This is a genomic window from Alteromonas alvinellae (genome assembly GCF_902705805.1).
On the sequence record NZ_CACSIH010000125.1, the window covers coordinates 1 to 57,671 of the forward strand.

Genomic DNA, 57,671 nt, shown 5'->3' on the forward strand with positions numbered 1-57,671 from the left:
ACAAAGGTCAACAGGCCCTAGGGTTTCAAACTTTCTTTACTTTTTTACCATCCTCATTTATCCCCTTTTTGAACTCAGGTCTTATTCTTTTCGTTAAACAACTAAGTTAATAGTTGATTTAGTGGCTTAGGGAATAATTATGAAACATTATGCGGTAAACACAGAAGTAGAATGGGAATGGGGAAACGGTAGTGCAACGGGAAATATCAGAGAAAAATTTACCAATGATGTAGAGCGCACGATTAAGGGTTCGTCGGTTAAACGAGAGGCTAGCGACAGCGACCCAGCCTATCTCATTGAACAGGACGACGGTAGCAAAGTGCTAAAATCTCACAGCGAAATTACGAAGTCGTCTTAATTTGTTGATTAGTAAACCTAAACGAAAAATGCAGCGTTCTTTTTTCACTGATAGCGATGTCGTCAATATAGCAAAGACGCTCATTGGTAACGTCCTGTTTAGTAATGTCGACGGCGTACTAACCGGGGGAACAATAACAGAAACGGAAGCCTACCGTGGTCATCAGGATCTTGCCATGGAAAAACACCTGTTGCGGCGCCCTTCTTCGATATCAACACTTAAAAAGCAAGGCGGCGTTGCTTACATCTACACCATTTATGGTTCTCACAGTATGTTGAATATTGTTACCAATGACGCTGACCACACTGATTCAGTTCTGATCCGAAAAATTAAGCCTACAGAAGGTGTAGACAAAATGCGTGAACGTCGCGGCATGAAGACATCATTGCGTAATCTATGTGACGGTCCACCTAAGCTGACACAAGCTCTTGCAATAACACCTGCGCTTAACGGTGAGCCTGTAGTGAATAACACTTTGATTTGGATTGAGGAAAGTAACCATGCCATTGCTAGCAAACACATCGCTAGTTCGCCTCGCATTGGCATAGACTACGCAAAAGACGCTCAATCCGGTAAGCTAGGTGCACGGGATGACACAACCTTGCCTTGGCGGTTCACGCTTAAGTAGCGCACCTCAATTGAAACTACTTCGCAAAAGCGAAAGTCAGCTTGCAGTCGATGTATTTGAGCAATTTGTTTACCACCCTTGGCACGGCAATATCACCGTTAGCAATTTTTGATTCAACATAAATATCGCAGTCATCATATTGAATTTGCTGGCGAATAACGTAATCGTTGAGTTCGTCAAACAGGCTTTCTTTTAAAGGCACCATGCCAATGAACGCACCTGAACCTTTTTCATCTACAAATTCTTCACGCTTGCTAAAGTAAGCGCCTTCTATTTCTCGCTTTAGCGTATACGCCTGCATGGCATCTAATTTTGTTAAGCGAAAGTGCACGCTAGTTTGGGAGTCTGTCACTGGTTATCTCGGTTTTTCTTGAAGTTTATCTAAATGGCTACTGCTTTATTTCTACTTTCCAAGGCGGGTTCACTCTATTCTCTCCTGCCCAGTACAGCTTTATTTTATTGCCAGATGGATCTTTTAAAACGGCTTCTTTCCAAAGGTAGCGCTGCTGCGTTGGCGGCTGCTCAAAATGAATACCTTTTTCCACAAGTGAGGTATACAGCTCGTCTAGCGCCTCATGTTCGAAATAAATCACACTGTGATTTTGAGCACTTTCGCTTTCTAAAGAGAGCGAAAAAGTAGACGAGCCTTTAGGACACGTAAATCTGGCATAATGCGGTGTATCTACAATTTGAGTAAACCCAAGTGTAAGGTAAAACTCCACCGCTTCGACCATATTGGTCACGGGTAACGTAACTTGATTCAATTCCATGAAGATGTGCTCCTTGTATTTGTATTGTTTGCGCTAGATTTAATCGTCGCGTCCTAGATGAGCGTGAATAGCTATGATTTTACCGTTACACTATCAAAAATAACGTGGCTGCTGTGGCCGCGCCCATTGTAAGGTTAAACTGCCGTCTTCGAGTTGGCGAACTCAACCACACGCGTATTTTTGCGCCTACCGCTGCCCAAAGCGAGATGCTTGGAAAACCAATCACGGCAAAAGCGGTAACAATCGCAATACCAGATTGGGTGTAGTGCTCGCCAGGCAGTGAAAACGTGCCTACGCTGGCTAACGCCATCATCCATGCTTTAGGGTTAATTAACTGAAATAATGCCCCTTCCCACCACTTGAGCGGCCCTTGGCGTTTGGTCGACTTAATTTTGTTTTCTACTAGGCCTACTGGCTCATCTACGGGGCCAGTGGCAATTTTGAACGCTAACCATAACAGATATCCCACGCCAAGCACTTTTAGCACACTGTACAGTACGGGAAATATGTTGAACAGCGCACCAATGCCCAGCAGTGTGCTTATCATTAGACCTGCAACACCAATTACAATACCCAGCATGTGCGGCAGCGAACGTTTATAACCGTATTGTGCCCCAGAAGCCAATAGCATCATATTATTCGGGCCAGGCGTTACCGTACTGATGAATGCGAATGTCGCAAGCGCGATGAGTAAAGATGTTTCCATGACAGTCCTTATGTGTTGAGGTGAGCAATGCGTTTCTTTAAAAGAAAGGGGTCGGTTAACCAAACGCTTGTTTTTCACCAACACAATACAATCATATTTTTGTATGCATCATACCCAAATACACTTAAAAACAGCCATACAGTTTAGTCATTATAACGTCTGTATGGTAGTTATTTCACCAATCTGTATGGTTAAAAGCCCCTGTCAATTAAGATATAGTTATCTGTATGCAGATGACTTCATAAGAATAAATATTGCGATGACGCTTTACGAAACATTAGCCAATGAACTTAAAGCCCAAATCGAGCGTGGTGTTTTTGAGGTGGGGAACAAGTTACCTTCGGTTAGGCAGCTGTCAACGGAGCATAAAGTAAGTATAGCTACCGTGCAGGAAGCATATCGAGTGTTAGAAGCGCAGCAACTGGTAGAGGCAAAACCTAAATCAGGTTATTTTGTCGCCCGTAGTATATTAATAGATAACACCCCTAGCATGACGAAGCCTCCGCAACGCCCTATGGATGTGTCTCAATGGGAAGACGTGCTAGACACTTTGCTGAATACCTTCAATAAAGATCATGACGCTAAAACCCTGTGCCAGTTTCAGCATGCCATGCCCAACATGACTGCCAAAACCCTTAAACCGCTTATAAAACGCCTGCATGAACTCACCAAACATCGAGCCTTGGACGGCATGATATACGGTGACGTAAAAGGTGATGAAACTCTGCGAAAACAGCTAAGCCGATTGGCAGCAGCATCTGGCTGTGTGTTGCAAAGCGACGAATTCATTGTGACTTCTGGCTGCCAGGAAGCCTTATCTGTTTGCCTTCGCGCAGTGGCGAGCGCCGGCGATGTGATAGCGGTAGAATCCCCCGGATTCTATGGTGCTATGCAAGCTATAAAAGGCGCTGAATTAAAAGCATTAGAGATCCCCACCGACTCTGAAACAGGACTGAGTTTAGAGGCATTAAAGCTAGCCCTTGATCAATGGCCGATCAAGGCCATTTTAGTCGCCCCAACGGTAAATAACCCTCAAGGATTCGTTATGCCTGAGGCGAAAAAGAAAGCGTTATATGAATTGGCCAGAGAGTACGATGTAGCCATTATAGAGGACGACATTTACGGCGATATTGCCTACGCCTACCCTCGTCCAAAAACCATTAAATCGTTCGATAAAGATGGGCGCGTTTTACTGTGCTCCTCGTTTTCAAAAACGCTAGCGCCTGGTTTTCGCGTGGGTTGGATAGCGCCGGGAAGCTATAAAAATAAAGTGCTCCACGTTAAATATGTCAGTAGCTCCATGTGTCCTACTCTACCCCAATTAGCTATAGCCAGTTTCATTGAGCAAGGCGGTTATGACAAACATATTCGGGCTATGCGTCACCATTACCTAAGTGCACGAGACGCACTACGTTCAGACATTAAGCGTTACTTTCCCGCCGACACCCGTATTAGCTACCCTCAAGGGGGATATGTACTTTGGGTAGAGCTAAACAGCCGTTATGACTCCGTGACGCTGGCTGACGAAGCCAAGCAAAAAGGAATTTATGTCGCGCCAGGGCAGCTATTTTCGGCAACAGGTAAGTATCGACATTGCCTGCGTTTTAATTTCATTGATAGTACGCAGGCTGCGCGCACCGAAGCTATTCAGCGTCTTGGTGAGATGCTTGTTGCACAAGACGCCTAATTATTTATACAAAAGGCGTAAACCCAAGGGCAGTTGATCCACATCAACGCAGGCTAGCCGTAAGTCCACCAAAATAAAACCATCCAAACTAACCTGTGAAACTTTGTATGCTTACGTTAGTGAATAATACAGATGCGAATGATGACATTGTGCCTGAAGCACACGGACTATACCGTCTGCATTTAAAGCCTAACACGCAAATGGCGATAGAGAACAAGCCCGTTTTCGGTGCGAACATTACCCTGCATAGCAGTGTTTTAAAGCATGATAATTTTGTGGCGACACCAGATAATATATTAGGTTGGCTGGATCACTGCGGTTTGTCACACTTTGCAGTGAAAGCCGAGACCGACAATTCAGAAAGTGAAGACACGTCTGTACTTTTGCCTTCACAGTTTTTAAATGCCGAAGGCGGAATTTTGCGTGTAACTGCCCCCACCCGTATTTATCTAATCAGCAAAACCCCTATTGATATTAACAAACGCGGCCTGTGCCTTTTTACGCCAGTGAAATAACCACACAGAAATGTACTCTGACCCCAAAATTTTTGGGGTCAGAGTACATTTATTTCTATTCAGTCTCTGGGGTGGCGTTTGATGTGCTCTCTAGCTGCAAGCTTATTGCCTCAGAAAGCCCGGAATAACGCTTATCCACCCGTTGAACCATGTGAGTAAATGTTGCGTTGTCAGAAATAATTAAGCAGCCGTCTTTAGCTCGGGTTAACCCTGTGTACACTAGGCCTCGATGAAATAAATTGGCGGCTTTCTCGCTATCAGGCTTAGGTAGAATAAGTACAACATGATTAAACTCAGAGCCCTGAGATTTATGTATGGTCATGGCGTAAACAGTTTCAAACTGCGGTACTCTTGATAGCGATATGCTGCGCAACGCTTGTTTTTGCGCTAGCGTCTTGTCAGCACTGTCTCCCGCATTTGCCGAAGCTTTCTGACTTGAACCGTTTTGACCCGAAGCTTGGCTATCCTGGTAAAACCACGCATATAGCTTTCCTTTGCTGTCAGGCCAGATTACACCAACCTCACCGTTTGATAGTCGCTGAGGATGATGATTCTTGACAATCATAATGGGCTGACCTTGATAGAAATGGCCTTCCCGCTTTCTGATCTTGTGCTTGATAGCATCGAACACCAAATTATTCAGGCCTTCTACGCCCCTTCCGCCCTTGCGGACTGGGGTTAGCCACCTAACCACATTCAGGCGATTAAGCGCTTCTTCGGCACTGCCAGCGTCAAAAATAGGCAAGAAGCTTTCTTTGGCCAACTGTTGTAAATCACGGCCGCTAACCTGGAGTTCTGGCCATAGGTGAACGCCGGATTGTAGTCGCGATGCCGTATTTGAACCAAGACCCGCACTTTCGTTATTGTCGCCAGCCTTATCGGTAATAGCGGCAAGTGCACCGCTTGCATCACCTCGTTGTATGGCCGTTGCAACTTTAGCCACCTGCCCCTTGAAGCGCTGAGGTGCTTGAAGAGTTGCTACATAACTTTTTGCCTGCTCATCAACCGGTAACAAGGGAAGATGCGGGCATAGCGTAGCAATGTGCTGTCTCATTAACGATGGCACGCCACCTAAAGAAAGCGCGTCGTCATGACTGTTAAAACTAAGTGAGCTATGTGTGCTGTTTGTGCCATTTGACACATTCGCGTTTTCGTCAAAACTTGCTGTCCCGGTACTAACTAGCTGCTCTAACACGTTGCCAAGCTCAACCGCAGGAAGCTGATCTGCATCACCGATAAAATAGAGCCGTGCATGGTCTGGCAATGCTCGTACTATACGTGTCATTAGCGCTAAGTCGACCATACTTGCTTCATCGACAATGAGTACATCTGCTGCCAATTGGTTGTGCTGATTGAACTTAGTCGATACACCGTGCTCGCGCAATCCTAGTAATCTATGTAGCGTCACAGCATCGGTAGGCACGTTGTTAAGCACTGCGTCGTCCAACTTGCCGCGAAGCCCGTCTATGCTGTTCATGATAGATTCGGTCATACGCTGTTGCGCTTTACCTGTAGGGGCCGCCAGCACAATTTTTAAGTTTTCATCGCAAGCCTGTAATGCCAATAATAAACGCAATACGGTATAGGTTTTACCTGTTCCTGGCCCACCGTTTATAACGCAAAAGCGTTGCATCAGGCTTTTCGCCACCGCTATTTGCTGCCAGTCTTGCTGATCGGTTGTTTCGGTAGGAAAGATAGCGGGCCAAAGTTGCTTTACTTTTTCGCTAGCTTCATCACTTAAGGGCGTAAGCGCAGCTCGTTTTACAACATTGCGCGCTACTTCTTGTTCAAATTCATAATAGCGACGGCTGTACAGCTTGCCGTTGCTATAGACAAACAGTTGAGCCACCTGCTCGTTACTCAGCGCGCTTTTTACAATTCTAAGTAACGGCGTTAGTTGTGGCACGTCAACACCTGCTTTGGGCGCTTCTTCCTGCTCGGTTTGTTCAACCAGCGTCAGTGAAGCAGCGGCCGCCCCGTTACTGCTATGCTCATTCGTTTCAACCGCCAAGGCTGCCTCTTGTTCTGCGACTACCTCTTTAAAAAGCGTCGTACCCGCTATGTCTTTAAGATAGATACAGCTGTGGCCATTGCGCTGCATATACGACAAGTATGCTAAGATCCCAGCCCAAATAAACTGTTCTTCTTGCTCCAGTTCATCAATAAAGCCAAATTCTTTTGCGACAAATTTGTCGATCGCCTCGATGCCAAACAAGTTATCAAAAAATGACGGTACAGAGTGTTGATTGCTTTTCATTATTTTCCTTTGCTTTAGCCTCTATGATGTTGACTACTCGTCATCGAAACTAAACTGCTGCTGACCCAAAGACGTTTGTTCCAAAGGCTGGCGAGAGCTGTCTGCATTCGAAGAACCATCGCCTTGCTGGGCATCGTCTCTGCTCGCAAATATCCCGTCTAATCGGTTGAGTACAGACGATGGAATATCAGTGTAAAACACCCCTTCTCCGCGCTCGTTTTCTGGGTGCATGCCGCGTAAATACAGGTAATACACCCCACCGAAATGCACATCTGGGTCGTAGTTGGGCAGCGTATTCTTTAAATAGCGATGTAGCGCCAGGCAGTAAATTAAGTACTGAAGGTCGTAAAGGTGATGCTGGTTATTATGAAACAGTGCTGTTGGCGTGTAGCTATCTAGGGTATCGCCAAGCCAAGTCGATTTGTAGTCTGCCACATAAAACTGACCGTCATGTTCAAAAATCAAGTCAATAAACCCGTGCATCATTCCCTGTAATTTAGCTGTGATTAATTGAGGCGCAGTTTCCACCTCGCCACCAATAATGTCAGCCACGTTTTGCCTATGGGTAGCGAGTACTTCACGAAGCTGAGCCCATTGCGTGTCGTTCATTGGAAAATAGAATTCTGCTTCGCGCAGGGTTTGCGCTAAGGGCAAATCACTCATACTCAGCTGCATATTCGGATAAAGCGGTGTTTGCAGTGTTTCCTCTAGCCACTCATACAGTAGCGGCGTACGCTTTTCATCTAACCCAAACCGGTTAACCAGTTCTTTGCCCGTTTCTTCCCATTCAGGCGCACTAAAGTCACTGTGCTCTAGAATATCGTGAAGTAAATTACCTGCACTCGCGCCTTTCTCAAGAGTAAAACGCAAGTCATGTTTACTTACCGTACTTTCAATACCTTCGGAGAGATTGATGTCTGCATCAATTGAACCCACCTCACCCATAAGGGGGTCGCTTGCATACACTTCTTCATCTCGAATGGTTTGAAGTACGGACACACTAGGAAGGGTTTGACCCAAGGGCTCTGTTGTTGCGCCGGACTCTGCTGCTTTGCCTGTTTCAACGCTTTGGTTAGCACCAACCGTGGTTAAACGGCTCATGGCTGAGAATGAATACAGTCGCCATTCTTCGCTTGCCGTGCCGGTAAATTGCAACGCGGTAAGCTGAGGAAGCTCATCTTCTTGTTCAAAGCCGGTATACACTTCCTCAAACTCATCGCCATCGATATGGCTGGCATGGGACGCATCTTCTTCAGCAACACGGTTTAACACACTTGACCAATCGTTGTTGCTGCCATCGCCACTTACACCAAGTGCTCGTGCTAATGCGCTTCTTTCGTTGTTAGTTAGCGGTACAACACCCATGTAACAACGATGGGCAGCTCGTGTTACCGCCACATAGGCCAGTCGCATGTCTTCCGCTTCGCTCTCGCTTTGAACGCGAGCTATGGCCTGTGGCGTCTGCCCCAGTTGCATTTGTAAATCTTGTTTTTCTTCGTCGTAATAGGTAAATATCTGCGACGTAGTATTGCCGTTTTTAGCGGCGTCTTTATAGCCGGTGGCAAAAGGAACAAACACGATGGGGTACTCTAGCCCTTTCGAGCCGTGTTGAGTAATAAGTCGAATAAGTTGGCTGTCACTTTCAAGACGCAAAGTAAGCTCTTCATCGCTTTCAGGCTTATGAATTTGCTTATTCAACCAGTCGAGTAGCTGCTCTGGGCGCTGGTGAGTAGTGCTGGCTTTTTCCAGCACTTCGGCCAAATGCTGATAGTTAGTAAGGGCGCGTTCCACGCTGTCAGCATGAGGTTGATAGCTATCTTGCATTAAATACAGCAGCACACTCATGCACCCTTTTTGCAGCCACATATCTCGCAGCGACAATACCTTGTCGATAGCCGCATCCCACTGCGCGTCATCTTCATGGTACAGCAGTTCAATGAGTGTTTGGGCACTATACCCCCAAAGCGGTGACGCCAAGCTCGACGCCACTTTACTGGTGTCGTTGGCATGCCAAATACCGTTAAGTAACCGCAGTACATCTTTGGCTTCGGCACTGGCAAATAAGTTACTGCGATCGCTTAAATAAACGCACGCCAAGCCTTTTTGCTGCAGTACACTTTTGATAGCACCAGCTTCAGTCCTGTCTTTCACTAAGATAGCGATATCCTGAGGCTTCACCGGCGCGGTGCCACCATTGGCGATTTGAAAGTGCGCTTCGTACAATAAGCGGTAAATCTCTTGCGCAATCCACTGAGCCATTTTGCGACGCATAATGTGGGCGTTTTCTTTGTCTTCCAAACACATGCTAACGTAGTTCATTGCGCTGCGTTTCGTTACAGCACTTTTCATTACACCGCTCTTCATTAAACTATTTTGTTCGGCAGGGTCAATAAGTGGCGTTTTTGCCGCGGCCGCTTTAGGCGTAAATTCCACAGGGTTGTATTTGATGTCAAATCCAAACACGTCGGTGGGTTTATTTGATGCCACAGGCGCACCATAAAATAACCGATTATAGGCCTTAACCATTCCCTCTACCGAGCGCCAGTTGGTATTCATCACCCAGCGGTAATCAGCCTGCCTACCCGCCTTTAAATAGGTAAAAATATCGCCACCGCGAAAACGATAAATCGCCTGCTTGGGGTCACCTATCATTAATAACGCACTTTCGTTAGCATTCTCAAGATTAGGATAAACTGCGTCTAAAATCGCGTACTGCTTTGCATCGGTATCTTGAAATTCGTCAATAAGCGCTACGGGAAATTTTTTGCGAAGCTCAGGCACTAGGGTATTGTTCGGCTTCACCACTTCGTCGGCGAGCATGCGAATAAGATCGTCAAAGTCGATAACGCCAAGCTGCTTTTTCTGCTTTTCAACGCGGGATTTGATGAATGCAATGGCTTCAACCACCAGCTTGAATACAGGCACCTTACCAAGCGCTTTGTCTTTCTCACCAAATGCTTTTTTAAGCGCCCCTGCAAAATCTTTTATAGGCGTTAAGATCTCTTTTACGCCAGATGAATTTCGCGCATATCGGTTACCTTTAACAAAGGCTTCCGCTTCGGGCGGCGGAAGATAATAACTTTGTTCATCTACGCAAGAACGCAACCAAGCTTTAAGTGCAGCCAACTCCTGCGGCCGCTCTTTTTTATGGGCCGGTGTTTTGATGAGCTGTTCTACCAATAGCCCTTCATTGTCTTCTACGCTTTGAAGTAGAGACTTCACGTAGGCTAAAGACGTGTGCGGCACTTCATCTAGCTGCTTTTTACACGCCGCCTCAATATCTTCTTCACTAAGCAATATTGGGGTCAGAGTACTTTTAATGCTGGCGTTAAACTCTCGCAGCAGTTTTTCTGGTGTATGCCAGCCTGACTCTGCCAGTAGCCTAAACTCGTCCTCACTTTTGCTAATTTTTCGAATGAAGTCTTCGGCAGCTTCAAGGTACAAGTCGCTGGTGTCATTGCCCAAGTTAAGCGACATGGCAAAGCCGCTGTTAAACGCTAACTGGGTAATAACATGCTGACAAAAGCCGTGAATAGTAAACACCGAGGCTTCGTCAAGTTCGAGCTGCGCCGCTTTTAAAAGGGCCAGACTCTCGTCAATATCACAGCTATTGAATAAATACTGATAAACCGGGTCACAGCCACTGTCTATTTCATTGCCGTTATCTTTGGCTTGCTGCCAAATAAGTAGAGCTTCTCTTAGTGTTGCCGCAATACGCCCCTTTATTTCTTCGGTCGCGGCTTTGGTGAAAGTCATCACCAATATTTCTTTGACGGTGAGCTTTTTTTCAAGCAATAGACGCAGATACAAGCGCGTAATATTAAAGGTTTTACCTGTGCCGGCGCTGGCCTCAATAAGATGGCGCCCTTTTAACGGCACAGCGACTACATCGAGTAGTTGCGCTTCAGTGCCACTGTGGTCGTCGGTTTGCAGCTTAGCTTGCTCGTCTAGAGGGTTGTCAGAGGATGTAGGGTTGTAACTCATAGCTTCTCCTCCTGGGACGCATTGTTGACCATGGCGAGTAGCACAAAAGCACTTAAATGCGGTACATCACTCCAACTCACACCCTGAGGAAACAGCCAATGTAAGTAAGGGTTGCTTGCCATATCGGCGCTGAATTGCCCGCTACTTTGTTGCCAGTCGGTTAATGCTCGTTGTAACTCTATCGTGTCAAAAAGTGCAGCGGCTTGATCCAATACCTGTTTCGCTTTTTCGTGCTTTTCACTTGTCGCTTCGCTAGCTACAGCGTTCTCTTTATCAGTGAACGGACATATCTCGTCAATTGCCTGTTGAACTTGGCGAAGTATCGCTTTGTCGGTTTCACTAGTCCCGTCCGCACTCTCTAGCAGCGCATGCAGAATGTCGGTAAACATATCAGGCTTTATGCTTTCCACTACTGGCTTGGTGTCTGAATTTCTGGTTCCGGGCATAAACGTACCGAACAAACTTAAATGAATAGGTGTCGGCGCTGTATAAACTGCCATATAAAGCTGTTCAATAAATAAAAGTAATCGCACAGCAGTTTCCCTGTCATAAGCAGGAAAACGCTGCTTTTTCAAAATGGTTTCACCTTTTTCCAAAGTGCACGAATAGATATCTAGCGGATAGTTGCTGTAGCTGGTTGCCTCATCGCTACTTGAAAAAACTAATTGGGAGATGAAGAAACCCAAGGCGCGGTGTGCGTCAATTTTGCCAGCACAAAGCTCCACTAGCGTATCACTGCCTAATAAAGCCGATGAAGTAAAGGTGATGTACTTGCCTTGAAAGTGTGCTTTTTTAGGTTCTGCGTCAGGAGGCCCCATGGCCTGACTTAATGCCAACGCCCCTTCTTTCCACATGTCAACTTCATCTCTGGCAACGGGGTTATTGGGAATATCCCCTCTAAGCGACGCAAACGTGATGACTTTTTCACTATATGACAGCTGGGTAACATCATCTTTCTCTGGCGCAATGCGCTCCGCAGATGAAAAGATAGCGTCGAGCACCTGATAACGCAGCAGCGCATTGGTTTCAAACGGCTCGCTATTTTCAAGTAGTGTAAACGATTGAGACAGATTCACGCCCAGCCGTTGGACAGAGAAATACTCCAGCGGATCTTTGAAAGCTCTCGCAATTTGAATACCTGATAAACGAAGCGATTGCGTTGATAGTGCATCAGGTGATGGTGCTAACGTTGCCGTATCCGCATCATTGGCAGATTCATTATCTGCTTCATCAGTATTTAATTTCGTTTTTTGTAACGCGTCAGCTAACCGTAACCACCCTGTTTCGTAGCTCGGCAAGGTTCCCGTAAAGCCTTCTTCACTGAACGGGTGTAGCGGCGCATTAACGCTGTACTTTGATAAATCCAGTGCGTAGCTGTTTGCTAACATATCCATGAACTCAGCCAATACCAGACTGGGTTGCCGCTCACTATTATTAGTAACGTCGTTTCCTTGGTAGCTTAGATATAAGCTCTCTCTGGTGGAAATAATGGCTTCGAGGAATAAATATCTGTCCTCCAAACGTCGTGAGCGGTCACCAATCTGGCGGCCAGCGCCCGCCATTAAGTCGAGGCCTAGCGGGCTTGATTTTCTGGGGAATTCACTGTCGTTCAGCCCCAAAATACACACTTTTTTAAACGGAATGCTTCGCATTGGCAGCATAGAACACACCGTAACCTGACCGGTCATAAAGTGGTTACCCGCATCTGGCGACGAGAATCGATTGAGTAGCAGGTCGCGAACCTGACGAAGGGTGAGTTCGTGTTCATAACCTGCCTCTTCGCATCGTGCAGCAAGATCGGCAGCAACTTTGGCAATAAGATCCCAACTTTGCTGCTGCTCTTTTATCGGCATAAAACACGCATCTCTAAGCGATATTAAGGCTTTAGACCACTGCGCGGCCGTCCTAGGGGCTGTTAATACTTGGGCAAACTCACCCAACAGCGCCACAACGTCAATAAGCTTGCCTAGCGTAAGCGCACTTTGTCCCTCAACGTCGGGAATAGTAAGTAAGTCACTCACAATGACTTCACTATCTGGTGCCAGCATACCCATAAGTAATCGACGTATTCCCCACCACCAGCTGTAAGTGTCGTCTAGATCAACACCTTCTGAAACGGCCGTTTTATGGGCGCTATTAAGACCCCAATGAATATGAGCTTGTTTTAGCCAAACCACCATTTGCTCGATATCATCTTGTGACACTGAGAAACGCTTTTGCACTGAATCTAACTGCAAATAATCCATAATGTCCGACACACCAAAACGGCTATCGGGCAGCTGTAACAGCGCCATAAATGCCGCAATCAACGGCTCTGCATCCATTGGGCTTCTATCTGCAATGGTACACGGAAGCCTAACCTGCCCACTGCCAGCCAAAGCCTTTGTGCCTACTCTGTGAAATACAGCATCAACAAATGGCACGTAGTTTTCGATGGCGGGGCACATCACAAGAATATCTGATGGGGTGCGCGTTTTATCTTGAGATAACCAGTGTAACAAGTGGTCGTGCAATACCTGCACTTCGCGAAGTGCGGAATGGGTGCACATGATAGTAACGCTATCGTCTTTTTCTCTTAAATCATGAGTAAGTGGCTTCGGTTGAGCGGCTTGCAATATATCGTTGTGAATATATTCGAGTAGACCATAACGGTGAACGTTCTCACCACTGTTAGAAGCCTCTTCAAAATCCGGTGAATCAAACGCACTAATCTCAAAGGTATCTAGCTCAGTAAGTAAGTTGAATAGCTCTCTGCCCTGTTTACCTAAGTTGCCAAGCAGCGGGTTTGACTGATCGTCTTCCATCCATTTTTTGAGCCCTTCTAAACGTAATAGCTTCGCCTGTTCGCTACTGCTTTTCGCTTCCCCCCAATAATTAACGCTGGGGTTTAGGTGAAATATATGAATATCAATGTGCTGCGCGAGGGCGTCAAAAAACGCGATAAGCTGCGGGGCCATGGTGTTAATAGCAAACACTATCACACGACTAGGCAATTTGTTCGTTGGCTCATTCGGTAAATGACCAGCTTCTAACGCCTCTAAGGTCATTTGGTGCAAACGTGCAGGATGCAGCGGTTGCTCTTTGACCAATATGCGCCAAATTTCGCTTTGCCATATCTCCATGTCATCAAATACAGCGCGTTCGTTAGCTTCCCATTTAAATAACCAGTCTGGGCGGTACAACAAGTATTGCTCGTACACGTCGGCCAGAGCGGTAGCTAGCTGAAGGCGCTGTAACCCCTGCTCTTGTTCACTACCGGCGCTTTGCCAATACCGGTTAACTTGCTCGAAAGCTTCTGTGCTCATTAGCGAGCTATCTTGGAGAATATTGTCGATACGCCATGTCAGTACTTCACGACGATAGGGAGATTGCTTGGGTACTTTGTCTTGTCCTAATACAGTACGTGCTGTATTCCACATAAAGCGCACCGGTAGAGGATAATCAATATTCATTGCCACGCCGTGTTCTGTGGCAAGCTGCATGCTGACCCAGTGCTGCATTCCCGGGCTTTCAACCAAGATGGTTTCTGGCGTAAATACGCCCATGGGCTGCTGACGTAAAAGCGTGGTGAGAAGAAAACTTAAGTGTTCTAATTTATTAGAGGGATATAGCGCAAGCAATCGAAAAATCCTTTGTAGAACGTGCTTTTTAGATACTGTGCAAAGACTGTACAGGTATCGTCGACCTTATAATTTAGTGTATCGCATTGGGCTCAGTAGTTAAGTTATTTCTCCAAAATTTAGATGAGCAAATGTCTTATGAAAATTAAACAAATACTGGGGGCATGGCGAAATCAATACCCGGAGAGTTCTAAGCAAAGTGATAGAGGGATCTGGCGCAGTAAATGAGTACAAAGAAGCGTGTGGGCGATTTTCAGACAAAAAAAACCCACACAGACCTCAGGACACGAAAAATCTGTATGGGTAAGGTTTACGGTCTACTCAGTAACAACGTGAATAAGCGTTGCCTGGCACTCATTCACGTTAGCGCTACTGAGCAGCACTGTTAACGCTTTATGTTTAGCAGGTTGAATGCCAACTTTTTAATCATTAAGTATCAACAACTTACACGAAACGAGAAAACATGACCAATACGTCATAGTTTTACCATGGTGCAAGTGCACCACAAGCAAGCAGACATTAAAGAAAGCGCTTTACTCTCGCCATCCTAAATTTAGCAGTTTCTCCCGGAGAGTCATTCAAGTACAATTTCGCCTTTATAAAATGCAACACAATTTCACGGTCAGGAGCAACAATGTTAACCGCGCAACAACTCGCCACTATGCTTTCTCTTCAGGATAAAATGAACGCCAAAGTAAACCCAGACTGGCTAAATGCTGGTTACGGATACTTACGTGCAGCAATGGTAGAGTCAGTTGAAGCGATTGAGCATCACGGCTGGAAATGGTGGAAAGCACAGCAAAAAGACTTGCCACAGCTTCAGATGGAATTGGTGGATATCTGGCACTTTGCACTAAGTGCCTGCATTATTGAATATAAAGGCGATATCGCTGAATCTGCAAAAAGTATTGCTTCTGAATTAGCAAGTGGCAAAACGCTAGTAACCTTCGATGGAAAGGACTACGACGCGTCAAATCTGACCCTTCTTGATAATTTAGAGCTCATGACGGGCCTTTGCGCCGCCAAACGCTTTAGCGTGCCACTATTCATGTACATCGTAAGCCAGTGTGAAATGTCAGCTGACGAACTGTATCGTCAGTACGTAGGTAAAAATGTGCTCAATTTTTTCCGCCAAGATAATGGCTATAAAGAAGGCACTTACGTAAAAGTGTGGGAAGGTCGTGAAGACAACGAGCACCTGGTAGAAGTAATGGATGCCCTAGATTTAACGAAGCCAGAGTTTAGCGACTTAGTATATGAAGGGTTACGCTCTCGCTACCCATCTTAAATCGACCATTGCGTTTCGTTTGACGCGATTTAGCGCCGCTGTAGTGCTTATAGCCCAACACAGTTTCAATGCTTATTGCGCCTCCTGCTCATAACAAAAAGCTCTGTCATGGACAGAGCTTTTTCAATTATTACCAAAGCAAAAGACTCAACGAGGATTTTACGCGTCAACCCAAACTAATTTGTCGCGATAGCTACCTTGGATAATATCAACAAAGCGGTCTTCTAAAACATGACGCTTTACTTTGAGCGTCGGAGTCAGCAAGTCGTTTTCGATGCTCCATTCGTTTTTCATAATGATAACGCGATCCATAACTTGATGGCTTTCCAGTTTTGCGTTGATAGCTTCGAATGTTTTCTTAAGGCTTGCTTCAATGCCCGCTTTGTCTTTTTTCTGCGCTTCTTCACTAAGCACTAGCAAAGCCACAGGTTGAGGCAAATTAGTCCCCGTTACACACACTTGCTCAACAATAGGGTTTTCCATGAATTTTGCTTCAATCGGCGCTGGCGTAACATACTTACCCTTCGCGGTTTTAAAGATGTCTTTTAAACGACCAGTAATTTTAACGTAGCCATCAGCATCAATGACCCCTTTATCGCCAGTGCGCAGATAACCATCCTCAGTAAAGACTTCAGCCGTTTTTTGTGGTTCCAAGTAGTATTCCAGCATGTTGCACGGCGACTTAACTTGAATCTCACCTTCTTCTGACGTGCGAATGTCTACGCCGTCGTATGGCTTGCCGATACAGCCGATTTTATCATGACGGAAAGGTACACTGCCGGTGCCATAGGCACTGTTCTCGGTCATTCCCCATCCCTCAGAAATGTAGATACCAATTTTCGCGAACCATTCAATGACTGCTGGTGCAAGTGGCGCCGAACCACTTGCCCACAAACGTGCGTTATTAATGCCCAAGCCATCGCGAATTTTCTTCGCAACAATTTTGTTCAAAATTGGAATTTTAAGCAGCGTATCCAGTTTCTTCTGCGGCATTTTCGCTAACACGCCCATCTGGAACTTTGTCCATAAACGCGGTACCGAAATAAATAGCGTTGGCTGACAGTGACCTACATCCCGTTGGAAGGTAGTTAAATCTTCTACAAAGTGAATTTTGCCACCACTGTAGTAGCTTGAAAGCTCGACCAGTACACGCTCTGTAATATGCGCAAGAGGTAAGTAGCTCATTGTGCGATCGTTTTGGTTAATACCCAATTGATCGAGTGAGCGACGCGCTGCCCAACAAGCCGTATTGTAACTGTGCACCACCCCTTTAGGCTGACCGGTACTGCCAGACGTATAAATGATCGTCATCAAATCATCCATATCAGGTACAGGCGAGTCTGTTATGGGCGCGATATCCATAAATTCTTTCCACTGCTGTTTCGTAGCAATGTTTGGGTAAGGAAATGCAACCGTTAAATATTCTGAAGGAATAGAGGCAACTTGTTCCGCAGTATTATCTAGTTTTCCAACGAACAATAGCTGTACGTCAGCATGCTTCAATACATACTGGACCGTGTCTGGACCGGCTGTTGAGAAAATAGGTACCGACACGTGACCTGCCATCATAATGCCCAGATCAGCGATAAACCACTCAGCACAGTTTTTTGAAAAGATACCTATACGGCTGCCTTGCGGGAAATCGAATTCACGTAACCGTGCTGCCACTTTTCTGGCTTGTTCGGCGACTTGTTTCCATGTGTAGTCGTGATATTCACCGTTAATAGGCTGCGTAAGAAATACGTCGTTCCCACGGCTTTGTTCCCAGTGGTACAACATACTTAATGGCGATGTTATTACTTCCGTGGTATTTGCGTTTGCTGTCATGTCTAGCGGCATAAGTCACTCATATGTTGTTATAATGTAGCTCATTTTTACAATGATTTCACAGACTTCTAATAAGCCCTATTTTTTATTGAAAAACAAGCTTTTTAAACAAGCGTTTACATTCTATGCGACGAATAACAAGGCTTTAGAGGCTAAATTTAGTTTTCTTATAGATTTGGCTTTTGAATCTTTATGGTCTTATCTGTTAGAAAAACGTGGTAAATATCGACGTTTTACCACGCTTTAAATAACAGCGGTGCAACTTCCTCGGCGGTACAAGGCTTGGCGTAGAAATAGCCCTGGTGGAAATAACACGCTTTTCCAATCAATTCTTCCGCTTGCGCTTTTGTTTCAACGCCTTCCGCAACACAACTCATATTCAAGTTATTCGCTAACGTAATGGTTGTTGTTACCAGCGCTTCGTTTGCATTACCCGGCGCCATTTCGTTAACGAAGCTCTTGTCGATTTTTAATACCGACAACGGATAACGCTTTAAATAGCTTAAAGACGAGTAACCTGTACCAAAATCGTCAAGGGCTAATACAAAGCCTTCTTTCACAAACCGATTAATCTGTCTTAACGCATTATCACTGTCATCCATCAATACGCCTTCGGTAATCTCGAATCGAAACGCTTCTTTGGGTAGGTTGAACTCATCAAGCAGGGTTAGCACACCAGTTAAGTCGAATTCGGTTTTGAAGTGAAGTGCAGATAGGTTAATAGAAACAAACCCCGTGAAGCCTTGGCTATACCAAGACGACAAATCCTCTGCCGCTCTTCGCATTGCCTGTCGTGTAACTTCTATTATGTACTTCAATTCTTCAAGTACCGGAATGAACTGATCGGGGAAAAGAGGCTCGTTATCCAGTTTTCCTCGCAGCAGTAACTCAACCCCAATAGTGGTATTGGTTCTGGCATCTATAATTGGCTGGTAGTGATTGAAGAAACAGTCATCTGAATAGGCCCGCTTTACTTTATTCTCAAGCTGTAAACGCGTTTTGGCACGTTCATTCATGTCTGTCGTAAAGTAGGTAAAGCCGCTTAATGCGTCCTTCTTCGCCGTATACATAGCCACATCAGCCTGCTTGATAAGCTCAGCAGGCTCAGAGGCGTCTTCGGGATAAAACGCCACACCAATACTGCACGAGACACGAAGCACTTCCTCTGCTAACGATATAGGCGTTTCTACCGATTCAATGATTTGTGCCACGAATGAGCTCAAGTCGTCACTGGCATTAACTTCCTCAACAACAATAACGAATTCATCGCCGCCCAATCGCGCAACGGTGCCCGACTCAGCCACAAGGTTTCGCATTCGGTTGGCTACAATGCGCAGCAGTTTGTCACCGTAATCATGCCCAAGTGAGTCGTTTATGCCTTTAAATCTATCCAAGTCAACAAACATCACCGCCACACGATGCTCATGATGACGGGCAAGCCCAATAGCGTGCTCCAGTCTGTCTAGCAGCAATGTTCTGTTGACCAAGCCTGTTAAGCTGTCGTAGGTCGCGATTTTCAGAAGTTTGCGCTCAGCATTTTTTTGTTCTGTGATGTCGGAAATAACAATCAGGTAATGCTCTGCAGTATTACTTTCTCCACTTACCGCTGTTATATCAATAAGCACGTCGTAGCGCTTGCCATCAGCACCATCGATTACGGCCTCGTCTTTCCAAAAATCCCCTCCCTGCATTTCCGGTAATTTGCCAGACAGGTGTCGATTCAACGTTGGGTAACGCAAATAAAGTCGTGCCAACTGCTTGGGTAACGGCTCTTTATTATTAAAGCCGAACACCTGTTCAAAAGCTGGGTTCGCGGCAACTAAACGCTTTTCTTTATCAAAAATTAAAACCCAGTCTCGAGTTTGTCTAAAAGCGTCACTGAATAGCGTTACCTGCTGCTGCGCTTTTTGTAATCTAAACAGTTGGCGTTGACGGGAGAGTAAATATGCTACGAATAAACTCACGATGAGCGCTGCGTAAATAGTATATGCAAGCGGAGAACGCAAAGGCGCATGTGGCATATAGAGCGTTATTTCAGCCGGAAGCACGTTATAGTCGAAACTACCTGGCGTAGGGGCAACAGAAAAAACGTAGTCACCCGGTTCTATGTTGGTAAAGGTTATTTTTGCATCGTCAGTCACGCCTTCTGTAACGACGCGATCACCGTTCAACAGCTTGTAGTAGTACTTTATTTTTCCTATGCCTGACATCGCTAATGACGAAAAATGGATTGTTAACCCATAATCTTCGTAATCGAGATCAAAATGGTGTCCAGTTAGGTTTTTAAGCGGCTGATTAAGGACCCTATTGTCTACGGCGACTTCCGTTATAGCAGTTTGCTTACTTAGCAAACTTCTTCCAACTTCTAAGCTTTCCAATTGCGATGCAGAGAAAACCACAGCACCGCTCGTCGAACCGTAGGCCAGTCGACCGTCCTTAAGCTTAAGCGAAGCCCCCTGGTTAAACTCAGAAACACTTAGCTCTCGTCCGTAAATAAAGTTCTTGATTTGGCCGGTAGACGGATTGTAATTGTGTAACCCTTTGTGCGAACTAAACCAGATATTGCCTGCTTCGTCTTTTTGCAGCCCGTAAACAATGTTTGATAATAAAATATTCGATTCGTTTAGGTTGTACAACGGCTCAAATGTGTCTGCGTCTATACCAACCAACCCTACGCCACTGTATGCAAGCCACAGCACACCCATATCGTCGATAACCCACGACGATATAGAGCGATCTCGGCCACGCTGTAGCTCTGAGAATCGATAAACTAATTCATGCTGAAACGTCTCAGGATCGATTAACCACAAACCACCTTCGGTAGCAAAAAATAACCGATCACTGTGGTAATGAGACTGGCCCAAAAAACCCAATGAAAAATTTATGTCAAAAACACGAGGATCCAGCTCTAAAGAAGAAATTTCTTTTTTGTCCACGTCATACTTTAAAAAACCTTCGTTGCCAATAAAGTACAAATCCCCTTTATCTGAAAGCATCATTCCCGCGCCATACGCATCAAATACGGTGTCATCGCCACCTTTTAATACCTCTGGCCGGTTAGCCTCCCCTGTTTCCATATCAAACAACCGTATTCCGTTGTACGTATTGAGAAACAATTCGCCACTTTGCGTTGGAACAATTTTGTTTACGGCGCCTTCGCCGATAATCGCTCTTTGACTTTTTGAATACAGATACTTCTCAGACTTTTTTGTCGTGAAATCATAGTGATTAAGCCCGTTTTCTGTACCTATCCATATTTTATTAGGTTCAGTCTCAGCAAACGACCACACCACGTGGCTGGTCAAAACGCTAGGCTCACCTGCTCGTTCATTCTGGATGGCAAAAATATCTGCACTTTTCACACCGAAATACAGTGCACCAGCATAGACTGAACTTAACCAGAGGTTGTCAGATTCATCTTTGGCAATGGCGATAATTTTTTTGTTTGAAATTTCGGTGAAACCGTTATGCGGTTCTAAGATGTGTTCGTATTCCCAACCACCTGCTTTTTTACTCAGCTGATATAGCCCTTTATTAGTGCCCATCCAAAAAGCGTCGTCTTTGTACTGAACCAACGTCCACACGTTTCTGTCAGATAGAACCTGTGTAAAGACATGTTCTTTTTCGCCCTGTACCTGCTTGAGAAAGTCTTGTTTCTGAGCAACAAATACGCCCGAAACCGTTGAAATCCACACCCTGTCCTTATCGTCTAAAAGTAGAAACTTTGCATTGGCGTTATCGAGGTTTTCGGGAATATCACCCAAGTAATCAAGTCGACGTAAAGGCTGCTCTAAATTGTTGATATCTTTGACGTACACACCCGATGTAGTGGCTACCAGTAAGGTGTCTTCAACGGTGATTGCCGCCCGGATGCTTTCGCTGTCACCCAACAGCGGCTCAGGGAGCTTTGCTATTCGCTCAAGGGTTTTAGTTTGCGTGTTAAATTTATGCACTTCTTCTGCCAGTGCAATGATAAGGTGCGTGTCATCTTGCCAATGAAAGGTTTCCGCATGTTGCACAAAACTTTCAAAGTCGTGGTAGTACGTTGGCTCTAATTGCACCACATCTTGAGTGGCCAAATCGAGATAATAAACTCCTCTGCCGTACACGCTAAACCACAACGCTTCAGTACCTTGAAGGGCAAGTCGATAAATGGATGAGTCGATAAGAGAATTGTCTGGACCTGCTATTCGTTTAGTTCTAACTCCATCCCAACGAACCAAACCACCTTCTGTGGCTATCCACACAAAGCCATCTTCGTTTATAACAATGTCGTTGACGATATCTTGCGGAAGGCCATTTTTGGTCGATAAAGACTGAAAGACGGGATTAGACAGTCGCGGTGAGGCCACCGCTTGTAGGCTTACAACTAAAACCAGCAGTAAAAGATAGTTGAAATATCTCATCAAAAATGGGTCGCACGTTTTAAATTTTTATTATAAACCCAAGTGTAACAGAATGTTTTAAACTTGGGCAGCTTCTAAAATGAGGTTTTTAAAAACGTGAAGGACACATCTATCGCATTGATAAATAAAAATTAATTTCCACAAAGCGTACAATATGAACAATTACAAAAAGCGCGCCAGACTAAATACACTTAGGGCTATTTCAATATTTTTATTTTACGCTTGCTGTACAGGAATGCGACCAACTGGAACAACCTGTCTGCGAATGCTTGGCTGTGGCGCTAGCCTGTACAAATCACCGTTCTGCCCTACATAGGTCTTTTTAATACCGCACGCTTTAGCAATATTTGCATGTGCTTGAAGGTGTTGATGCTCCCCGTGAACCGGAATAGCAATGGTAGGTTTTACCCAATGATACATGAGCTTTAATTCTTCTTCACAGGGGTGACCGCTGGCATGAATTGGCAGCGTGCTATCTTCACTGTGAATAACCGTTACTCCCTTTGCCTGCAGCGCTTTACTTAATCGGCCTACACTCTCTTCATTTCCGGGAATAACTATCGAAGAAAATAGCACAGTATCCCCTTTGTCTAAACTAAGGTGAGGGTGAGTGTCTTTTGCAAAACGCGCCAGCGCGGTATTTTTCTCGCCCTGGCTGCCTGTCGCTACAGCTAAAACTTCATGGGGGGGAAGATAACCTAAATGTTGGGGGTCGGTCACCGGTAAATCGTCTGGCCAAATGCCCTGTTGTTTGGCAATGCCGTACATGTTCATTAACGAACGACCATACAGCGCCATGTAACGCTTAGTTTTCTTGGCGACTTTAGCCAGCGAAATTAGCCGTGCTATATTGCTACCAAAGCAACCTACCACCACTCTCCCCTTCAAGGGCGCGATAGTGCTTAATAGGCCGTCGTAACAATTTCTCTCTGAAATTGAAAAGCCCGGTTTTGTTGCATTGGTAGAGTCTCCAACCATGGCAAGAATATTCTCGTTGCCTAGTCGCTTGTAAAGGCTAACGTCAAACGGTAAACCTGTTATAGGGTTGGCATCAATTTTCCAGTCTGCTGTATGCAATACTGTGCCTACTGGTGTATTGATTTTTAGTGCGAAGGGTTCTGGAAGCGAATGAGTAATGGCAAGCCAGTTAACGCTAAAAGACCCAATTTGCTTAGTATCGCCTGCGTCGACTTCAACAATGGTAATACGGTTAGCCAATTTACTCCTTGCAAGCTTTCGCCTCAACACTTCGGCGGTAAAAGACGTAGTATAAATTGGCTTTTGGAAACGTTCCCAAAGGTAAGGAATTGCGCCTACATGATCTTCATGGGCGTGGGTAATGACAATGCCAGCCAGTGCTTCTTTTTGTTTAGTAATAAATGAAGGGTTTGGAGCCACAACGCGATGCGTAGTGGCTTTGAACGTACTCTGGTTAGACTCTTGGCTGACGTCTTTGTAGGCAGGTGTGAGAGGCTCATCAAAGGAAACACCACAGTCAACCATTAACCATTGACCATCGTGACCATACAAATTGAGGTTCATCCCAATTTCGCCCGTTCCACCTAACGGAAGAAACCACAAATCATCAGCAGATGGGTGCAACAAAACGACTAGTACCTTCTCTCAAAGCATTAAATATTAGTTTGACGTTCAAATCTATGAGCGCAGAGCCATCATTCGTGCAACTCAGCATTAAGTTGGTCTATCACTTCGGCCCACGCAGCGTCTTCAATAATGGCATCTTTCAAAAATGCAGACTGACTTTCATTCCAATAAGGCGCTTCATGAAGATGTTGGCTCTTATTCAGCCCTCGATGTGTTTCAAAAAATTCAGCAATTTCTTCGTCTGAACTTCCTAAACCGAGTTGGCTAAATAGACTATTCATTGTGGGTTGCTCAGTAAACATAACGCCTCCTTGGGTTACTAATTAAAGGCACAATAAGCGCCAGATACGTTGTACCCAACAAGCGTTTTTATGCCCCATTTGCTTACTAGATAATTACCCTTTGCCGTCCCCTTGAGATCACATCTTAAAGGTAGTCAGCAAACTCTTCTGGTGTAATTACCTCTCCTTCTTCAGCAGGTACAGGACATACAATGACCATTAATTCATCTTGCGTCATGCCCGGCACCCACTTAGTCAAAAACTCTTCGGTGCTTAATTCCAACGCTTCACAGTGTGCCCAGTCTTCGGTTGCCCACAACAGTGCTAACTCTGCATCAGGCCAAACCGGAACACCATCTTCTTCATCAGTAGTTAGCATTACGCAGCCGTGCTCATCTTTAAGAATGAAGAGCTTTTCTTCAGCTTTAATTGTTGCAAGGCTTGCTTCTAGTCGTTGAAATGCGTTTTTTTCCAATAAAGGATGTAATTGTGACATAAGTTTCTCTCTTTAATTCTGCGATTCACATGCCTTTAAATTAGGCACCGTGGGTAAATTTATTGGCAGCGGTTAACACGCTTTAGACACGCTTTCTATTATCTCTGCTAGACCCACTCGTCTGACTTGCTTCATGCTGTGCACATACACCTTAAACGATACGTTTTCTAACGTTTCAATTCTGGTCACTTTCACACTACCGGGTAACTGACTCTCAACGTTGGTCGGTAATACGGCAATACCACCTTCGCTCTGTAAATTGTTGAGCGCAAGATTCAACGAATTGGTTCTTAGCTTTGCATCGCGAAGTTGAGGGTAAGCAGTAAGCAACCAGTCTCTTGCCTTAGTTCCCCAATCAATAGCCACAAAATCTGCTGCATCAATAGTCTCAGACGCTTGTCCAATTCTATATAGCGCCAAATCCTGCTCTAGCAATACATCACTGTTTACTTCTTCAGATTTCAACGGTTCAGTGGAGAATGATAAGTCCGTCACCCTTTCGTGCAATTGTCGCGAAAGGGTATCTAACGTAAGAACTTCAGCCTTTACTGACCAATCGGGAAACGAGTTGTGTAGGTGACTGAGCATCTGAGGCAATAACAGCTCGCTCGCCAGCTGTGTTGCGCCGCAAACAACATATTCAGAGGATTGAATTTGGAGCTCTTGTTTTGCTTCGTTTAGCGTTGCGCATAATTGCCTAGCGTAAGGCAGAAGTTTCTCACCAGATTGAGTGAGCTGTATACTGTTGCGTTGCCTAATAAAAAGCGTGGTATGAAAATACTCTTCAAGTAGCTTTATGCGCGCACTGACTGCAGATTGAGTAAGGTAAAGGTTTTCAGCCGCTTTACCAAAGTGACGAGTTTTTGCCACCTCTATAAAGGTGGTGAGAAAGCGTATATCCATGCTTATTGTACAACCGAATCAAAGTGGGTCTAAATTGACACAGATAATACGGCAAGTAAACACAAAAGCACAGAAGCGCACCGCTATAAACGGTACGCTTTATTAAAATTTCACCAACTCGCTGAATTAATACTCTTCTTGGTGCAGGCGACGCTGTTTGTCACGGCGTTGCAGGTCACGCTTCTGCTTTTCCTTTACAGTACTTTGACGTTTGGGATTTGGCTTTTTAGCGTGAAAATCTTCCTCTTCTACCGAGTCCCATTCATCACGCTGGTAACGATAGTCTTTACTCATTGACTTCTCTGGGTTGTTAACACACTTCAATTATTATCTTAAGTGACAAAATAGAAAACGAATTTTAATCATCGTAGCGACAAGAATTTTTGATTATTCTCATCAGTTATTTTCATAGACTTTTAACGTCCAACTCATTTACGCTCGTGTAATAGCGATACCCGTTGCAGGGCCAATAAATAGATACTTACATTTCACTTTAATTTCAAAAACTTAGACACATCATACTTGAGGTTATCACCTCGTACTTTCTGTATACTTTTCTAACGTAATCTAAAATTTAGTGTTAGATTTTATACCGTTAAAAATTTTTTATTGATAAGAGAAAAATCTTTTGTTTTATCTTCGTTTTTAATTATCTTAAAAGTGCGCTGAACAAAACATTACGTTGGGTACAACATGAAAAGTTTAGCTATTCGACAATCTGCAAAACCTTATATTGACCGTCAGAAGTTTCCATACGGTTTTCGTAAATCAGGTGACTTCAGTATTACTGAAGCCGATCTTCTAACCCACTACGGCAAAACACTGCTAGGACTTGAAAATGGCGAGTTGTCGCCTGAAAGTGATGATGAGAGACATTTCGTCGAATTCGTTACAGGTAAAGTTGAAGCTAGCAATAACCTAGAAAAAGCCTGGGCGAAATACGTCAGATTAGCAAGGGGCAAAAAGCACTTCTACACCCTTCACAGCAGTGCGAGTAACCAGTCAGACTATGATGAAGATTACTCTGATGAAGAATTCGATGTAGCATAATGCTACATCATTACTAAAAAGCTCGCTCCGGCGAGCTTTTTTGTTATTGAACAAATGATCTCAATCAACTTCAGACAAGAACAAAATGAAGAAACATTAAGGACTGTCTACACTTAGTAGTAATACAGAGTGATGTGCAGTGAATTGCGCATTTCATTCTGAAAAACGAGCCCATGCAAAGGAGGCGCAACGATGATCATTAGTTCAAAACAGCTTACTCACTTTTCTATACATGCCCTTGATGACAAAGTGGGCGGCATCCGCGATATCCTTTTCGACGACGAAACCTTCACTGTTCGCTATTTGGTCGCAGATACCAATACTTGGCTACCGCTTAGCCGCAAAGTGGTGATATCACCTATATCTGTCAAACAGTTAGATGAAGATAGTGAGTCTGTTCATATCAATATGACAGTTGATACATTAAAAAACAGCCCCTCTATTGACGAACATAAGCCTGTGTCACGTGAATACGAAGAAAATCTCTTCAAATATTTTGGTTACGGATACTATTGGATTGGTCCAGGAGCATGGGGAGAGTTCGCACATCCAAATGAACTGGTCGAATTACAACGCGCTGAAGAGTCTGAAACTGAAAACCCGAAAAAAAGTACCAACCACCTAAGAGCAGTGGGCGAAGTTGGTGGATATGAAGTAGCTACAACCACAGATAACGTGGGCCACATTAGTAACTTCGTCATTGATACCGAGAGCTGGAAGATAATCATGCTAGTGGTAGATACTAACAACTGGCTTCCGGGTGGTAAACATCTCGCACTTCTACCTAGAGATATTGAAAGTATCGACTGGGCGGCGCACAGCGTAGTAGTGAATTTAAGTCACGACGAATTGGTTGATAGACCTGAAGTGGAAAGTGAAAAAATTTCTGAAGAAGGCTATGTGCCTATGCTTTGCGAGCAATTGAATAAAACCGGAAATTAATAACCGAAGAATGTCATTGTTGGCGATGTTTAGTTAGGAACTTTACAATGTCCGTTGTTGAAGGCGGACATTGTAGCTTAAGATACAAAAAGAAGATTACTCGCAGAAAAATTCGTACATCAAAGCAATTAAACGCTTGACGCGCTCGTCTGCTAAGCGGTAGTAAATAGTTTGACCTTGCCTTCTTGTGGCCACCATCTTTGATTCTCGCAATAAAGCAAGGTGCTGAGAAATCACTGGCTGCGAGACGCTAACAACTTCGAGAAGTTCGGTTACCGATTTTTCCTCTTTCAGCAACGAACAAAGCACCATAAGGCGTGTTTTATTCGCGAATTGCTTAAGGAAGATCTCGGCTTCCGCAGCGTGTTCCATTATATCATCTGAACCTATTACCATATCCTCGGACATAAGCACTCTCTATCTGTAAAGTATTTCGGCACCAATTTAGCCATTTACTATACTAAAGTATAAGGCATTATGCCGACCTGCCAATTTATGCGACGAATCGCCGTATTTTACATTGTTTTATTACGCTGACATCAATATATTAGATTTTACTTATTTCAACTAAGTTTAGGCAAAAAGGAAAAATATGCTTATAGACATGAAGACTCGAATAGAAAACATAGACGTGAACTTACGCACTGTATCTGCGGAGCAAGCGGCCAGTGAGTGCCGAAACAATAGCGGTATACTGATTGATGTACGAGAGAGTGCCGAAGTTGCCAATCAGCCCGTACCTTCTGCGCTTCACATACCACGCGGCGTGCTCGAAATGAAGGCACTGGAACAGTTTAAAGATGCTTCAGCGCCAATTTATATTCACTGTGCGTCGGGCGTTCGAGCAAAACTAGCTGCAGAGCAACTTATAAAGATGGGCTATGAGAACGTTTCGGTTGTGACATGCCCTGTACCCACGATAAATCAAGCAAACCAGAAATGACTTCTTAACCACGCGTATGCTATAAGTAGCGTTAATTAAGAGTTTTAAGGCGCTGTATGCTGAAATCTACGTTAGAACAATGGCGAATGTTCAAAGCCGTCGTCGATGCAGGCGGCTTTAATCAAGCTGCTGCTGAAGTTCACAAAAGTCAATCGAGCGTTCACCACGCGGTTCAAAAGCTTGAAAACGCCATCGGAGTGTCATTGTTTGAGAATATTGGACGTAAAGTCCAGCTTTCGCCGCAAGGTGAACTTATGTATCGCCGTGCCTCTTTTTTGCTTAGCGAAGCGCACAAGCTCGAGGCCGTTGCCAATAGCCTTAAATCTGGCACAGAAACAACTTTACGCATAGCGGTAGATATTATTTTCCCGTCTGAATTGCTTTATAACGTGCTAGCGAAAGTTTCTGCTGAGTTCCCGCTCCTTCGTATCGAGATAGAAGAAACTGTACTCAGTGGCGCAAATTCACTTTTGAGCAATGGTAAAGTTGATTTAGGCATCTCTCCTTTCGCGTTTTCTAATGGCTTTAGCGAAGACTTGTGCGAAATTGAATTTGCAGCTGTCGCTCACGCCGACCATCCATTACACCAATTGGATAGAACGCTCACACTGGAAGACTTAAAAGCGTATCGTCAAATTGTGGTAAGGGATTCATCCGCGGAGCGTAAAGCTGATGTGGGCTGGTTAGGTGCAGAGCAGCGCTGGACCGTAAGCCACGTTAGAACGTCATTAGATATTATTGCTCAGGGGTTGGGTTTTGCGTGGCTGCCTATCGCAATAATTAAAGATGAGCTAGAAGACGGTACACTCGTTCCCCTTCCCCTCGATAATAATGCAGCGTTGCGTAAGGCGCTCCTTTATTTGTCTTTCGAAGACGGCGATACGTTGGGACCAGCTGCCCGTGCTTTTATTGGCGAGCTACGATATCAAACAATGAACCTTCCATCGTCAGATTTTATGCTCGATTCGTGTACTGAGTAGTTAGAGCATCAACTTAGCGCGACTGCAAGGCGTTCAAACCCAAGTATAAAGCCAAATAGCGATAACGAAACACCAACTAACGCCACAGCACCGTCGTCTGTGGCCATGCCTATTGCCATAATAAAAACAGCAAAAGCGGGAATAAGCCCCATAAAGGGAATAAGCTCGAGTGGAATCATTACAAGTCCGCAACCCGCACAGCATAATGCGATGAGTGATCTGAACACAGGCTGGCGCATGAAAAAACACCGAGGAACTAAAAAGCGGTCTACGCGTACTGCATACGGTTTAACCTTATCGACAATGAAGCGAAGCTGATCGGCGTCACAGTTTAACTGCATCACTTTTTGCGGTAACCAAGGATGCCTACGACCGAGTAAAATTTGCAACGCGATGAGTAAAATCGTCCCACCCGCTAAAGATGGGATCCCAGGGATGGCCCCAATCGGTGTGCAAGCGATAAAAGATGGCAGCGCCAGCATTGGTCCAAAGCCTCTTTTCTCCATCACATCCCAGAACTCAGCAAACTCGAACTTATCTTGTCTTGCTCGCGGCTGCATTTTCCCCAACAACTCGTATAAGGTCATTGATCTTACAGCTGTTTTTCCCCACATCTTCAATTCCTTTGATATCACATTACCTGCGAACGTCGCGCTAATCAGACGGGCTTCTCGCCTAATTAATATACATTTCTCGCACCTAGTCGATTTGCCATAGTGAAATTGCAAGTAACTTTAGACAGTTAAATCGTGCGAAAAATATGCCATCGATTGCATGTGACGGTGTGTTAAAGACAGGAATACTTTTTGCAAATGCTCCTGATAAGTAAAATAAAATCACCTAATAAAACAAAAACAGATATAGACATTCTGTACTTTAGCGCGATGTGTACCGCTGATCGCAAAGAGTTGATAAATTAGAAGAAGGTAGCGCAACCGACTATCCCTTGGCATCAAGGCAAATGTACAAAATTTCCAGGTTGCTCGAGGCATTTAAATATTTTCCGATGCGCTTACGCCTTATCGATTTAAGCCAGCGTATAAATAAACTTTAAATATGCGCTTTAGCATTCAGTTGTTAATAGCGTATGATAAAACTATAACATTGATTCTATTTCATATTTTTTCTGAATAGGAAACGAAAGAAGAGAGGGACATCCACGTGCTTACCGTACTTTTAGTTGATGACGACGCCGAGTTCACAGAAGTAGCTTGTACTATCATCGAATTTCTTGGCCACGAAGTACTTACCGCTGCCACACTCAAAGAAGCCCGCGATTGGTTAGAAAAAGAAACCTTTGACCATGTACTGCTTGATTTCATGTTACCCGATGGAAGCGGCGCGCACTTATTCAATGAACTAGATGCACTTCCTAAGCGCCCTCGCGTTACTTTGATAACGGGTCACCCTTCTGTGAAAAGCGTGATAAAGGGTCTGTGTGGCCCCACGGTCGACTATCTCGTTAAGCCAATTCAACGGGAGGAAATAGAGGCTGTATTAAGTCAAAAGCCAAAAGAAAAAGCACCTGCACAAGACAAAATAGAGAAACATTTTGACTTGCTGATTGGTGAATCGCCAATTATGAAAGAGCTCTACAAGCTGATTTCTAGAGTGAGTAAAACCAGCGCAAATGTAATGCTGCTTGGTGAAAGCGGTGTAGGTAAAGAAGTGGTGGCTGCCGCAATTCATCGTGCTTCAGAAAGTGAAGGCCCCTATATTGCAACCAACTGTGGTGCATTCTCAAAAGAACTAATAGGTAGTGAACTTTTCGGTCACGAAAAAGGAGCATTTACCGGCGCCGTAGGACGTAAAGAAGGTGTTTTCGAACAAGCTGAGGGCGGTACGCTCTTTTTGGACGAAATCACAGAAATGCCCATTGATATGCAGCCCAACTTACTCCGCGTTTTAGAAAACAAGGTTGTTATTCGTGTGGGCGGAACGAAGACCATCCCGGTGAGCTGCCGCGTTGTATCTGCCACGAACCGAACAATGGAAGAGATTGCGCAAAGCAAAGTACTGCGCGAAGACATCTACTTCAGACTTGCGGTCTTCCCAATCACCATTCCTCCGCTACGCGAAAGAAAGGAAGATATTCCATTACTAGCAAAAACCTTTATTGCTGAATTCAATAAAGATAATGGCTCGCAATTTAAGTGGGAAGATAGTCAACTCGATACGTTACAAGCTTACGACTGGCCCGGTAACGTGCGTGAACTAAGACACTTTGTGCATCGCGCTGCCATTATGAGCGACCCTGAAAAGAGTGAGATTGAATTACCAAAAACCATTGAGTCACCATTTGCTCAAAAACAGAGCACGACACCGGCACTTCAAGCCGGTAGAACCATTGAAGACGTGGAAAAAGAGCTAATTTATGCCACGTTGGAAAAAGTGAATGGCAATAAGACCACCGCAGCAGAAATGCTGGGAATTAGTACAAAAACGCTTTACAACCGTCTTCATGCATATGGTGACTTAAGTAAAGACGACTAAGTAAGAGGTATTCGGCATGACTAGCGAAGAATTTTCTCGACTAAGTGTTTATGTGCATGATGCACGCAAACCATTAAACAGAATATCAATGCAAGCTGAGCTAGTGAAAATGGCATTAAACGGTGACGTTGCACCTGAAAAGGCATTGGTGGCGTTGGATAAAATAATAAGCAGTGCTAAAGACTGCAGCCATACTCTTGCTGAAATGACATCAGAGTTAAGTGGCAATGTTTCGGATTAAGTAAATGATTACTAAAGTATTGTCTTCACTATACAGTTGGATAATTTTAGTTGTTCTGGTCATTATTGTAATAACTGCTAATTCATTTTACGTAGTTAGTACATTAAATGACCTTTCTGCTCTGGAAGCGCGGCTGTTCACTACGAACCGTGTTATCAATGCAGTTAACCGCCTTCACGTTGCTGTACTTCGCGTGGAGTCTGGTCAGCGCGGCTATATGCTAACTGGCGATGAAGAATATCTTACCGACTACACCGAAACGTTGAGCGTAATCGGCGAATTAATGGATGAGGTAGAAGTAAGCTCCTTCTCTTCAGATATTAACGACCAGTCCATCCGCATCGAAGAACTTTTGTCTTTAACCAAAGCAAAAATCAATGAAGTCATTGAAATAGTTGAGCTGTATAAAGAAGGGAAAGAGCAACAAGCTGTCATTTTAGTGAATAGTGATAAGGGTATAAAACTCTACAAACAGTTTGAAACCTTATTTAGAGAAATCGACGATTCAGAACGGGATATGCAAGGCACGCATCTGGCCAACTTAATGAGCCTAAGAAGGGACTCTGTTAATACGCTTATCATTTCCTCTGCAACGACTCTGCTACTGATTATTACAGTATTTTTACTGCTCAAAATAAATTCCCGTGAGCATGAGAAGTATCAAGCTGACCTAGAGTCTGTTAACGAAGAGCTAGAATCTCGGATAGCAGATAGAACGCAGGAGTTAAGTGTCTATTCAGACGAATTAGCACGAAGTAATAGAGAGTTGGAAGATTTTGCCTTTGTGGCGTCACACGATCTTCAAGAACCATTAAGAAAAATTCGGGCATTTGGTAACCGCTTAGAATCGGGCTACAACGATGTGATAGACGAAAGAGGCAAAGATTACCTTGCGCGCATGCTAAATGCAGCAGAGCGGATGTCCATGCTTATTTCAGACCTTCTCGCCTTTTCTCGTGTTTCCACACGAGGTAAAGAGTTTGACGACGTTAATCTAGGCACCGTAGTGGATAGCATCATGGGCGATTTGGAAATCGCTATCGATGAAAAGTCTGCGCAAATACATGTTAGCGATATGCCCACTATTCGCGGTGACAAATCGCAATTAGAGCAGCTGTTTTTAAACTTAGTGTCTAACGCACTGAAATTTCAGAGCGAGGGCGTGAGACCAGAAGTAACGATATCTGCAAGGGACGCGAAGGAAGAAGAAACGAAAGACATTCTGCTTGCTGAAGAATATGACTGGACAAAAATCACCGTATCAGACAACGGTATAGGGTTCGAACAATCGTTTGCTGAAAAAATATTTGCCCCTTTTCAACGCCTTCACGGTAGAAGCGAATACAAAGGTACGGGTATTGGGCTTGCCGTTTGTCGTCGTATTGTAGAACGGCACAACGGTCAAATAACCGCAGTTAGTTCTCCCGGAAAAGGGGCAACGTTCTCAATAATAATACCCAAAAATAGCGAACCGTTTGGTTCTAACAACAATAATGGAGAAACACACAATGACGCGTAAACAAACTCAGCCTATCAATATTCTTATGGCGGACGATGACGAAGACGACCGCTTACTTACGGTTGACGCGCTCAATGAAAGCCGCGTTCTAAACAATCTGTTTTGTGTTGAAGATGGCGTTGAATTATTAGAGTTTCTTCGTCATGAAGGTAAATATACAGATCCTGCATCGGCACCGCGACCTAGTCTTATTTTACTAGATTTAAACATGCCAAGAAAAGACGGTAGAGAGGCGCTGCAAGAACTGAAAAACGACCCCAAGCTTCGCAGTATCCCAGTGGTAATTCTCACAACCTCTAAAGAGGAGGAAGATATGCTACGCGGTTATGATCTAGGTTGCGCATCTTACATTACAAAACCAGTGAACTTTGAAGGATTGGTTGAACTAATGCGCGCGCTCGGACGTTACTGGATAGAGTTCGTAGAATTACCACACGAGTAAACAAATAAGGGTTAGTTGAATTTTTGACAACCCAAACATGTTACTCAATAAAGTTTCAAAAATACCCCATCGGTAAACGAGGTACTAGATGTCAGAGGTAATAAAAATTTTATTGGTAGAGGATGATGAAGATGATTACTTCTTAACCTCTGACTATCTAGCACAGTGCGAGTCACCTACGTTTGAGTTGACGTGGGTGACGAATAGCTTAGACGCAGTGGAAGCATTAAAGACACAAAGTTTCGACCTGTGTTTGTTAGATTACTTACTGGGTGCAGAGAACGCGATTGATGTATTGGGTGTTTTAAAATCTAACCAGTTCAATTTACCCGTGGTGATACTTACCGGACAGTCGGATGCTACGGTGGATGAAATGGTCATGCGAGCAGGTGCCGCAGACTACTTGCAAAAATCGGAAATTGAATCACCGCGGTTTATGCGCACGATTAGATACGCCATGGTTCGCCGTGACATAGAGAACGAGCGAATTGAGCGAAACAAAGTAGAGCAAAAGAACAAGGCTAAAGATAAGTTCCTTGCGCATTTAGGGCATGAGCTGCGCACGCCCCTCACCTCTATTCTTGGCTACACTGAACTGCTTATAGACGATGCGAGAAACAGCCCTTTTCAACAAGAGTTATCTATTATCCACTCTAATGGCAAGCACCTGTTGAGCCTACTCAACGATTTGCTGGACATGTCGCGGATAATGGCAGAAAAGCTTGAACTCAACATTAAAGAAGTGAACTTAAGCGCGTTTTTGACGGACATTCACTCATTAATGCGTTTGAATGCCAAAGACAAAGGACTAAGCCTTAACGTTGTTTCTAAAACAAAAATACCAGAGTTTATTCACACGGATCCTACCCGCCTGCGTCAGGTATTGTTGAACCTAATTTCAAATGCGGTGAAATTTACCGATAAGGGCAGTATCACGCTTACCATCTCTCTCGACGAGCCGTCTGTAAACGATTCGAGTCGAACACTGCTGCGATTTTCTGTAGATGATACAGGTATCGGCATGCCGCCTGATAAGCTCATCAACATTTTTCAGCCTTTCGAACAAATAGAAGATGTAATGCGTGCCAATCATGGCGGAGCAGGACTTGGACTTGCCATTTGCAAAGAGCTAGTCACTAAACTGGGCGGCGACATTGATGTTAAATCTCGTCTAGGAGAAGGCAGTACATTTACATTTGATATAAACCCTGGCGATGTTTCTGAACAGCCTCGCGTAGATCTTGAGTTAGGCCAAATTCAACCTGTCGAGTCTAGTAGCATCAATTTAAACGTAACTGGACGCGTATTAATTGTTGATGACTTGCGAGAAATTCGACGTCTAACCGGCCACCTTGTGAGTCAATCTCAAGCTGACATTAGCTACGCTGAAAATGGCGTAAAAGCACTGGAAGCCGTGTTGCAGGCGGATGAACACAACCAGCCCTTCGATCTCGTTTTAATGGATATTCATATGCCAGTGATGAATGGCATAGAAGCCCTACATGCGATTAGACGACATGGGCAGGATATCCCAGTGATAGCCGTCACAGCAGCAAGCCGCAAAGGCTTAAGAGAATCGTTAATTCGCGAAGGGTTTAACGACGTAATTGGAAAACCGATTGACCGGTTTGCACTGGCTAACTTGCTTTCGCAATACCTCCCGCCAGGTAATCACGTAACATTTACCAACGTGGAGGCACAAGTTGCAGACATGCCAATAGACAAGCCGCACGATCCAGAGGACGAAACCGCTTATCGAGGACTTGCAGATAATGGGCAAGCAGAGCAGAAAATCCAGTCTACTGATTCAAAAGGTGATTCAGATCAGCCTGCCAATAAGCATATACTTGTGATTGAAGACGATGAGGATGCGGCGGAGCTACTACAATTGTTTCTTTCCCACTTAGGTCATACGGTCACTACTCAGTACAGCGGTGCTGAAGCATTACAGGCTGCAGAAAATCAACGTTTCGATCACATTCTTATGGATCTTACCCTTCCCGATTATAACGGTTACGACTTAGCGAGTGAGCTCAAGAAAAAGCTACCAGATGCCATCCTTACTATTGTAAGCGGCCACGAAGCGGACTCCGAAACGATGACAACTATAGGGATCAACAGTGCACTGCTCAAACCTGTCACTAAAGACGATTTAGCCTCGGTAGTGGGCTGAAAAGTTAATTATTTCGCTGCCAACCTGTACCGAATGTCGGAGGTTGAGCAGCGCATCATCAAGAGCAAGAAAATATTACAGACGTAAGACAGAACAGTGTGTGAGACTTGCACATAAGCACCTCACGCAACAATAGTAAAATAAAAATAAATCATATAAAACAGTAAGATAATAATTTGGTATATCAGTTGCAGCTACCTATATGAACCTAAAATATTAAGGAGAGTATTATGGCTACACAAGCTTCAGTTAAATCGCAAACAGTTAAACATAACGATACAAACAGCGTGGCTGAGCCGAGTCACCCAGTAACGGATCAACTGAAAGATTCTCTTCATGCGTCAGTCGACAAGTTAGCAGACAGTGCTGGCATTGCGGAGGAAAACATTCGTCGCACTGCTACATCGTCTGCAGAGAACATGTCAGCGAGAAAGCGTCTGGCGCAGCAGAAATGGCAGGCGTCAAACGTACGTAAATATGCCATTGAAAACCCAGTAGCAACAGCGGGTATCGCATTCGCAGCAGGAATGTTAGTGACGTCACTTTTACGTAAGAAGTAATTCGATGACTGTACCTGATTTTCGAAGAGCAAAGTACAATTTGTGCACAGAAAATCCTTTTCGCCTGACGCCGCCCGCGGCGCAGGCGAATCTTAATGTTAAAAGCAACGGTGACAATGCTAACGCTGCATCAGCAGCCTCTGAACACTCTACGCAACACAAGTCGACGCAACAGAATTACCCCGACCCATCGTTTTCGGATATCTTCTCGGCATTCTCTGAAGCATTTACCCAGCGAAAAGGGCAGGGTTTAGCGTTTTTAGAGCTCACTAACAGTGAATTGATGCTCATTAAAAAGAGTTTCTTTGTTACAGTCTTTGCATGCTTAGCGGCATTTGCGGTGGGCACTGTATGTTGGCTCATTTTAAACATCGCTATTGGCGCTATACTTCATAGTGTGGGCGTTAGCTATGTGGTAGTTCCACTCCTGTTGTTGGTGTTTAACAGTGTTGCGGCCTTTTGTTTATTTAAACTTGCACAAAATTCATTTAATTACTTGAGCTTTAGCAGACTCATTCAAACGTGGCGACGGGTTTTCGGATAGTGAACACACTTACCATTGCGTAATAAATCACGGCCAATAATGAGGAAAAGAGATGAACATTTTTTTAAAATCGAATATGAAAGATATAGCACAGAAAGAGCATGCTTATTTTTCGCAAAAACATCATGCAGATGTTGCACTTACACAAGCAAAGAGGCAATGTAAACTGATGATGGGAAAGCCTGAAACATTGCTTGGCATCGCAACCCTTGGCGCATACAAGGGTGCGGTAGATGCAAAACCCAAAGCAAAACGCAATCAAGCCCTAATGGCAATAAGTAGGACTGCGTTATTGTCGCTATTTCAATGATCACAGTACCAAGGAATATGTAAGATGAACAACAAAAAAAATATGAACAAAAGCCGTATGATGCTTGCCTGTGTTGGTGCGGCGTTTAGCCTTGCAATAGTAGGTTGTTCATCGACCCCTGTAGCAGCCCCTACTCCTTATAAGTCAGCGAGTACCAAAGCTGCCTATGGCCATTCAAGCGAAAAAATCTCTGAGAACGAATACAAGGTTCTTTTTAAGGCAACAGACAAGACTCCTGCTGATAAAGTACAGCAATATGCTCTTTACAGAGCAGCGGAAATTGCACAAAAACAAGGTTTTACTTATTTGGCCATCGTTAAAACCAACGTGGATAAAAAGCCCGTTATTGCGCGAGAAGTGATGGCGAACAAGGAAGAGCCCGTGGCATTTCAAACAGACAGGCAGTGCACCATGTCAGGCTGCGATGAAGTGGCACAGCCTATGGCCGTCCCAAGCTCAAACGACGTTGTGAAAACTCAAATTAACGACATCTACTTTACTATTGACGTAATGATGGCGAATGATAAAACGCGTCTAGGTAAAAATGCTTTTACTGTCTTAGAGGTACTATCAGAGCCTCTAGAGCCAAAAAATGGCAACTAGCTGAGCGTTTTGCCACTCACTAATGCTTTGAAACATCAGTTTTAATAGAAATGCTTTTCAGGCCCTAGTTGCAGTTACTGAAAAGCATCGCTCAAACATATAAACAAAACCGTAATATGGTTCAAAGCCAACAACCCACGCAATAGTCTTTATTACTTTTCTGTTGTGGCTAACAAACCACTGACTAACTGTATTCTTCACTTTTCTACAAACTTGGCCAGTGTCATATTCGTTTCGTCTAGAAAAAGTCGATGACACTGCTGCTATCACAGCCCTTTTCTCCTATTTAAAGTCTCTAATTTATAGCTGTTGTCCATTCTCCTGAATTGCTTCTTGCATTTTTAATGGCCCGTTAATCTTCTATTAATGTTGTACAAAAGTCTCCGTCATCATAGCTAGCTATCATTAAACCCATGAACTGCAGAGCAGATTTATAAACCTCTATCGACAACGTTATAGCGGTTCTGCTCTAAGCCATTGAATCAGGTAGTAGCACATATTTATTTTGCAAATGACTAAGGAGTCAGGCGATGAGAAAGCTAAGCACGTTAATGACAAAAACTACCCTTGTAGCAGCAACAGTAATGTTGGTGACTGGTTGCAGTGCCGTCGCAAAACCGCAGATGGAGCATTCAACTAGTTCGAATGTACCGGCGTTAAAAGCAAAGGCACTCGACAACGCATTACTTTATTCCGACGAATGTATTACTGAGCGAGAAGTGGTAACGGCACAAAAGATGTGGGGCGACGGCATAGTGCGAATTGGTGCAGTATTTAGCAATGATGGTGATTACTCTGGCAAAGCCGCAGATTTCATCCAAGCTATGTATGGTTATGATCTAAGCAGCGTACTGTTTAAACCAACGCTTGCAGCTAACGACCAGTTCCGTTCAAGCTTCGATGCTGCGCTTTCATACTTTGTTGGTGGTAACGACGCTTACGAAGAGGACAAAGGCTTTGCAATAAAGCCTTACACAAATGTGAAATTCGATAATGTGGGTATTATCAACAACAGCTGTCGCATGGCCGTGGCGATGGGCAACTACTTCTTTACCGATACAAAAGGTGGCGAAACGAAGGTGGAATACACTTTTGCCTATGTCAAAGATAGTGACGGCGACCTGCGTATTGTTGCTCACCAATCTTCGTTACCTTACAACCCAAACGGTAACTAAATAGGCCATTGCCCCTCCATTCGTAGCAAGTGTGAGGGGCGAAACACTCTCCATTTCAGGCAAGGCGTTCCTTCCCTTTCGCTTTGCCTCTTTTTTTAACGAGAAAAACTATGTGCACAAAACGCATTGTGGCGCGTTGAGATGGGATATTTACTTAATCATATTGCGTCGCCAGGCGCCAATTCCGACGCCATAACAAACCACAACCTTGCTGTCACGTTCCTCCGAAGCTGGTATGAATCAAAGAATAATCCCAGCCAAAGGTCCTTAACACACTGAGAGTAAAGTTGGGTGACAAGGGCCTTACTCAATCATGTAAAAAATGCATTCGTACGTGTAATCGTGACGTTAATTGCCTGCAGATACGGACTGACAACTAGAGAAAAATTAAATTATATCGCTATATTTCAATAACTTAAAAAACAGGCACGAAGATAGCATTAGTTAAAGTGAAAGTAACGGAAGCAATACGAGGATTTAGTTATGTTGGGTTGGGCAATCACATTTTTTATCATCGCCATTATTGCAGCAGTTTTTGGTTTTGGAGGCATCGCAGGTGCAGCAACAGGTATCGCACAGTTTCTTTTCTTTGTGTTTATCGCGTTGCTCGTAATCTCACTTATCGCAAATGCGTTACGTGGTAGAGCACCAAGAGCCTAACAGTTAGAAGTATTTTAATAGGAAAAAGGAGTAAGGATATGTTTTCATTTAAAAACTTATCAAAGGTACTAGTAGCATCAGCATTTGCACTATCACTAGCAGCTTGCGGTGACGGTGAAGCGGAAGACGCAGGCGAAGAGCTAGACGAAATTGTTACCGATGCAGGTAATGCCGTTGAAGACGCTTGTGAAGATGTGAAAGAAGGCGTAGACGCTGAAGATAAAGACTGTTAATCACGTTTTTTATCGAAAAAGGGCCAGACAATTGTCTGGCCCTTTTTGTATTTACTGTCGACGTGGTTTGACCTAACTGGTTAGTTAAGACACTTCTTCACCGCCTAACTCACGAGCAAGATCGTCTAGTGTAGATAGCGTCGAATCAAATTCACCTACGCCGTAACGGTATTTTACACTCACGTGATGGTCGGTACGCCCGAACTTTACTCTCAACCCTTCTGCGTCAATATGCTTTACGGTATTCAAAAAGCGATAAGCAGACATTTCTGTTTCAAATTGAAACTCAACACTGTTTTCCATTTACACTTTCCGTTTAAGCAACAATTTCAGGGTGAGCATCAATAACTGAAACAACTCGTTGCAGCAAATGGTTATCTTCTTCGCGTATCGAGTCGTATGATAGCCAGTCAGCAAGAATGTCGGGAGCTGTTGCCGCTTCGCCTTGTTCCAACTTAGATGTCATCATTTGTAGCTGTACGCTAGAGCGTATAGATGCGTCTGCATCTGGGCTTGGCATACCTGTTGCGACTTCTAATGCTACCGTTAACCATTGTCTATCGTGCTGAGTTGTTTTATTTCCAGTAGACTGACTTAATACGCTTGCCCAACGCTTCCCTAACGTTTCCGCTAGAGCCTGCTCGTCACCACTTCCCTCACCTACACTTAGCTGTAGTAAAGAAATCAAAGCCTGAGCTCGCGCCAATCGGGCTTGAGATTGTGCATTTTTCGCTTGCGCCGCGCGCTTACTTTCAAGTGAATCAATCTTTTTATCTACTTTCGTACGTTGCGCTTTAGGCAAGTCGGTTAACTGAGCGCGAACGTCGCTTATTGATTGACTGTACGTTGCATCATCGCTGTTGATGTCAACAGCTTCCACTTGCTTGAGTAGCGAATCTACTAACGCGTTAAATGCATTATTCTGTACTTTCCGCTCGGCTTTTAAACGTTCAAATACGGTGTCATTGGCAGCTTTAAATTCTGCCCACAACTTACTCTCTTCACGTTTACCTGCATGGCCTACTTGCTTCCACTGGCTTTGCAATAGTTGAGCTTTGTCGGCAGCGCCAGCGACATCTTCTTCCGTAGCAAGTTGACAAGCTTGGGTGACTAACGCACGCTTTTGGGCTTGGTTGTCACTTTGCCATTGATTCACTTTAGCCTGAATGGGCGATGATACCGCCTTCCATTCTTGCTTCAGCTGTTCATAAATTTCACGTTCAACCTGACCTGCAGCGTGCCACTGCTTAGACGCTTTATCAAAAACCTTCACTAACTCGGCTTCCGGCATGTTAATGTCCATTGCCTTAACCGTAGCGATAATCGACATGCGCTGTTCACGCGCAGCAGCCCGCTGTGCATCTAACTTCGCGTAATGCGCTCTACAAGGCTCGAAGGCCTTTTCAAGTGCATCATCAAATTGCTGCTGTAACAACGCGTCATCATTACTTTCTTCACTCGTTGACGATGACGGTGTTAGTGATAACCATTGCTTACGCAGATACTTAATGGCCTCACTTCTTTGCTTAATATTTTCTGCATCAGCGCTGGCTAACGCTTTTGCTTCTTCTACAAGAGCGGGTTTGCGCGGCGCAGCAAGGTAATCCTGCCATCCTTCTAAGCGCGACACATCACCAGCGGTCTTTTCAAAACGCTTCTCTACATACTTTTTCGCTGAACCAGGAAGCGCAGCATAACTTTCCTGAAGCTTTGCAAATTTTGAAATAGCAACGCGGAATTTACCCTGAGCAATTAAGTTATCGATAACGCTAATGTGCTTTCTAATGTGTTTTACTTGCTCATTTTCTTTGGATTTTTGAGCACGCTCTTTGGCATTTACACTGCTTGTCGCTGCGTTGAAACGTTTAGACAACGCCTTAGGAATGGCATCGATTTCGCGACTAAGCGCTTTATACGCTTGACGTGCTTCGTCAAACTCCGCTTTAAGAGCCACTACACTACTGCTTTGTAATGCGTCGCCACCATTTACCTGACTCAAATCCTCAGTCGATGCGCTAGCTTCTTCAACGCTCACATCACGGGGTTCTTTGTCCGACTCGCTATCGCTTGCCGAAACGATCTTAGCGGCAATGTCTTCGAGCGACTGAAGTTTTATCAGTAGCTTTTGGCCGTATTGCTGCTGCATAGAGAAGCGATCAAGCTGGTCGTTTAGTTCGTCGACAGAGCGCTTAATCTGTGTAATTCGCTTATCAGTTGCAGATTCATCATCGAGACGCGCTAGCTGTTCAAGCGTTGCTTCAACACCGCGCACGCTTTCATTAACCGTAGCAACATCAGCAAGCGTCGCTTCACAAAGCCGGTTACTGTACAACCAAGCTACCTGCTCCTTGGCATGAGTAAGCTGCTGTTCGCACAATGCTTTGGTATTGGCACGTTGCGACGCTTTTTGCTTCTCTTCCCATGCTGGGCGGATACGGCTTAAATATCGCTCGAGCTGCTCACCAATACGCGCACGCTTTTCTTCATAATCAACGCGTTCTTCTGAAGTGAGTAAGTCAATTTGAGCAAACAGCCCTGTCAATTCGCTCTCAAGCTCATTGCGCTTTTCATCAATGGTTTCTACATCTGATTTGTCGAGCAAAGCCTGATATTTTGAAAGTCCCAAAGTGAGCTGCTTTTTAAGCTCCACTGGGCGCTTTGCAGCCTCTTTGATAGCATCTATCCGCGCATTAATTTGCGTAACAAGCGCATCATCTGACACTTTCTTAGCAAGCTTTTGCAGATCTGATACGTCTGAATGTGCGTTGACTAGTTGAGTCTGCAGTTGGGGACTTGCGCCTTCTAAAAAGACAAACTGGGTGAAAGATGGCTTCGCTACTTTTTCGATTAGCGCGTTAGCTAGCGCATCATCTTGTAAGAGCATAGGCTCTTTCTTCAACATTTGCGGTACTAACTGCACTACCAAATCGGCGTTGGCTGTTTCAGTTAAAAAAGAGAATATCTCTTGGCGGGAGAGTGTGACATCCCCCTCGCCTAACAAAGCGGCGTTTACCTTTTTCTCCGCCGCTTTTTTAACGCGAGACTGCTTGGCAATTTGTGACATTTTAAGCCACAGCACAAAGCTATTAAGCTTTTCGAGTGCTGCTAAACTGACATTTGCATCTTCGTCATTAAATGCCAGTTCGTGAAGAATTGTTTTTTCCTGTGCCTTTTCGGGAGAGAGACTCTCGATTGCCTGCATCCGTTTTTCAGGCTTTGGGCTTTGGTGTGAAGGCGCAAATATACGACTAAATATCATCCTGTTTAAACCGCGCTATTGTATTATTATCATCCTGCTCATCGCGTAACGAGCGTTTAAAGTCGGCTTTACTTTTATGTACGATTTCGCCGCTTTCACCCACTGTCATATGCTCAGAGGACTTTTCTATTTTTGCTTGATACAGCATAACAGCCTGCATACTGCTTGCTTTTTGCTCTTCGTTTAAAGGCGTGCCATCTGGCCACTTACCTGTTTCAACAGCCTGACGCAGACGCTCATAAATCTCCGGCGTCATGCTGGCTAAAAGTGCTTCTATATTCATTTAGGAAAAACGCTTAATGTAAACAATACGCGCGCGGTTTACTAAGTACCAAACAAAGCCAACCACTGCGCCCAAAATAGCTAAATTGTGTTGCAAATCGCCCGGGCGTGTTCCGCCCCAATACATGAAGCCAAAACTCGCAACGAAGATCAGCATAGCAAGAAGGGACTGGTTCTGGATACTGGCTAACTTTTTAAATCTTTGTAAGCTTTGCTTGCGTTCTATATCTTCTGAGGTCGCATCACCGATTTTAAATTCGCAGTGAGGACACGTTTTCGCTTTGTCAGACGTTTTCTTATTACATGAAGGACAGTCAACTAATGCCATATGTTGCTCCTATTTATTGGGTGCGAAATGGAAATGCACAACACGCCATTGAACGAGTGAGCATTTATACGCGGACGGGTATCATACTTAAGTTCATCACAACAATGAAGTCGATTCTGTGGATTAACCCTATCGCCATAAAACGAAAATGCGCAGGGTGTTAACTTTTATACAAAGTTCACCGCTACGCATTTTTATATCTGGTGACCAAATTGCCTTTTCTCTCAATAAAACTCAAGAAAAGGCAATAATCGCCTTATTTTTTATGTCGAGACCAGTAGTCGTTAACCGTTTCTTTCATCTCTTTGCAAAGCAACATGATGCCGAATAGGTTTGGCAAAGTCATTACCACGATAGCCACAGCTGAAAGTGCCCAAACTAATGTGGTGTCAGAAAATGCAGCCCAAACGAAACCGGCGACGTAGATGACGCGATACGGCATTACGGAGCGAGGACCGAACAAATATGTCATAGCGCGATCACCATAATATGACCAAGCGATGGCGGTTGAGAACGCAAACAGCATAAGCCCAATTGACACGATATATTGACCGAAATCGCCAAAGAAACCGCGTGTAAAGGCAATGGTGGTGAGCGCTGCCGAGTGAACCAGTGACTTACCGCTTACTTCAAGGTTCTCTTTAACCGGCTTTCCGTCAACAATCTTAAGCGTGCCAGTAAACAAGTCTTCACTACCTACTGCATACTTCACGTCTTCTGCTACAGACCTAGCGTTAAGCAGTGTAAAACCATCGCTTACCGCCGTGCCGTTAACAACGGTAATTGAGCCAGTATAAGGCTGTACATTGTTACCTTCAATTTCATTCAAGTAACCATATAGTTTGTTTACGTCATCCTGATTCGAGTCGTCGTATTGACCTGCAACAAAGTACATGTCTGAACGATCGAAGACGTTTTCGTGTTTTTCTTTCCACACGCCAGACGACAAAATAACCAAACCCGTTACGGTACAAATTAGAATAGTGTCGATAAAGGGTTCAAGCAGTGACACCATACCTTCTGAAGCAGGCTCTTTCGTTTTTGCCGCTGCGTGAGCGATAGGTGCAGAGCCTTGACCCGCTTCGTTTGAAAACAAGCCTCGGTTAACCCCACGGTTAAACGCATAAGCTAACGAAGCTCCCAAGAAACCACCTGCGGCAGCTGAACCAGTAAACGCATCACCGATAACTGCGGCAAACGAAGGCCCAATGTTGTCTAGATTAGCGAAAATAACCGCTAGCGCACCGATAAGGTAGATAACAGCCATAACCGGAACAACACGCGCTGTAAACGCGGCAATGCGTTGGATACCACCAAGAATGACCAAGGCTAGAAGAATACCCAGTACACTACCTACCATCCAAGGCTCGAAGCCAAATGTTGCTTCGATACTTTGCGCGATACCATTACTTTGAGGAAGGTTTCCGGTACCAAATGAGCTGACTACCGTTGCAACAGCAAATGCAACCGCTAACCACTTCATGTTTAGGCGACGGTCCATGTAATACATAGGGCCACCGGCCATGGTGCCGTCTTCTGTCTTTACGCGATATTTGTGCGACAGAGTAACTTCAACGAATTTTGTAGTCATACCTAAAAAGGCGGTTACCCACATCCAAAATAGTGCAGCGGGGCCACCAAGGAAAATAGCGAATGCAACACCTGAGATGTTACCTGTACCTACGGTACCAGACAGTGCGGTAGTTAGCGCGCGAAAATGGGTGGTGTCGCCTGGATCGCTTTCTTTATCAAACTTACCGGTAACAACCTGCCAAGCATGTTTAAAGAAACGAATTTGCGGAAATTTAAGATAAACCGTAAAGAAAAGACCTACGCCTAACAGTACATAAGGAAACCAGAACGCGCCTCCTAAGAATCCATCGAGCATAGTTAGAAAACCATATAACCCTTCCAACGTTATTCCCCTTTTTTATTATGTTTAATTGTTGTTTTATTTTAATAATTAAAAGGCCTCTTTTTGTCGAGGCCTTTTTGCGGAAACTTTCGCTTCCTTATTTTTATTTTATTGCTCTGATGCTTTTAGCTTTTTAACAACTGCATTCACACCAATAAGTAAATCTTCACCTAATTGACGGCTGCGTTGTACCGACCAACCGTAGATATCGTCCGGTACATCTGCATTGTCTTTAAATGGCATTTCCACCGTATATGCCATACATTTGAATTTCTCGCCCACCGCATTTGACGCTACGGTTAAATTAGCCTTGCCTGGCTCATCTTTATCGTAACCAAATTCATCTTGAAACTCTGGCGTAGCGTTCAACAGCGCATCTTTAAACGTATTTTCAAGCATTTTGATGGTGTCATTGTAGCTAGGGTTACCTTCACTTCCTGCGACAAAGTTGTACGGCAATGCCTCATCACCGTGCAAATCAAGATACATGTCTACACCAATTTCGCTCATTGCATTCAGTACGTAAAGTACTTCTGGGCTTTTTTCTTGCGAAGGCGTTGACCACTCACGGTTTAGATTGGTTCCTACAGCGTTGGTTCGCAGATGACCGCGTGCGCTGCCGTCTGGGTTCATGTTTGGCACAATGTAGAAAACAGCATTATCAAGCAACTGTCGCGCCAAACCATCTTGCTCGTCGAGCAGACGGTAAATAATACCTTCGGCACACCACTCGGCCATGGTTTCGCCAGGGTGTTGACGTGCCGTGATCCAGACTTTTTTCTTTTCTGGTGTTTCTTCACCGATAACCAGCATAGACATATCACGGCCATCAAGGGTAAGGCCTAGGAATTTGTGCTCGCACAGTAGTGACATCTGCGCGTCGTGCACAAGATCAAGGTGACGTTCGTAGCTAAAAGGAATGAAATACGCGAAGTACACACTTGGCTGTTCTAGCGTTAGTGAGAACGTAAGATTGTCACCGTCAAATTCGCTAGGAATTCTAAACCAAGTTTGACGGTCGTAAGACGCTAGAACGTTATATCCCTTCCAACCTTCTGGATACGCTGACTTAGCCAGATTACCAATCGTCATTGTGTGAGTTACAAAAGTTTCGCCCACTAAACGAAAATGGAACCACTGAGCAAATTCAGATTGGTTGTCGTTGGGAATGGTTAGACGGATATCGTCTGGTGATTGTGCGCTAACAACTTCAATGTTACCGCTGTCGAATTGACTGGAAATATGCATAGACTGTCGTTTTCCTCATTATTTGAGCGCTAATTTAGCATAGACGTAAACACAAATTCCACGCACACAGCGGGTTTTGTACTATCGAAAGTATACAAAATGTTTACACCATCAAAAAACCGACCACTTAGGTCGGTTTTTTATACAGTTAATTAAACTGCGTGTTGCTTAAAGCGGCAACGTAGGGAAACTAAGCCCTGCCATATCACGAACTACACGCAGTACCTGACAGCTGTAACCAAACTCGTTGTCATACCACACGTATAGTGTCAGGCGGTTATCTGCGGCGATGGTCGCCTGAGAGTCAACCACAGACGCAGCGCGAGAGCCGACTAAGTCTGTTGATACAATCTCTTTACTTGCCGTGTAGTCAATTTGGTGTTGAAGCTTTGAGAACAACGCGGTATCGCGCAAGAACTCGTTAACTGCAATGCGATCCACCGGCGTTTTAAGATTTAGGTTCAAAATCGCTAGCGATACATTAGGTGTAGGTACGCGGATAGCATTACCGGTAAGTTTTCCTGCCAGTTTCGGGTACGCTTTGGCAACGGCTTTCGCAGCGCCCGTTTCGGTAATAACCATATTAAGTGGCGCACTACGTCCACGACGATCACCTTTGTGGTAGTTATCGATAAGGTTTTGGTCGTTAGTGTAAGAGTGAACGGTTTCAACGTGACCGTTTTCAATGCCATATTCTTCGTCTAGCGCTTTAAGTACCGGCGTTATTGCGTTAGTTGTACAGCTTGCAGCAGATACAATTGTGTCTTCTGGTGTTACTTCTTCGTCATTTACACCGTGTACGATGTTCTTGATGTCACCTTTACCCGGGGCAGTAAGGATAGCTTTCGCTGCACCCTTAGCTTTAAGGTGTAGGCCAAGGCCATCGCGGTCACGCCAAATACCCGTGTTGTCTACGATGATAGCGTTATCGATACCATATTGCGTGTAATCCACTTCATCTGGGCTGTTGGCATAAATGACTTGAATGTATGAACCGTTTGCTTTTAGCGCGTTACGCTCGTGGTCAACTGTGATGCTGCCGTTGAATGGTCCATGCACTGAATCGCGGCGCAGTAAGCTTGCGCGTTTTTCTAGGTCGCCATCGCGCCCGCCACGAACCACAATGGCACGTAAGCGAAGCTTATTGTTTTTACCTTGGCGTTCAATAAGCAAGCGAGCAAGTAAACGACCTATACGGCCAAAACCATATAGTACAACGTCCTGAGGTTTCTGATCGTCCTCTTTATCGACAACGTCGTTTAGTTTTTCGTTAAGGTAGGCCGTAAGGTCGTTGTTGTCGACCGCAGAACCGTAGTGAAAATCAAAAGCCAATTTACCAATATCAATTTGTGCAGGAGCAAGCTTCATGTTGCTCAAGGCTTCTAAGATTGGATAGCTTTCGCGTAGGCGTAGCTTAATACCTTCGTGCAGACGCACTTTGCGGTGCGCTTTAATAACATCAATAGCACTGGCGTTCAGTAGCGAGCGTCCATAAACCGAAATTTCAACTGCCTTATTGCGATACAATTTACCAATAAGGGGCAACATCATTTCTGCGTATTCCTGACGCTCTTGCCAGCTGCTTTGTAATTCCTGCTCAAACTGTTGATTCATGCTTCTGCCTTCATCGATATTAATTTAACGGTGTTGTCATTGTTGTATGCGCGGCCAATTTTTTGTGGCACAAACACGTACAACTGATCCTAATTACGCGTCAGCTTTTTATTATTTTTAGGGTACACTAGGTGAGTTTTCGCCTGACGGTGACGAGCAGTATCTTAAATAAACAAGCAAGGAAGACCAAATTGTTGATAAGTTTCAAAACCTCTATGAAAACTCGTATAACAACGAATTTATTTAGTAAGTTTCCAACAAAAGGTTATGTAACGACGGTGTGGCTCGCAGCAGCGACAACACTGACGGGTTGTGGCGATCTTTTTGAACCTACTATCAGTGAAATTTGTGAATCTCACAGCGAGATTTGCTTAGATTTGAGTTTGGATGCCCGTTGTCGCGGCGAGCGAGCTGAGATTATTCGCCTGCGTTACTACAATCAAGATTCAAAAGACGACGCTTACAAATTCCCACTTCTTCTGAGCTTCGAAGAGTATCTCACCTGCGTTGAAGAAGTGCAGCATATCGAACACGTTAAACGCAAAGGCAAGGAAGCGACACGGCTAAAAGGCGTTATTACTGCTCAGCGTGAAATTAAACGCCTAAGCCGCGAGACGAAAGACTCCCTTGATCCTTACCTTTCTTACTATCATTGGACACGATATAACGACAAAGAGGCTTTTCATCGCTTTGAGCGCTACGCTGCCAGCAACCGCGTAAGCGATCCAAAGCTACTGGTCGCACTGGCCTCTGTTCAGATTAAAACAGACCAAAAGCGTACTATTGAAACCTTATATCGCGCGCTAAGTTTATATAAAGATAGCGACGACATTGATGTCAGTATTTTCTACTCGCTTGCTTCAATGGGAATGGATATGGACAACTATCGTTTTTCTTACGTCTGGTATGGTGTGGCTGAAGCCTTCGATGAGAGACTTAACGACACTCAGCGTGTTCAACTTGGACAACGCTATGCCCTTCCAGTAGGTATTCTAGATAACATTGTTGATGAAATAGTCAGTAATTTGAATAGCGCGACCTTCAACGCAGATTCATTGAAACTGGATAAGCTCTAATTTTTTGAAACTCAATTACACAATTTCATTGGTAAATAATTAAAAAAACCGCCGTTTATGGGCGGTTTTTTATGATTGGATCTCTCGACTTTCCACATGAGGTCAAAATTTAATCAGATGTTTACCTTAATCAAGCGCTCACCTAGGGCTTTTTAACCTTTAATTTGTGTATCATCTTCGCCTTTAAAGGTCATAGATAGCGAATTTACGCAGTAGCGTTGACCCGTTGGCGCAGGACCATCTGGAAATACATGGCCTAAGTGCGAGCCACACTGCTTACAAAATATCTCAACCCTACGCATACCGTGACTCAAGTCTTCTCTGTAATCTACATTACCGTCATCAAGCTGCTTATAGAATGAAGGCCATCCACAACCAGCATCAAATTTAGTATCTGAGGGGAAAAGTGGCGCTTCGCAGCACTTACACACGTACAATCCATCTCGCTGCTCGTCTAACAATACTCCAGTGAAAGGTCGCTCAGTACCCGCTTCGCGGCATACATAATATTCCTCGTCAGTGAGCTCAGTTTTCCAGTCTTTTTTAGCTATTGATGCGTTTGCTTTTTCATCTGTCGACATAACTTACCTCTTAAAACAAAAAAGGTGTATTTGAAAACAAATACACCTTTCGATAGTTTACGCTCAATTATGAGCGCGTGTAACACTATTTAGTTCATACTATTTTTTGATAGCGGTTTGCGGACGTGCAGGATCACTCCACTCGATGTGATACTTTTTACCAGCTGGCTTATCTACACGCTGATAGGTATGTGCGCCAAAATAATCGCGTTGTCCTTGCAGCAAATTAGCAGGTAACACAGCTGTGCGATATGAATCGTAATAGCTTAGCGCCGACATCATTGCAGGGCAAGGCACGCCAGCCAGTGTCGCTTGGGCGATAGACTCACGCCAGTCAGCTTGATACTGCGTAATTTGTTCCGCAAAGAACGGGTCCAATAGCAAGTTGGCTAAGTCTTCGTTATTCTCGTAAGCCTGAGAAATAGACTGAAGAAATACGGCGCGAATAATACAGCCTGCACGCCATATTTTCGCTATTTCACCAAACTCCAGTGTCCAGCCGTGTTCTTTGCCTGCCATAGCCATTAACTGGAAGCCCTGTGCGTACGCACAGATCTTAGAGCAATAAAGCGCTTGCTCTAGCTTGTTGATGATCGACATTTTCTCATCATCGCTGAACGATGGCGCATCAGGGCCTGAAAGGACCTTACTCGCAGCTACACGCTCGTCTTTCAAACTAGAGATACTGCGCGCGAATACCGCAGAAGTGATGGTCTGTGCCGGACTACCTACTTGTAATGCGCTTACTGCAGTCCAAAGGCCTGTACCTTTTTGACCTGCTCTATCTAAGATCACATCAACCAACGGCTGCTGTGTTTCTGGATCCATTTGCTCAAGAACTTCAGCACTAATTTCCATCAGGTAGCTATTCAGCTTGCCTTCGTTCCAGCGACGAAACACCTCTGCTATTTCAGCTGGCGCCATATGTAGCGCTTCGCGCATAACATGGTAAGTTTCGCAGATAAGCTGCATGTCGGCGTATTCGATACCGTTGTGCACCATTTTTACATAGTGCCCGGCTCCAACCGGACCGATGTAGGTCGCACATGGTTCGCCTTCTAACACTGGTTGACCTGGCGTATGGCTTTCTAATGGTTTACCTGTTTCTGGGTCAACCTTTGCAGCAATAGCTTTAAGAACAGGCTCAATGCGTGTCCATGCATAAGGGTTGCCTGAAGGCATAAGAGATGGCCCGAAACGAGCGCCTACTTCACCACCTGACACGGCGGTAGAGAAGAAGATAAATTTACCTTTGTACTGCTCTTCACGTGCTACAGAGTCTGTCCACAAACTGTTGCCAGTATCAACCACGATATCGTCAGCGTGAATTCCGGCGTCAATAAGATGATTGCAAACGTGGTCAACAGGATCGCCAGCAGGCACAGAGATAATAATAAGATGCGGGGCTTTTAACTTGCTTAAAAGCTCGGTGTAAGAACTGCAGCCTTCAACGCGAGGCTCAGTATTTTCAGCTCTTTCGCTTGCGTCTTTGGCAAGAATAGACTCAACTTTATTTTGGTCTAAATCGAAACACGCTACACGATAGCCGTGGTCCACTAGGTTCATGGTAAGGTTACTACCCATCACCCCTAAACCGATAAAACCAATGTCACACGACTTGTCTTCGTGCGAATTACCACCTTTCTTTTGCATAGGAACACCCTCACATTTCAGATGGCTGCGCATGATACCACCTGAAAGAATAAAGAACAGTCTAAGCTAACAATTTAGTGCGCAGTGGTGTAATTGTCACCAGCGGTAAACATTAACGGGTTTTGTAAGCAAGTTTAGCCGAGACTTTGGCACGCATTCAGCACCTGCGTTATGCGCTTTTACCCATGCTGTATGAAATTCACACAAAGGTAAAGACTCTGTTTCCTATTCAGCTAAAGTGCACTGGGTAAAGTGCCGTTTAGCGGCACTCTGAAATTCGTTAACGGCACTCTTAACCAAGTATAAGGTCGTATTGTAAGCCATTATTCTATCCAGAGAACTGAGAGAAACTGAACAAGGTTAGCGATTTGCTGGCCTGTAAAAACACCTTCTGAATGCAAATTGAAGGCTGTTCTTCAAGAGAGCTGTAGCGCGTATCCAGGTGCATGGTCCACCCTCCCCTGGGTATGACAGAAGGTAGGTGAAAACGCACGTCGCTTTCACTTGCATTAACACACAAGAACCAATGCTCTGGCTTCTGTTCGCCCGTTACACAACCTTTTATTTCCACACCAAACGCCTTGTTATGATGCGCATTCCAATCTTCAGACGCTTTGTCAGAACCATCGGGCTTATACCAATTTATTTCTTTTACATTTCGTGAGAGCGTAAAAGTATCATCGTTCAGCTTTAGTTCGCTTAACAGTGAAGAGGACTGACGCAAACGGATCACATATTGGCAGAAGCTAAGAAAATCTTGCTTGCGCTTGTTTAATTCCCAATTCATCCAGCTAATAGGATTATCCTGACAATAGGCATTATTATTGCCATTTTGGGTGCGGCTTAATTCATCGCCACCAAGAATATGCGGTGTACCTTGCGAGAAGATCAGCGTTGCAAAGAGATTGCGCTTTTGACGCTCACGCATTGCGAGTATCTGCTCGTCATTCGTTTCCCCCTCAATACCATAATTGGCAGACAGGTTGTGTCCATGGCCATCTCGGTTTTCTTCTAAGTTATCGAGATTGTGACGTTCGGCGTAGGTCACTATATCGTGCAGCGTGAACCCATCGTGATATGTCACGTTATTTACCGACGTACTGATATGTCGATGGCCTTTGTGAAATATATCCCGTGAGCCCATTAAGCGGGTAGCAAAGTCCGCGGTAACGCCATCGTCTCCACGCCAGAAGGCGCGCACCGTATCGCGGTATTTATCATTCACCTCTAACCACGGAGACGGGAAATTACCCACTTGGTAGCCTCCAGGCCCAATATCCCAGGGTTCGGCAAGCAATACTTTCTCTTTTAAGACAGGATCGCTATTAATGGCTCTCAATAGCCCAGATTTTTTACTATATTCTTGTGGCTCTCTTCCCAAGCATACTGCTAAATCGAAACGAAAGCCGTCAACGCCAATTACGGATACCCAGTGGCGCATGGCATCTAAAATAAGTCCCATCATAAATGGCTGCGCGGTATTTACCGTGTTACCGCAGCCTGAGTGGTTGGAATAAACCAATTCTCCGTTTTTCGTTTGCTCTAATAAGTACGCTTGGTAAGGGCAAAACCCCTTATAAGAAAGAATAGGACCGCCATTGCCTGCCTCTGCTGTATGGTTAAATACCACATCAACAATCACCTCAAGTCCGGCTGTATGATAAGCATCAACCATAGACTTCAGTTCAGCAAGCGCGTCTGACACACCGTAGCGTGGTTCAGGCGCAAAGAAGTTAACCGGGTTGTATCCCCAATAATTAGTTAAGCCTTTCTCTGTTATAAATGGTTCAGGCATGAATGAGCACAACGGCATAAATTGCACCGTGGTTATGCCTAATGCTTTGAGATGCTTGATGACACTCGGATGGGCAGCACCGATGAATTTGCCACGATGTTCTTTAGGTACATCGGGATGGAGTTTTGTGAGCCCTTTAATATGTGCTTCGTAAACTACTCGCTTGTGTTTCGGGATAACAGGCGCGCTAACATGACTGGGCGCATAGTCATTTTGATCAATTACTATGCACTTGGGGATCATAAACTGAGAGTCATGTTTGTATTGCCTAGCGTCCCATTTTATTGCGCGACTAATTTTCTTGGCATAAGGGTCGATCAGCAGTTTGTCGGTGGGTACTGCATGTAACCCTCCCTCACCGCGTTCTACGCGATAACCATAGTATTGTCCTGCGCTAACGCCGCTAAAGTAGCCATGCCAGACATCACCGGTTTTCTCAGGCAAAGGATGCTCACTCACCGCCTCTTCTGTGTCACTATTGAAAAAACACAGCACGACCGCCTTCGCATCGGGCGCGTATACGGCAAAATTACACCCATCTTGTGTAACTGTTGCGCCAAGTGGATATGCCTTCCCCATTCCACTTTCTACAATTAGTGCGGTGTCTCGAATTTCGTTCACTTCGTTCTCAATTTATCTCTTCACTAGGGCGTGTCGCCCTAGTCGGATTAATCCACATTGGCAACATAAAATACTGTGGCTAGCGGCGGTAACGTGATTTCTGCAGAGTGTGTACGCTCATTCCAAGGTATGGTTTGCGTATTTACAGTAGAAGCAACGTCGTAGTCACTACCCCAATATGCACCATCATCTGTATTTAATGCTAGCGTCAGCGTGCATGCATCATCTACGCCTATTCTGAAGTTCTGACGAGGCACAGGCGTAAAATTAGATACCACATATACTTTTTGCCTCGCATCTTTTGACATACGAACAAATGAAACTACGCTTTGGTCTGCATTATTGTGGTCCAACCAAGCAAAGCCCCCTGGTTCGTGGTCTTGCTCGTAAAGCGCTGGCGTAGACGTATAGAGGTGGTTGAGCGCCTTATAAAGCGCTTGAATGCCTTTGTGCTTTTCGTAATCGAGCAAGTGCCAGTCTAAACTACTGTCATGGTTCCATTCTCGTGCCTGCGCAAGCTCGTTCCCCATAAAGCTAAGCTTCTTGCCGGGGTGGCCGTACATAAAGCCCGCGTAACAACGCAGGTTAGCGGCTTGCTGCCATTCATCGCCAGGCATTTTATGCAGCATGCTGCCTTTGCCGTGTACCACTTCATCGTGCGAAATCGGCAGCACAAAGTTTTCGTCAAACGCGTAAACCATGCTAAAGGTAATATCGCCATGGTGATAGTTGCGATAGGCGGGGTCTTTAGCGATGTAGTGCAATGAGTCGTGCATCCACCCCATGTTCCACTTAAAGCCAAAGCCCAAACCACCATCAAATACTGGACGAGAAACCTTGGGAAACGACGTTGATTCTTCGGCAATAGTCATGGCGTCAGGGAAGTGCTTGTACACTTCTTCATTCATCCATTTCAGTAAGCTGATGGCTTCGTAATTTTCGTTGCCACCATCCACATTCGGGATCCACTCTCCGTCATTGCGTGAATAGTCGAGATAAAGCATGGATGCCACTGCATCAACCCTGAGTCCGTCAACGTGAAATTTGTCTAGCCAAAACAATGCGTTTGCAACTAAAAATTGACGAACTGTGTCTTTGCCGAAATCGTAAATACAAGAATTCCAATCCGGATGCCAACCTTTTCTCGGATCTTCATATTCATAAACACAAGAACCATCAAATCGCGCCAAGCCATGGCCGTCTTCTGGGAAATGCGCAGGTACCCAGTCGATAATTACGCCTATACCTGCTTGGTGGGCCTTATCAACAAAGTATTTAAATTCATCTGGGTTTCCAAATCTACTCGTTGGTGCGAACATTCCCACGGGCTGATAGCCCCACGAACCGTCGAAAGGAAACTCGGAAATAGGCAGCAGTTCAACGTGAGTGTAACCCATATCGCTGACGTAGCTTATTAAGTCATCGGCAAGCGCTTTGTAAGTAAGGTAGCGCGCATCAGTATCAATACCCGGGCGCTTCCAAGAGCCAAGGTGCACTTCATAAATGCTCATTGGGCTGTTGTACTTGTTCCCCTTTCGCTTTTCCATCCATGCACTATCATTCCACTCATAGTTATTGTGGTTGTAAATTTTCGAAGCATGAGAAGGATACTGCTCTGCACTGAAGCCAAGTGGATCAGCCTTGTGCGGTAGATCGTGGCCGTGTGCATCTTTAATGTGATACTTGTAGCGCTCTCCCTCTGCGAGTTCTGGCACAAACAGTACCCAGTATCCCATAGAGGTCTTTTCCATAGGATGCGTGCGCCCATCCCACTGATTGAAATCGCCAATGAGCGACACCGTACTCGCATTGGGCGCGAAAACGCAGAACCTGACACCTTTTACCGAATCGCCTTGTGATGAAGTAAGTGTTAAAAGTTGCGCGCCCGCTTGCTCGTACAAATTTGAAGGCTTGCTATCGATGTAGTGTACCGCATGGTACGCCTGCTCGGAGAATTGATAAGGGTCGATATAGCCCTTATCGTCATTTAAGCCTTCGGCGATAACACGATAAATTTCACCCTGATATTCTTTAGGTAATTTTGTTTCAAAAAGACCATTGTTGGAGGTCGCGGTTACATTTGCTAGCGCTGTATTCTCCCATTTAATCGTTATTTGACTGGCATTGGGGTGCCAAACGCGAAGTATCGATTCTTGTTTATTGGTAATTACACCTAAATGGGAAAACGGCTGTGAACATAATACCTGTTCAAACTGCTGCGCTAATTGCATTCGCTACTCCTAGTAAAAACCCGCATGGCAGCGGGTTGAATTGTGAGCTTAAATGCGTTGACCACATTTAAGCTCTGTCTAGTACCGTACTGATACTCTATCTTACTCGTTTAAGTTACCCAAGCAACATACTATTACCCTTTATTCGATAATAGTAATTAACCTTGACTTGCTTGCTTTCTGGCGTGAGTGAGTTTAGACGCTAACTCATTTATATCATGTCTATCGAACATCGACTCGATATTCTCGGTTAGCTTTCTTCGCCAGTTCGGGTACTCGTCAAATGTGCCCGGAATATTGACCGGCTTATCCATTTCTAACCAGTCTTCTAACTGAAGGCTTAACAGAGCACTTGAACCACCAGCCATGTGTACCTGCATACCGTTATTCAATTCACGATTCATCCCCGTATAGTTAACATCGTGACCCACGTTGTCGCCAATTGAGCCGTGGCCGTGCAAAGTATCTAAAATCGCCTGTTTGTTTTCGTGACGATCCGCATAAAGCGTTTGTAGGATTTCTTCTGTTGGGTAAAGCCCTATCTCTTTGCCTAACTCTAAATCTAGACAGTGCCAGTAACCAATTAGCGTCGGCATATCGTGAGTAGTCAATGTTGACATAGACTGAACAGGATAATGGCTAGGTGAGAAGAAACCACCGTCTTCGGCTTGTTCGAAGAAAAATACGCGGTATGAGTACACGCCATTATCGGCAAGCTTACTGCGAATTTCTTCTGGTACAGTCCCCAAGTCTTCACCAATAACCAGGCTTTGATTACGGTGACTTTCTAGCGCTAAAATACCAAGCAAATCATCTACAGGGTAATAAACGTAACCACCATCTTTTGCATTATCACCTTTCACTACCCA

The 57,671-nt window shown here is 44.7% G+C and carries 49 protein-coding genes (1 of these 49 running past the window's edge); 22 read left to right on the plus strand and 27 right to left on the minus strand.

Annotated elements, in window-relative coordinates:
• Positions 1 to 139: 139 nt before the first annotated feature.
• Positions 140 to 358 carry a hypervirulence associated TUDOR domain-containing protein gene (locus tag ACX5KA_RS09270; RefSeq protein ID WP_014949794.1) on the plus strand — a complete coding sequence of 73 codons (219 nt, stop codon included), beginning with the start codon at positions 140 to 142 and terminating at the stop codon, positions 356 to 358.
• A gap of 28 nt (positions 359 to 386) precedes the next feature.
• Positions 387 to 986 carry a DNA-3-methyladenine glycosylase gene (locus tag ACX5KA_RS09275; protein WP_458730955.1) on the plus strand — a complete coding sequence of 200 codons (600 nt, stop codon included), beginning with the start codon at positions 387 to 389 and terminating at the stop codon, positions 984 to 986.
• A gap of 16 nt (positions 987 to 1,002) precedes the next feature.
• On the opposite strand, the gene ACX5KA_RS09280 is transcribed toward ACX5KA_RS09275, so the two are convergent.
• The 3 genes from ACX5KA_RS09280 to ACX5KA_RS09290 all read right to left on the minus strand — a co-directional run bounded on the left by ACX5KA_RS09280 (position 1,003) and on the right by ACX5KA_RS09290 (position 2,462).
• Entirely contained in the window at positions 1,003 to 1,338 is a 336-nt protein-coding gene (locus ACX5KA_RS09280) for a hypothetical protein (protein ID WP_014979563.1), read from the minus strand.
• Between the two features lie 37 nt (positions 1,339 to 1,375).
• Positions 1,376 to 1,756: a VOC family protein gene (locus ACX5KA_RS09285; protein WP_458730956.1), complete on the minus strand. Its 381-nt coding sequence runs from the start codon at positions 1,754 to 1,756 to the stop codon at positions 1,376 to 1,378.
• Between the two features lie 85 nt (positions 1,757 to 1,841).
• On the minus strand, positions 1,842 to 2,462 hold the full coding sequence (locus ACX5KA_RS09290) for a LysE family translocator (protein WP_061486024.1): 621 nt from the start codon (positions 2,460 to 2,462) through the stop codon (positions 1,842 to 1,844).
• A gap of 259 nt (positions 2,463 to 2,721) precedes the next feature.
• Between ACX5KA_RS09290 and ACX5KA_RS09295 the strand changes: the two genes are divergently transcribed.
• Both ACX5KA_RS09295 and ACX5KA_RS09300 read left to right on the plus strand, forming a co-directional pair.
• Positions 2,722 to 4,149 (plus strand): aminotransferase-like domain-containing protein, encoded by a 1,428-nt coding sequence (locus tag ACX5KA_RS09295; protein ID WP_458730957.1) that lies wholly within the window; start codon positions 2,722 to 2,724, stop codon positions 4,147 to 4,149.
• Between the two features lie 107 nt (positions 4,150 to 4,256).
• A complete protein-coding gene (locus ACX5KA_RS09300) occupies positions 4,257 to 4,664 on the plus strand; it encodes a hypothetical protein (RefSeq protein ID WP_039216512.1) in 408 nt (135 codons plus the stop codon).
• 55 nt (positions 4,665 to 4,719) lie between these two features.
• Here ACX5KA_RS09300 and recD read toward each other — a convergent pair whose 3' ends face one another.
• From recD to recC, 3 genes are read right to left on the minus strand one after another with little or no spacing between them, the layout of a single operon-like run.
• On the minus strand, positions 4,720 to 6,921 hold the full coding sequence (recD, locus tag ACX5KA_RS09305) for an exodeoxyribonuclease V subunit alpha (RefSeq protein WP_458730958.1): 2,202 nt from the start codon (positions 6,919 to 6,921) through the stop codon (positions 4,720 to 4,722).
• Between the two features lie 33 nt (positions 6,922 to 6,954).
• Positions 6,955 to 10,905: an exodeoxyribonuclease V subunit beta gene (gene recB / locus ACX5KA_RS09310; RefSeq protein WP_458730959.1), complete on the minus strand. Its 3,951-nt coding sequence runs from the start codon at positions 10,903 to 10,905 to the stop codon at positions 6,955 to 6,957.
• Positions 10,902 to 14,525, minus strand: a complete 3,624-nt coding sequence (recC, locus tag ACX5KA_RS09315) for an exodeoxyribonuclease V subunit gamma (RefSeq protein WP_458730960.1) — start codon at positions 14,523 to 14,525, stop codon at positions 10,902 to 10,904. Before recC ends, recB begins: the two co-directional genes overlap by 4 nt.
• A 634-nt stretch (positions 14,526 to 15,159) precedes the next feature.
• Here recC and ACX5KA_RS09320 point away from each other — a divergent pair.
• On the plus strand, positions 15,160 to 15,813 hold the full coding sequence (locus tag ACX5KA_RS09320; protein WP_342287888.1) for a dUTP diphosphatase: 654 nt from the start codon (positions 15,160 to 15,162) through the stop codon (positions 15,811 to 15,813).
• A 159-nt stretch (positions 15,814 to 15,972) separates the two neighbouring features.
• Here the strand turns inward: ACX5KA_RS09320 and ACX5KA_RS09325 are convergent, their stop codons facing one another.
• From ACX5KA_RS09325 to ACX5KA_RS09355, 7 genes are all read right to left on the minus strand, one after another.
• Positions 15,973 to 17,652, minus strand: coding sequence for an AMP-binding protein (locus ACX5KA_RS09325; protein WP_049587639.1), 1,680 nt, complete (start codon positions 17,650 to 17,652; stop codon positions 15,973 to 15,975).
• A gap of 221 nt (positions 17,653 to 17,873) precedes the next feature.
• The gene (locus tag ACX5KA_RS09330; protein WP_370133931.1) at positions 17,874 to 22,046 is read right to left on the minus strand and encodes an EAL domain-containing protein; all 4,173 of its coding nucleotides are present in this window, start codon (positions 22,044 to 22,046) and stop codon (positions 17,874 to 17,876) included.
• 216 nt (positions 22,047 to 22,262) lie between these two features.
• Positions 22,263 to 23,651, minus strand: coding sequence for a ribonuclease J (locus tag ACX5KA_RS09335; RefSeq protein WP_458730961.1), 1,389 nt, complete (start codon positions 23,649 to 23,651; stop codon positions 22,263 to 22,265).
• 68 nt (positions 23,652 to 23,719) lie between these two features.
• Positions 23,720 to 23,953, minus strand: coding sequence for a DUF2789 domain-containing protein (locus tag ACX5KA_RS09340; RefSeq protein WP_061095288.1), 234 nt, complete (start codon positions 23,951 to 23,953; stop codon positions 23,720 to 23,722).
• Between the two features lie 124 nt (positions 23,954 to 24,077).
• Positions 24,078 to 24,428 carry a DUF2750 domain-containing protein gene (locus tag ACX5KA_RS09345; protein WP_202943086.1) on the minus strand — a complete coding sequence of 117 codons (351 nt, stop codon included), beginning with the start codon at positions 24,426 to 24,428 and terminating at the stop codon, positions 24,078 to 24,080.
• A gap of 72 nt (positions 24,429 to 24,500) precedes the next feature.
• Positions 24,501 to 25,331, minus strand: a complete 831-nt coding sequence (locus tag ACX5KA_RS09350) for a LysR family transcriptional regulator (RefSeq protein WP_014979575.1) — start codon at positions 25,329 to 25,331, stop codon at positions 24,501 to 24,503.
• 126 nt (positions 25,332 to 25,457) lie between these two features.
• Positions 25,458 to 25,625, minus strand: coding sequence for a hypothetical protein (locus tag ACX5KA_RS09355; protein ID WP_170870514.1), 168 nt, complete (start codon positions 25,623 to 25,625; stop codon positions 25,458 to 25,460).
• 399 nt (positions 25,626 to 26,024) lie between these two features.
• On the opposite strand from ACX5KA_RS09355, the gene ACX5KA_RS09360 reads away from it, so the two are divergent.
• Together ACX5KA_RS09360 and ACX5KA_RS09365 are read left to right on the plus strand one after the other, a co-directional pair.
• Positions 26,025 to 26,381, plus strand: a complete 357-nt coding sequence (locus ACX5KA_RS09360; protein WP_049587633.1) for a MaoP family protein — start codon at positions 26,025 to 26,027, stop codon at positions 26,379 to 26,381.
• A gap of 192 nt (positions 26,382 to 26,573) precedes the next feature.
• Positions 26,574 to 27,323 carry a PRC-barrel domain-containing protein gene (locus ACX5KA_RS09365; RefSeq protein WP_061095291.1) on the plus strand — a complete coding sequence of 250 codons (750 nt, stop codon included), beginning with the start codon at positions 26,574 to 26,576 and terminating at the stop codon, positions 27,321 to 27,323.
• Positions 27,324 to 27,419: 96 nt separating this feature from the next.
• Here the strand turns inward: ACX5KA_RS09365 and ACX5KA_RS09370 are convergent, their stop codons facing one another.
• Positions 27,420 to 27,731, minus strand: a complete 312-nt coding sequence (locus ACX5KA_RS09370; RefSeq protein ID WP_053103822.1) for an ArsR/SmtB family transcription factor — start codon at positions 27,729 to 27,731, stop codon at positions 27,420 to 27,422.
• Between the two features lie 184 nt (positions 27,732 to 27,915).
• On the opposite strand from ACX5KA_RS09370, the gene ACX5KA_RS09375 reads away from it, so the two are divergent.
• Together ACX5KA_RS09375 and ACX5KA_RS09380 are read left to right on the plus strand one after the other, a co-directional pair.
• Entirely contained in the window at positions 27,916 to 28,266 is a 351-nt protein-coding gene (locus ACX5KA_RS09375) for a rhodanese-like domain-containing protein (RefSeq protein ID WP_458730962.1), read from the plus strand.
• A gap of 56 nt (positions 28,267 to 28,322) precedes the next feature.
• Positions 28,323 to 29,246, plus strand: coding sequence for a LysR family transcriptional regulator (locus ACX5KA_RS09380; RefSeq protein ID WP_061095293.1), 924 nt, complete (start codon positions 28,323 to 28,325; stop codon positions 29,244 to 29,246).
• 8 nt (positions 29,247 to 29,254) lie between these two features.
• Here ACX5KA_RS09380 and ACX5KA_RS09385 read toward each other — a convergent pair whose 3' ends face one another.
• Positions 29,255 to 29,860, minus strand: coding sequence for an exopolysaccharide biosynthesis protein (locus ACX5KA_RS09385; protein ID WP_283645074.1), 606 nt, complete (start codon positions 29,858 to 29,860; stop codon positions 29,255 to 29,257).
• A 547-nt stretch (positions 29,861 to 30,407) separates the two neighbouring features.
• Here ACX5KA_RS09385 and ACX5KA_RS09390 point away from each other — a divergent pair.
• The 12 genes from ACX5KA_RS09390 to ACX5KA_RS09445 all read left to right on the plus strand — a co-directional run bounded on the left by ACX5KA_RS09390 (position 30,408) and on the right by ACX5KA_RS09445 (position 40,199).
• Entirely contained in the window at positions 30,408 to 31,739 is a 1,332-nt protein-coding gene (locus ACX5KA_RS09390; RefSeq protein ID WP_156086533.1) for a sigma-54-dependent transcriptional regulator, read from the plus strand.
• A gap of 16 nt (positions 31,740 to 31,755) precedes the next feature.
• Positions 31,756 to 31,980 (plus strand): hypothetical protein, encoded by a 225-nt coding sequence (locus tag ACX5KA_RS09395; RefSeq protein WP_014979579.1) that lies wholly within the window; start codon positions 31,756 to 31,758, stop codon positions 31,978 to 31,980.
• 4 nt (positions 31,981 to 31,984) lie between these two features.
• Entirely contained in the window at positions 31,985 to 33,499 is a 1,515-nt protein-coding gene (locus ACX5KA_RS09400; RefSeq protein ID WP_458730963.1) for a sensor histidine kinase, read from the plus strand.
• Positions 33,489 to 33,941 carry a response regulator gene (locus ACX5KA_RS09405; RefSeq protein WP_049587620.1) on the plus strand — a complete coding sequence of 151 codons (453 nt, stop codon included), beginning with the start codon at positions 33,489 to 33,491 and terminating at the stop codon, positions 33,939 to 33,941. Before ACX5KA_RS09400 ends, ACX5KA_RS09405 begins: the two co-directional genes overlap by 11 nt.
• Before the next feature lie 88 nt (positions 33,942 to 34,029).
• Positions 34,030 to 36,114 (plus strand): response regulator, encoded by a 2,085-nt coding sequence (locus ACX5KA_RS09410; protein ID WP_458730964.1) that lies wholly within the window; start codon positions 34,030 to 34,032, stop codon positions 36,112 to 36,114.
• Between the two features lie 230 nt (positions 36,115 to 36,344).
• Positions 36,345 to 36,674 (plus strand): hypothetical protein, encoded by a 330-nt coding sequence (locus ACX5KA_RS09415; RefSeq protein ID WP_061095299.1) that lies wholly within the window; start codon positions 36,345 to 36,347, stop codon positions 36,672 to 36,674.
• A 4-nt stretch (positions 36,675 to 36,678) separates the two neighbouring features.
• The gene (locus ACX5KA_RS09420; protein WP_458730965.1) at positions 36,679 to 37,218 is read left to right on the plus strand and encodes a hypothetical protein; all 540 of its coding nucleotides are present in this window, start codon (positions 36,679 to 36,681) and stop codon (positions 37,216 to 37,218) included.
• 52 nt (positions 37,219 to 37,270) lie between these two features.
• Positions 37,271 to 37,528 carry a hypothetical protein gene (locus ACX5KA_RS09425; RefSeq protein WP_014949827.1) on the plus strand — a complete coding sequence of 86 codons (258 nt, stop codon included), beginning with the start codon at positions 37,271 to 37,273 and terminating at the stop codon, positions 37,526 to 37,528.
• A 24-nt stretch (positions 37,529 to 37,552) separates the two neighbouring features.
• Positions 37,553 to 38,131, plus strand: a complete 579-nt coding sequence (locus tag ACX5KA_RS09430; protein ID WP_458730966.1) for a CC0125/CC1285 family lipoprotein — start codon at positions 37,553 to 37,555, stop codon at positions 38,129 to 38,131.
• 530 nt (positions 38,132 to 38,661) lie between these two features.
• Entirely contained in the window at positions 38,662 to 39,306 is a 645-nt protein-coding gene (locus ACX5KA_RS09435; protein ID WP_427270422.1) for a phosphoribosyl-AMP cyclohydrolase, read from the plus strand.
• Between the two features lie 483 nt (positions 39,307 to 39,789).
• Entirely contained in the window at positions 39,790 to 39,966 is a 177-nt protein-coding gene (locus ACX5KA_RS09440) for a DUF1328 domain-containing protein (protein ID WP_014949832.1), read from the plus strand.
• 38 nt (positions 39,967 to 40,004) lie between these two features.
• Positions 40,005 to 40,199, plus strand: coding sequence for a hypothetical protein (locus ACX5KA_RS09445; protein ID WP_014949833.1), 195 nt, complete (start codon positions 40,005 to 40,007; stop codon positions 40,197 to 40,199).
• An 84-nt stretch (positions 40,200 to 40,283) separates the two neighbouring features.
• Here the strand turns inward: ACX5KA_RS09445 and ACX5KA_RS09450 are convergent, their stop codons facing one another.
• From ACX5KA_RS09450 to ACX5KA_RS09480, 7 genes are all read right to left on the minus strand, one after another.
• A complete protein-coding gene (locus ACX5KA_RS09450) occupies positions 40,284 to 40,502 on the minus strand; it encodes a hypothetical protein (protein ID WP_014949834.1) in 219 nt (72 codons plus the stop codon).
• A gap of 13 nt (positions 40,503 to 40,515) precedes the next feature.
• Positions 40,516 to 43,458 (minus strand): DUF349 domain-containing protein, encoded by a 2,943-nt coding sequence (locus ACX5KA_RS09455; RefSeq protein WP_458730967.1) that lies wholly within the window; start codon positions 43,456 to 43,458, stop codon positions 40,516 to 40,518.
• Positions 43,448 to 43,741, minus strand: coding sequence for a YeaC family protein (locus tag ACX5KA_RS09460; RefSeq protein WP_014949836.1), 294 nt, complete (start codon positions 43,739 to 43,741; stop codon positions 43,448 to 43,450). Before ACX5KA_RS09460 ends, ACX5KA_RS09455 begins: the two co-directional genes overlap by 11 nt.
• Positions 43,742 to 44,068 carry a hypothetical protein gene (locus ACX5KA_RS09465; RefSeq protein WP_458730968.1) on the minus strand — a complete coding sequence of 109 codons (327 nt, stop codon included), beginning with the start codon at positions 44,066 to 44,068 and terminating at the stop codon, positions 43,742 to 43,744. It lies immediately after the preceding gene.
• A gap of 256 nt (positions 44,069 to 44,324) precedes the next feature.
• A complete protein-coding gene (locus ACX5KA_RS09470; RefSeq protein ID WP_014949838.1) occupies positions 44,325 to 45,983 on the minus strand; it encodes an alanine/glycine:cation symporter family protein in 1,659 nt (552 codons plus the stop codon).
• 108 nt (positions 45,984 to 46,091) lie between these two features.
• Entirely contained in the window at positions 46,092 to 47,231 is a 1,140-nt protein-coding gene (locus ACX5KA_RS09475) for a M14 family metallopeptidase (RefSeq protein ID WP_458730969.1), read from the minus strand.
• 168 nt (positions 47,232 to 47,399) lie between these two features.
• Positions 47,400 to 48,845, minus strand: a complete 1,446-nt coding sequence (locus ACX5KA_RS09480; RefSeq protein ID WP_458730970.1) for a glyceraldehyde-3-phosphate dehydrogenase — start codon at positions 48,843 to 48,845, stop codon at positions 47,400 to 47,402.
• A gap of 191 nt (positions 48,846 to 49,036) precedes the next feature.
• Here ACX5KA_RS09480 and ACX5KA_RS09485 point away from each other — a divergent pair, with 191 nt between their 5' ends.
• A complete protein-coding gene (locus ACX5KA_RS09485) occupies positions 49,037 to 49,921 on the plus strand; it encodes a DUF2989 domain-containing protein (protein WP_039216558.1) in 885 nt (294 codons plus the stop codon).
• Between the two features lie 152 nt (positions 49,922 to 50,073).
• Here the strand turns inward: ACX5KA_RS09485 and msrB are convergent, their stop codons facing one another.
• The 5 genes from msrB to malQ all read right to left on the minus strand — a co-directional run.
• Positions 50,074 to 50,502 (minus strand): peptide-methionine (R)-S-oxide reductase MsrB, encoded by a 429-nt coding sequence (gene msrB / locus ACX5KA_RS09490; protein WP_039216559.1) that lies wholly within the window; start codon positions 50,500 to 50,502, stop codon positions 50,074 to 50,076.
• A gap of 99 nt (positions 50,503 to 50,601) precedes the next feature.
• Positions 50,602 to 52,155 (minus strand): NADP-dependent phosphogluconate dehydrogenase, encoded by a 1,554-nt coding sequence (gndA, locus tag ACX5KA_RS09495; protein WP_052235384.1) that lies wholly within the window; start codon positions 52,153 to 52,155, stop codon positions 50,602 to 50,604.
• A 328-nt stretch (positions 52,156 to 52,483) separates the two neighbouring features.
• The gene (gene glgX, locus ACX5KA_RS09500; RefSeq protein WP_458730971.1) at positions 52,484 to 54,571 is read right to left on the minus strand and encodes a glycogen debranching protein GlgX; all 2,088 of its coding nucleotides are present in this window, start codon (positions 54,569 to 54,571) and stop codon (positions 52,484 to 52,486) included.
• 47 nt (positions 54,572 to 54,618) lie between these two features.
• The gene (glgB, locus tag ACX5KA_RS09505; protein ID WP_458730972.1) at positions 54,619 to 56,802 is read right to left on the minus strand and encodes a 1,4-alpha-glucan branching protein GlgB; all 2,184 of its coding nucleotides are present in this window, start codon (positions 56,800 to 56,802) and stop codon (positions 54,619 to 54,621) included.
• A gap of 158 nt (positions 56,803 to 56,960) precedes the next feature.
• A protein-coding gene (gene malQ, locus ACX5KA_RS09510; RefSeq protein ID WP_458730973.1) for a 4-alpha-glucanotransferase crosses the window boundary here: on the minus strand, positions 56,961 to 57,671 show its 3' end. 1,488 nt of this gene lie beyond the right edge of the window; 711 of the gene's 2,199 nt are visible here — the last part of the coding sequence; the start codon falls outside the window, past its right edge; its stop codon occupies positions 56,961 to 56,963.

Bases quoted from the DNA above. Each gene is read 5' to 3' on its own strand.
- ACX5KA_RS09270 (WP_014949794.1), top strand. From the start codon at position 140: ATGAAACATTATGCGGTAAACACAGAAGTAGAATGGGAATGGGGAAAC.
- ACX5KA_RS09275 (WP_458730955.1), top strand. From the start codon at position 387: ATGCAGCGTTCTTTTTTCACTGATAGCGATGTCGTCAATATAGCAAAG.
- ACX5KA_RS09285 (WP_458730956.1), bottom strand. From the start codon at position 1,756: ATGGAATTGAATCAAGTTACGTTACCCGTGACCAATATGGTCGAAGCG.
- ACX5KA_RS09290 (WP_061486024.1), bottom strand. From the start codon at position 2,462: ATGGAAACATCTTTACTCATCGCGCTTGCGACATTCGCATTCATCAGT.
- ACX5KA_RS09295 (WP_458730957.1), top strand. From the start codon at position 2,722: ATGACGCTTTACGAAACATTAGCCAATGAACTTAAAGCCCAAATCGAG.
- ACX5KA_RS09300 (WP_039216512.1), top strand. From the start codon at position 4,257: ATGCTTACGTTAGTGAATAATACAGATGCGAATGATGACATTGTGCCT.
- recD (WP_458730958.1), bottom strand. From the start codon at position 6,921: ATGAAAAGCAATCAACACTCTGTACCGTCATTTTTTGATAACTTGTTT.
- recB (WP_458730959.1), bottom strand. From the start codon at position 10,905: ATGAGTTACAACCCTACATCCTCTGACAACCCTCTAGACGAGCAAGCT.
- ACX5KA_RS09320 (WP_342287888.1), top strand. From the start codon at position 15,160: ATGTTAACCGCGCAACAACTCGCCACTATGCTTTCTCTTCAGGATAAA.
- ACX5KA_RS09325 (WP_049587639.1), bottom strand. From the start codon at position 17,652: ATGCCGCTAGACATGACAGCAAACGCAAATACCACGGAAGTAATAACA.
- ACX5KA_RS09330 (WP_370133931.1), bottom strand. From the start codon at position 22,046: ATGAGATATTTCAACTATCTTTTACTGCTGGTTTTAGTTGTAAGCCTA.
- ACX5KA_RS09340 (WP_061095288.1), bottom strand. From the start codon at position 23,953: ATGTTTACTGAGCAACCCACAATGAATAGTCTATTTAGCCAACTCGGT.
- ACX5KA_RS09345 (WP_202943086.1), bottom strand. From the start codon at position 24,428: ATGTCACAATTACATCCTTTATTGGAAAAAAACGCATTTCAACGACTA.
- ACX5KA_RS09350 (WP_014979575.1), bottom strand. From the start codon at position 25,331: ATGGATATACGCTTTCTCACCACCTTTATAGAGGTGGCAAAAACTCGT.
- ACX5KA_RS09355 (WP_170870514.1), bottom strand. From the start codon at position 25,625: ATGAGTAAAGACTATCGTTACCAGCGTGATGAATGGGACTCGGTAGAA.
- ACX5KA_RS09360 (WP_049587633.1), top strand. From the start codon at position 26,025: ATGAAAAGTTTAGCTATTCGACAATCTGCAAAACCTTATATTGACCGT.
- ACX5KA_RS09365 (WP_061095291.1), top strand. From the start codon at position 26,574: ATGATCATTAGTTCAAAACAGCTTACTCACTTTTCTATACATGCCCTT.
- ACX5KA_RS09370 (WP_053103822.1), bottom strand. From the start codon at position 27,731: ATGTCCGAGGATATGGTAATAGGTTCAGATGATATAATGGAACACGCT.
- ACX5KA_RS09375 (WP_458730962.1), top strand. From the start codon at position 27,916: ATGCTTATAGACATGAAGACTCGAATAGAAAACATAGACGTGAACTTA.
- ACX5KA_RS09380 (WP_061095293.1), top strand. From the start codon at position 28,323: ATGCTGAAATCTACGTTAGAACAATGGCGAATGTTCAAAGCCGTCGTC.
- ACX5KA_RS09385 (WP_283645074.1), bottom strand. From the start codon at position 29,860: ATGTGGGGAAAAACAGCTGTAAGATCAATGACCTTATACGAGTTGTTG.
- ACX5KA_RS09395 (WP_014979579.1), top strand. From the start codon at position 31,756: ATGACTAGCGAAGAATTTTCTCGACTAAGTGTTTATGTGCATGATGCA.
- ACX5KA_RS09400 (WP_458730963.1), top strand. From the start codon at position 31,985: ATGATTACTAAAGTATTGTCTTCACTATACAGTTGGATAATTTTAGTT.
- ACX5KA_RS09405 (WP_049587620.1), top strand. From the start codon at position 33,489: ATGACGCGTAAACAAACTCAGCCTATCAATATTCTTATGGCGGACGAT.
- ACX5KA_RS09410 (WP_458730964.1), top strand. From the start codon at position 34,030: ATGTCAGAGGTAATAAAAATTTTATTGGTAGAGGATGATGAAGATGAT.
- ACX5KA_RS09415 (WP_061095299.1), top strand. From the start codon at position 36,345: ATGGCTACACAAGCTTCAGTTAAATCGCAAACAGTTAAACATAACGAT.
- ACX5KA_RS09420 (WP_458730965.1), top strand. From the start codon at position 36,679: ATGACTGTACCTGATTTTCGAAGAGCAAAGTACAATTTGTGCACAGAA.
- ACX5KA_RS09425 (WP_014949827.1), top strand. From the start codon at position 37,271: ATGAACATTTTTTTAAAATCGAATATGAAAGATATAGCACAGAAAGAG.
- ACX5KA_RS09430 (WP_458730966.1), top strand. From the start codon at position 37,553: ATGAACAACAAAAAAAATATGAACAAAAGCCGTATGATGCTTGCCTGT.
- ACX5KA_RS09435 (WP_427270422.1), top strand. From the start codon at position 38,662: ATGAGAAAGCTAAGCACGTTAATGACAAAAACTACCCTTGTAGCAGCA.
- ACX5KA_RS09440 (WP_014949832.1), top strand. From the start codon at position 39,790: ATGTTGGGTTGGGCAATCACATTTTTTATCATCGCCATTATTGCAGCA.
- ACX5KA_RS09445 (WP_014949833.1), top strand. From the start codon at position 40,005: ATGTTTTCATTTAAAAACTTATCAAAGGTACTAGTAGCATCAGCATTT.
- ACX5KA_RS09450 (WP_014949834.1), bottom strand. From the start codon at position 40,502: ATGGAAAACAGTGTTGAGTTTCAATTTGAAACAGAAATGTCTGCTTAT.
- ACX5KA_RS09455 (WP_458730967.1), bottom strand. From the start codon at position 43,458: ATGATATTTAGTCGTATATTTGCGCCTTCACACCAAAGCCCAAAGCCT.
- ACX5KA_RS09460 (WP_014949836.1), bottom strand. From the start codon at position 43,741: ATGAATATAGAAGCACTTTTAGCCAGCATGACGCCGGAGATTTATGAG.
- ACX5KA_RS09465 (WP_458730968.1), bottom strand. From the start codon at position 44,068: ATGGCATTAGTTGACTGTCCTTCATGTAATAAGAAAACGTCTGACAAA.
- ACX5KA_RS09475 (WP_458730969.1), bottom strand. From the start codon at position 47,231: ATGCATATTTCCAGTCAATTCGACAGCGGTAACATTGAAGTTGTTAGC.
- ACX5KA_RS09480 (WP_458730970.1), bottom strand. From the start codon at position 48,845: ATGAATCAACAGTTTGAGCAGGAATTACAAAGCAGCTGGCAAGAGCGT.
- msrB (WP_039216559.1), bottom strand. From the start codon at position 50,502: ATGTCGACAGATGAAAAAGCAAACGCATCAATAGCTAAAAAAGACTGG.
- gndA (WP_052235384.1), bottom strand. From the start codon at position 52,155: ATGCAAAAGAAAGGTGGTAATTCGCACGAAGACAAGTCGTGTGACATT.
- glgB (WP_458730972.1), bottom strand. From the start codon at position 56,802: ATGCAATTAGCGCAGCAGTTTGAACAGGTATTATGTTCACAGCCGTTT.